Annotated in this window: 49 protein-coding genes, 1 pseudogene and 2 riboswitches (2 of these 52 only partly in view); of the genes and pseudogenes, 40 read left to right on the top strand and 10 right to left on the bottom strand. The window is 50.3% G+C overall.

All coding sequences use genetic code 11. The features are described from left to right. The 14 genes from cobM to ACI77B_RS10540 form a co-directional block, all read left to right on the top strand. A protein-coding gene (gene cobM / locus ACI77B_RS10605) for a precorrin-4 C(11)-methyltransferase (protein WP_409336782.1) crosses the window boundary here: on the top strand, positions 1 to 89 show its 3' end. 685 nt of this gene lie to the left of the window's left edge; only the last 89 of its 774 coding nucleotides appear in the window; the start codon falls outside the window, past its left edge; the stop codon is at positions 87 to 89. A 15-nt stretch (positions 90 to 104) separates the two neighbouring features. Next, positions 105 to 1,280, top strand: coding sequence for a cobalt-precorrin 5A hydrolase (locus ACI77B_RS10600; protein ID WP_409336781.1), 1,176 nt, complete (start codon positions 105 to 107; stop codon positions 1,278 to 1,280). 77 nt (positions 1,281 to 1,357) lie between these two features. Continuing rightward, entirely contained in the window at positions 1,358 to 2,095 is a 738-nt protein-coding gene (cobJ, locus tag ACI77B_RS10595) for a precorrin-3B C(17)-methyltransferase (protein WP_409336780.1), read from the top strand. Positions 2,096 to 2,101: 6 nt separating this feature from the next. Beyond that, positions 2,102 to 2,926 (top strand): precorrin-6A reductase, encoded by an 825-nt coding sequence (gene cobK, locus ACI77B_RS10590; RefSeq protein WP_409336779.1) that lies wholly within the window; start codon positions 2,102 to 2,104, stop codon positions 2,924 to 2,926. Further along, a complete protein-coding gene (gene cbiE, locus ACI77B_RS10585) occupies positions 2,923 to 4,191 on the top strand; it encodes a precorrin-6y C5,15-methyltransferase (decarboxylating) subunit CbiE (RefSeq protein ID WP_409336778.1) in 1,269 nt (422 codons plus the stop codon). Before cobK ends, cbiE begins: the two co-directional genes overlap by 4 nt. A 3-nt stretch (positions 4,192 to 4,194) precedes the next feature. Further along, entirely contained in the window at positions 4,195 to 5,646 is a 1,452-nt protein-coding gene (locus ACI77B_RS10580; protein ID WP_409336777.1) for a cobyrinate a,c-diamide synthase, read from the top strand. A gap of 102 nt (positions 5,647 to 5,748) precedes the next feature. Beyond that, the gene (gene cbiB / locus ACI77B_RS10575; protein WP_409336776.1) at positions 5,749 to 6,747 is read left to right on the top strand and encodes an adenosylcobinamide-phosphate synthase CbiB; all 999 of its coding nucleotides are present in this window, start codon (positions 5,749 to 5,751) and stop codon (positions 6,745 to 6,747) included. Between the two features lie 146 nt (positions 6,748 to 6,893). Beyond that, positions 6,894 to 8,018, top strand: a complete 1,125-nt coding sequence (locus tag ACI77B_RS10570) for an aminotransferase class I/II-fold pyridoxal phosphate-dependent enzyme (RefSeq protein ID WP_409336775.1) — start codon at positions 6,894 to 6,896, stop codon at positions 8,016 to 8,018. An 87-nt stretch (positions 8,019 to 8,105) separates the two neighbouring features. Continuing rightward, positions 8,106 to 9,593: a cobyric acid synthase gene (locus ACI77B_RS10565; RefSeq protein WP_409337734.1), complete on the top strand. Its 1,488-nt coding sequence runs from the start codon at positions 8,106 to 8,108 to the stop codon at positions 9,591 to 9,593. A 19-nt stretch (positions 9,594 to 9,612) separates the two neighbouring features. Next, a complete protein-coding gene (locus ACI77B_RS10560; protein WP_409336774.1) occupies positions 9,613 to 10,326 on the top strand; it encodes a precorrin-8X methylmutase in 714 nt (237 codons plus the stop codon). Between the two features lie 50 nt (positions 10,327 to 10,376). After that, positions 10,377 to 10,582, top strand: a riboswitch (cobalamin riboswitch). A gap of 150 nt (positions 10,583 to 10,732) precedes the next feature. Further along, a complete protein-coding gene (locus ACI77B_RS10555) occupies positions 10,733 to 12,100 on the top strand; it encodes a sirohydrochlorin cobaltochelatase (protein ID WP_409336773.1) in 1,368 nt (455 codons plus the stop codon). 129 nt (positions 12,101 to 12,229) lie between these two features. Further along, on the top strand, positions 12,230 to 13,024 hold the full coding sequence (locus ACI77B_RS10550; RefSeq protein WP_409336772.1) for a fibronectin type III domain-containing protein: 795 nt from the start codon (positions 12,230 to 12,232) through the stop codon (positions 13,022 to 13,024). Between the two features lie 161 nt (positions 13,025 to 13,185). Continuing rightward, positions 13,186 to 15,714, top strand: coding sequence for a hypothetical protein (locus ACI77B_RS10545; RefSeq protein WP_409336771.1), 2,529 nt, complete (start codon positions 13,186 to 13,188; stop codon positions 15,712 to 15,714). A gap of 113 nt (positions 15,715 to 15,827) precedes the next feature. Then, entirely contained in the window at positions 15,828 to 17,000 is a 1,173-nt protein-coding gene (locus ACI77B_RS10540; protein WP_409336770.1) for an ABC transporter substrate-binding protein, read from the top strand. A gap of 312 nt (positions 17,001 to 17,312) precedes the next feature. Here the strand turns inward: ACI77B_RS10540 and ACI77B_RS10535 are convergent, their stop codons facing one another. Continuing rightward, positions 17,313 to 17,690, bottom strand: coding sequence for a hypothetical protein (locus ACI77B_RS10535; protein WP_409336769.1), 378 nt, complete (start codon positions 17,688 to 17,690; stop codon positions 17,313 to 17,315). Positions 17,691 to 17,993: 303 nt separating this feature from the next. Between ACI77B_RS10535 and ACI77B_RS10530 the strand changes: the two genes are divergently transcribed. Continuing rightward, entirely contained in the window at positions 17,994 to 18,998 is a 1,005-nt protein-coding gene (locus ACI77B_RS10530) for a P1 family peptidase (protein WP_409336768.1), read from the top strand. Positions 18,999 to 19,286: 288 nt separating this feature from the next. Further along, positions 19,287 to 20,336 carry a D-alanine--D-alanine ligase family protein gene (locus ACI77B_RS10525; protein ID WP_409336767.1) on the top strand — a complete coding sequence of 350 codons (1,050 nt, stop codon included), beginning with the start codon at positions 19,287 to 19,289 and terminating at the stop codon, positions 20,334 to 20,336. A 66-nt stretch (positions 20,337 to 20,402) separates the two neighbouring features. Here ACI77B_RS10525 and ACI77B_RS10520 read toward each other — a convergent pair whose 3' ends face one another. Then, the gene (locus tag ACI77B_RS10520) at positions 20,403 to 21,467 is read right to left on the bottom strand and encodes a Crp/Fnr family transcriptional regulator (RefSeq protein WP_409336766.1); all 1,065 of its coding nucleotides are present in this window, start codon (positions 21,465 to 21,467) and stop codon (positions 20,403 to 20,405) included. Positions 21,468 to 21,899: 432 nt separating this feature from the next. Here ACI77B_RS10520 and ACI77B_RS10515 point away from each other — a divergent pair, with 432 nt between their 5' ends. The 10 genes and pseudogenes from ACI77B_RS10515 to fabZ all read left to right on the top strand — a co-directional run bounded on the left by ACI77B_RS10515 (position 21,900) and on the right by fabZ (position 32,313). Further along, positions 21,900 to 23,099 (top strand): FprA family A-type flavoprotein, encoded by a 1,200-nt coding sequence (locus ACI77B_RS10515; RefSeq protein WP_409336765.1) that lies wholly within the window; start codon positions 21,900 to 21,902, stop codon positions 23,097 to 23,099. Between the two features lie 467 nt (positions 23,100 to 23,566). Continuing rightward, positions 23,567 to 24,190: pseudogene (locus tag ACI77B_RS10510) on the top strand (TVP38/TMEM64 family protein); the annotation flags it as partial. Positions 24,191 to 24,693: 503 nt separating this feature from the next. Next, the gene (locus ACI77B_RS10505; RefSeq protein ID WP_409336764.1) at positions 24,694 to 25,350 is read left to right on the top strand and encodes a YdjY domain-containing protein; all 657 of its coding nucleotides are present in this window, start codon (positions 24,694 to 24,696) and stop codon (positions 25,348 to 25,350) included. A 140-nt stretch (positions 25,351 to 25,490) separates the two neighbouring features. Then, on the top strand, positions 25,491 to 25,937 hold the full coding sequence (locus tag ACI77B_RS10500; RefSeq protein ID WP_409336763.1) for a C-GCAxxG-C-C family protein: 447 nt from the start codon (positions 25,491 to 25,493) through the stop codon (positions 25,935 to 25,937). Continuing rightward, the gene (locus tag ACI77B_RS10495) at positions 25,937 to 27,316 is read left to right on the top strand and encodes a TIGR04283 family arsenosugar biosynthesis glycosyltransferase (protein WP_409336762.1); all 1,380 of its coding nucleotides are present in this window, start codon (positions 25,937 to 25,939) and stop codon (positions 27,314 to 27,316) included. The genes ACI77B_RS10500 and ACI77B_RS10495 overlap by 1 nt, the downstream gene beginning before the upstream one ends. Before the next feature lie 106 nt (positions 27,317 to 27,422). After that, positions 27,423 to 28,658: a glycosyltransferase family 4 protein gene (locus ACI77B_RS10490; RefSeq protein WP_409336761.1), complete on the top strand. Its 1,236-nt coding sequence runs from the start codon at positions 27,423 to 27,425 to the stop codon at positions 28,656 to 28,658. A 12-nt stretch (positions 28,659 to 28,670) separates the two neighbouring features. Then, on the top strand, positions 28,671 to 29,384 hold the full coding sequence (locus tag ACI77B_RS10485; RefSeq protein WP_409336760.1) for a GDSL-type esterase/lipase family protein: 714 nt from the start codon (positions 28,671 to 28,673) through the stop codon (positions 29,382 to 29,384). A 742-nt stretch (positions 29,385 to 30,126) separates the two neighbouring features. Next, on the top strand, positions 30,127 to 31,059 hold the full coding sequence (gene fabD / locus ACI77B_RS10480) for an ACP S-malonyltransferase (RefSeq protein ID WP_409336759.1): 933 nt from the start codon (positions 30,127 to 30,129) through the stop codon (positions 31,057 to 31,059). Between the two features lie 64 nt (positions 31,060 to 31,123). Next, on the top strand, positions 31,124 to 31,864 hold the full coding sequence (fabG, locus tag ACI77B_RS10475) for a 3-oxoacyl-[acyl-carrier-protein] reductase (protein ID WP_409336758.1): 741 nt from the start codon (positions 31,124 to 31,126) through the stop codon (positions 31,862 to 31,864). An 11-nt stretch (positions 31,865 to 31,875) separates the two neighbouring features. After that, positions 31,876 to 32,313 (top strand): 3-hydroxyacyl-ACP dehydratase FabZ, encoded by a 438-nt coding sequence (gene fabZ / locus ACI77B_RS10470; protein WP_409336757.1) that lies wholly within the window; start codon positions 31,876 to 31,878, stop codon positions 32,311 to 32,313. Positions 32,314 to 32,489: 176 nt separating this feature from the next. Here the strand turns inward: fabZ and ACI77B_RS10465 are convergent, their stop codons facing one another. Further along, positions 32,490 to 33,068 (bottom strand): xanthine phosphoribosyltransferase, encoded by a 579-nt coding sequence (locus ACI77B_RS10465; RefSeq protein WP_409336756.1) that lies wholly within the window; start codon positions 33,066 to 33,068, stop codon positions 32,490 to 32,492. A gap of 346 nt (positions 33,069 to 33,414) precedes the next feature. Here ACI77B_RS10465 and ACI77B_RS10460 point away from each other — a divergent pair, with 346 nt between their 5' ends. From ACI77B_RS10460 to ACI77B_RS10435, 6 genes are all read left to right on the top strand, one after another. Then, entirely contained in the window at positions 33,415 to 34,089 is a 675-nt protein-coding gene (locus ACI77B_RS10460) for an HAD hydrolase-like protein (protein ID WP_409336755.1), read from the top strand. A 233-nt stretch (positions 34,090 to 34,322) separates the two neighbouring features. Further along, complete coding sequence (ilvA, locus tag ACI77B_RS10455; RefSeq protein WP_409336754.1) at positions 34,323 to 35,534, top strand: threonine ammonia-lyase; 1,212 nt, start codon at positions 34,323 to 34,325, stop codon at positions 35,532 to 35,534. Between the two features lie 226 nt (positions 35,535 to 35,760). Then, positions 35,761 to 37,065, top strand: coding sequence for a D-alanyl-D-alanine carboxypeptidase family protein (locus ACI77B_RS10450; RefSeq protein WP_409336753.1), 1,305 nt, complete (start codon positions 35,761 to 35,763; stop codon positions 37,063 to 37,065). Positions 37,066 to 37,223: 158 nt separating this feature from the next. Continuing rightward, positions 37,224 to 38,645 (top strand): ISLre2 family transposase, encoded by a 1,422-nt coding sequence (locus ACI77B_RS10445; RefSeq protein WP_409335832.1) that lies wholly within the window; start codon positions 37,224 to 37,226, stop codon positions 38,643 to 38,645. 396 nt (positions 38,646 to 39,041) lie between these two features. Next, positions 39,042 to 39,356 (top strand): hypothetical protein, encoded by a 315-nt coding sequence (locus ACI77B_RS10440; protein ID WP_409336752.1) that lies wholly within the window; start codon positions 39,042 to 39,044, stop codon positions 39,354 to 39,356. Between the two features lie 41 nt (positions 39,357 to 39,397). Further along, positions 39,398 to 39,766, top strand: a complete 369-nt coding sequence (locus ACI77B_RS10435) for a hypothetical protein (protein WP_409336751.1) — start codon at positions 39,398 to 39,400, stop codon at positions 39,764 to 39,766. 252 nt (positions 39,767 to 40,018) lie between these two features. Here ACI77B_RS10435 and sstT read toward each other — a convergent pair whose 3' ends face one another. Beyond that, on the bottom strand, positions 40,019 to 41,329 hold the full coding sequence (gene sstT, locus ACI77B_RS10430) for a serine/threonine transporter SstT (RefSeq protein WP_409336750.1): 1,311 nt from the start codon (positions 41,327 to 41,329) through the stop codon (positions 40,019 to 40,021). A gap of 494 nt (positions 41,330 to 41,823) precedes the next feature. Between sstT and ACI77B_RS10425 the strand changes: the two genes are divergently transcribed. The 4 genes from ACI77B_RS10425 (at position 41,824) to ACI77B_RS10410 (ending at position 46,256) form a co-directional block, all read left to right on the top strand. Further along, positions 41,824 to 42,798, top strand: coding sequence for a helix-turn-helix transcriptional regulator (locus ACI77B_RS10425; RefSeq protein ID WP_409336749.1), 975 nt, complete (start codon positions 41,824 to 41,826; stop codon positions 42,796 to 42,798). A gap of 6 nt (positions 42,799 to 42,804) precedes the next feature. Next, positions 42,805 to 43,491, top strand: coding sequence for a histidine phosphatase family protein (locus ACI77B_RS10420; RefSeq protein WP_409336748.1), 687 nt, complete (start codon positions 42,805 to 42,807; stop codon positions 43,489 to 43,491). A 215-nt stretch (positions 43,492 to 43,706) separates the two neighbouring features. Next, positions 43,707 to 43,908, top strand: a riboswitch (Lysine riboswitch). Between the two features lie 180 nt (positions 43,909 to 44,088). Next, positions 44,089 to 45,744, top strand: a complete 1,656-nt coding sequence (locus tag ACI77B_RS10415; protein WP_409336747.1) for a Na+/H+ antiporter NhaC family protein — start codon at positions 44,089 to 44,091, stop codon at positions 45,742 to 45,744. A gap of 293 nt (positions 45,745 to 46,037) precedes the next feature. Then, positions 46,038 to 46,256: a hypothetical protein gene (locus tag ACI77B_RS10410; RefSeq protein ID WP_409336746.1), complete on the top strand. Its 219-nt coding sequence runs from the start codon at positions 46,038 to 46,040 to the stop codon at positions 46,254 to 46,256. 99 nt (positions 46,257 to 46,355) lie between these two features. On the opposite strand, the gene ACI77B_RS10405 is transcribed toward ACI77B_RS10410, so the two are convergent. Then, the gene (locus ACI77B_RS10405) at positions 46,356 to 47,456 is read right to left on the bottom strand and encodes a DNA/RNA non-specific endonuclease (RefSeq protein WP_409336745.1); all 1,101 of its coding nucleotides are present in this window, start codon (positions 47,454 to 47,456) and stop codon (positions 46,356 to 46,358) included. 263 nt (positions 47,457 to 47,719) lie between these two features. On the opposite strand from ACI77B_RS10405, the gene ACI77B_RS10400 reads away from it, so the two are divergent. Beyond that, positions 47,720 to 49,447: an ABC transporter ATP-binding protein gene (locus ACI77B_RS10400; protein WP_409336744.1), complete on the top strand. Its 1,728-nt coding sequence runs from the start codon at positions 47,720 to 47,722 to the stop codon at positions 49,445 to 49,447. 144 nt (positions 49,448 to 49,591) lie between these two features. Here the strand turns inward: ACI77B_RS10400 and ACI77B_RS10395 are convergent, their stop codons facing one another. The 4 genes from ACI77B_RS10395 to ACI77B_RS10380 all read right to left on the bottom strand — a co-directional run bounded on the left by ACI77B_RS10395 (position 49,592) and on the right by ACI77B_RS10380 (position 52,772). Beyond that, a complete protein-coding gene (locus ACI77B_RS10395; RefSeq protein WP_409336743.1) occupies positions 49,592 to 50,416 on the bottom strand; it encodes a metal ABC transporter permease in 825 nt (274 codons plus the stop codon). Beyond that, the gene (locus ACI77B_RS10390) at positions 50,409 to 51,200 is read right to left on the bottom strand and encodes a metal ABC transporter ATP-binding protein (RefSeq protein ID WP_409336742.1); all 792 of its coding nucleotides are present in this window, start codon (positions 51,198 to 51,200) and stop codon (positions 50,409 to 50,411) included. The genes ACI77B_RS10395 and ACI77B_RS10390 overlap by 8 nt, the downstream gene beginning before the upstream one ends. Before the next feature lie 128 nt (positions 51,201 to 51,328). Then, positions 51,329 to 52,324: a metal ABC transporter substrate-binding protein gene (locus ACI77B_RS10385; protein WP_409336741.1), complete on the bottom strand. Its 996-nt coding sequence runs from the start codon at positions 52,322 to 52,324 to the stop codon at positions 51,329 to 51,331. Continuing rightward, on the bottom strand, positions 52,314 to 52,772 hold the full coding sequence (locus ACI77B_RS10380; protein ID WP_409336740.1) for a Fur family transcriptional regulator: 459 nt from the start codon (positions 52,770 to 52,772) through the stop codon (positions 52,314 to 52,316). Before ACI77B_RS10380 ends, ACI77B_RS10385 begins: the two co-directional genes overlap by 11 nt. A 207-nt stretch (positions 52,773 to 52,979) precedes the next feature. Between ACI77B_RS10380 and ACI77B_RS10375 the strand changes: the two genes are divergently transcribed. The 3 genes from ACI77B_RS10375 (at position 52,980) to ACI77B_RS10365 (ending at position 57,087) form a co-directional block, all read left to right on the top strand. Further along, positions 52,980 to 53,678 carry a Crp/Fnr family transcriptional regulator gene (locus ACI77B_RS10375; protein WP_409336739.1) on the top strand — a complete coding sequence of 233 codons (699 nt, stop codon included), beginning with the start codon at positions 52,980 to 52,982 and terminating at the stop codon, positions 53,676 to 53,678. Positions 53,679 to 53,858: 180 nt separating this feature from the next. Further along, the gene (hcp, locus tag ACI77B_RS10370) at positions 53,859 to 55,757 is read left to right on the top strand and encodes a hydroxylamine reductase (RefSeq protein WP_409336738.1); all 1,899 of its coding nucleotides are present in this window, start codon (positions 53,859 to 53,861) and stop codon (positions 55,755 to 55,757) included. A 142-nt stretch (positions 55,758 to 55,899) separates the two neighbouring features. Further along, on the top strand, positions 55,900 to 57,087 hold the full coding sequence (locus tag ACI77B_RS10365) for a hemerythrin domain-containing protein (RefSeq protein WP_409336737.1): 1,188 nt from the start codon (positions 55,900 to 55,902) through the stop codon (positions 57,085 to 57,087). Positions 57,088 to 57,388: 301 nt separating this feature from the next. On the opposite strand, the gene ACI77B_RS10360 is transcribed toward ACI77B_RS10365, so the two are convergent. Then, positions 57,389 to 57,671: the 3' portion of a ketopantoate reductase family protein gene (locus tag ACI77B_RS10360; RefSeq protein WP_409336736.1), read on the bottom strand. Its footprint extends 656 nt past the window's final position; 283 of the gene's 939 nt are visible here — the last part of the coding sequence; its start codon lies off the right edge, out of view — the gene reads right to left on this strand; the stop codon is at positions 57,389 to 57,391.

Raw genomic sequence — 57,671 nt, 5'->3', positions numbered from 1 at the left:
GTTCCCGCTATGAGAAGAGTAAGTTATATGACCCGTCCTTCAGCACGGAGTTCAGGCAGGCAAAAGAAAAGAAGTCAGGGAATAAATAGCAGAAGATGAGTGAGATGGACGGAAAAATTGAAAAGGCAGAAGCTGCCGGGAAAACGGACTTCGTCTATCGGATTCTGGCCTTTTCTGAAGACGGCTTCCGGCTGGCGGAAAGAATAGAAGAGGCGCTTGGAAAGCAGGGGTTTTCTGCCTTTTCGCAGCGGTCGGGAAGGCCGCTTAAGGCATCGGAATGGAGCCGGGAGTATTTTCATAAGGGAAACTGCCTTTTATATATCGGGGCCTGTGGGATTGCTGTCCGCAGCATTGCGCCGCTCTTAAAGAGCAAACTTGAAGATCCTCCGGTTCTGGTGCTGGATGAAAAGGGAAAATTCGTGATTCCGCTGCTTTCCGGCCATCTCGGGGGCGCAAACCGTGAGGCAGAGCGCCTTGCAGGGCTGCTGGGCGCGCAGGCTGTTCTCACTACGGGAACCGATGTCCATAAGAAGTTTGCCGTGGACAGCTGGGCGGATTCTCAGCGGCTTAAGATTCTGGAGCCGGAGAGGATTGTAAAGGTTTCCGGGAAGGTCTTGGATGAAAAGGCCGGGATCACCGTGCTTTCCCGATGGGAGATTCCTGGGACTATTCCGGATGGAATCGGAAGCTTTCAGGTTTTCCAGAAAGAAAGCGGGAAAAACGAGCGTGAAGACCATTCGGAGGACAACATCCGCGACGCAGTTGAAGGAAACTGCCGGGGAAACGCTGGAAGGAAGGCAGAACGCATGGATGCCCGGAAAAGGGCAGATGTAATCCTTGATGTCGGCAGCTTTCCTGAAGAAAGGGCGCTTCATCTGGTCCCAAAGGCCCTGGTACTTGGTATCGGATGCAGGAAGGGAAGCTCTGCGGCAGCAGTTGAAGCCTGCTGGCAGAAGTTTTCTTCTATGTACGGATTCTTTGATCTGGCGCTGGCAGCGGCCGCCAGCATCGATGTGAAGAAGAACGAAGCCGGCATTATCCAATTCTGTAAAGCAAAGCAGATTCCCTTCCGGACATATTCTGCAGAGGAACTGAATGAACGGAAAGGAAACTTTACAGGATCGGATTTTGTGAAAAAGACCGTGGGAACGGACAATGTCTGTGAGCGGAGCGCGGTGACGGCAGCCGGCGGAGACAGAGAGCGTCTGATCGCTGAAAAGTTCAGCTTTCAGGGGGTTACCATGGCAGCGGCGCTGGAAGAGCTTCGGCTGAACTGGTAAGAAAAACGCAGAAATGAAAACGCCAGAAAATCTGGAGAAAACTATAGAATCAGCAAGGGAAGAAGGGAGTACAATCCATGGCAGCAGTATATGCAGTGGGAATCGGCCCGGGAAAACCGGAATACATGACACAGGAAGCAGCGGATGTTATTGAAAAGTGTACGTATATCGGAGGATATACGGTGTATATCAATCTGGTGAAAGACCAGTATCCGGACAAAAAGTTTTTTTCAACTCCAATGAAGCAGGAAATCCAGAGATGCCGGATGGCTCTTCAGTATGCTCAGGAGGGAAAGGACACCGCCCTGGTCTGCAGCGGAGACGCGGGAATCTACGGAATGGCGGGCCTTCTCCTGCAGCTTCTTCCGGAATATCCGGGAGCAGACGTACAGGTAGTTTCCGGCGTGACGGCGGCGACTTCAGGAGCCGCGGTATTAGGCGCACCTCTGGGACACGACTTCTGCGTCATCTCCTTGTCGAACCTTCTGACGCCGGAAGAACTCATTGAAAAGCGGCTGCGGATGGCGGCAGAAGGTGATTTTGCCCTTTGTCTGTATAACCCGAGGTCGCATCACAGAAAGGACGCGCTGAAAAAGGCCTGCAGGGTCCTTCTGGAGACTCTGAGCGGAGATACAGTCTGCGGCTGGGTGAAGAACATCGGCCGTGACGGGATGGAAAAGAAGGTGCTGACTCTTCGGGAACTTCCGGATGAGGACATCGATATGTTTACCACCGTGTTTATCGGCTCTTCCCAGACGAAAAACATCGGAGGCCGCATGGTGACACCGAGAGGATATGAAAAGAAGGCAGAATAGGACGGAATGAGAGTATTAATTTTTGGCGGAACAACAGAGGGGAGAGCGCTGACGCAGGAGCTTGCGGAGCAGGGCTGCAGCGTCTTATACAGCGCGGCGACGGACTACGGCGCGGAAACGCTCGGGCAGATTCCCGGCGTGAAAGCGGTGTTCGGCATCCGGCCGGAAGAAGAGATCGAGGACATGCTGGACAGCGCAGATGTCTGCATCGACGCTACCCATCCCTTCGCAGAGCATATCAGCGGAAGCATCCGGACCGCCTGCAGCAATAAAAAAGTAAAAGAATTCCGCTTCGTCAGGGAAGAAGCGCCGATTCCAGAGACGGAGTTTCTGAAGAAGGTGTCGTCTGTCTCCGAAGTCTGCAGTTATCTTCAGCAGAAAGCGGGCAGCATCCTGCTGACGACCGGATCCAAGGATCTGAAGGCATATGCCGTTCTCGGACCGGAGCGGCTGTATCCGAGGGTTCTTCCGGCGGTGCGCTCGATTCAGCTCTGTGAAGAAGCGGGAATTCCGAGGAAAAACATCATCGCCATGCAGGGGCCCTTTTCCACAGCGATGAACTGCTGCATGTTAAGAGACTATGATATCTCCTATATAGTCACCAAGGAAAGCGGGCGCCAGGGCGGACTGTTTCAGAAGATCGAAGCGGCAGAAGAATGCGGCGTGCAGCTGTTGATGATTCAGCGGCCGGAAGAGGTGATTCCGCCTTCCAGTGAAGAGGAAATCCTTTCCTGGATCCAGGAAAGACAAAATAAAGAAACAAGAGGGAAGCATCCGGGAAAACCGGAAAAGAAAGAAAACGAACAGCACGGAAAGGAGCAGAATGGATGAAGGTATCCCTGATCGGACTTGGCGCCGGAATGAATACGGTAATTGCAGAAGCGCGTGAAGCGGTAGAAAATGCGGATATCCTCATCGGAGCACCGAGACTTCTGGAACTGGTCCGCAGCGCCTATCCGGAAAGCAGACAAGAATTCCGCCAGGAGATCTGGCCGGGAAGAATCGCGGATCTTCTGATGGAAAAGAAGGAAGAATGGGGAAATTGGAAGGTCGCCCTCCTGTTCAGCGGAGATACCGGATTTTACAGCGGAGCAGGCTCATTTTTAAGAGAATACCGGAAGCGGCTTCCGGAAAACATGGATCCGATGAGCCGGGAAGCAGAAGCCTTCAGCGGCTTTTCCCTTGAAGAATTTCCGGGAATTTCTTCGATTCAGATGCTTTCTTCCGCCATTGGAAAGCCCTGGCAGGACTGGACCCTGGTTTCGGCGCACGGCAGGGACTGTGATCCTGCCGCGGCGGTCAGAAAAGGAAAAGATGCGTTTTTCCTGACCGGAGGCAGCACAGGAGCGCAGAAACTCTGTCAGGAACTCTGCCATGCCGGGCTTGAAGAACAAAAGGTCTGGATCGGAGAAAACTTAGGCATGAGCAGGCAGAAGATTACCGCCTGCAGCTGCAGGGAGGCGGCAGAAATCGCCTTTTCCTCCCTTGCTGTTGCGCTGGTGGAAGGTGTTCAGGATCTGTATCCTGCATGTGGAATTCCGGATGAAGCCTTTATCCGGGGGAAAGTTCCCATGACCAAGAAGATGATCCGGATGGCCCTTTCATCGCTTCTTCAGATTTCTCCGGAAGAAACGGTCTGGGACATTGGCGCCGGAACGGGAAGTGTTTCTGTGGAGCTGGCACGTCAGGCAGCCGGCGGAATCGTTTACGCCGTGGAGTGTAAGGAAGAAGCCTGCAGTCTGATTCAGCAGAACCGCAGGAGATTTCATCTGGGAAATCTAGAGATCATTAAAGGAGAGGCACCGGAAGCCCTGCAGAATCTTCCAGAGCCGGACGTTGTGTTTATCGGCGGCTCCAATGGTCATATCGAAGAGGTTATCCGGGCGGCAGTGGAGAAGAATCCCCAGGTCCGGATCGCCTTTACCGGAATCGTGCTGGAGACGGTTCTTCAGGGAATGGATGCGCTGGAAAAGCTGGGAAAAGACCCGGATATCATGCAGATTTCTGTCAGCCGTTCGAAAACAGTCGGCAGCCGCGGCATTCACATGATGACGGCGGAAAACCCGATTTACATTGTCAGCGCAATAAAGGAGTAGCGGATGGAGAAAAAAATACAGGCCGTAGTCGCGGCGTCTTCTTCAAACTCGGGAAAGACGCTGATTACCTGCGGGCTTTTGGAAATTCTGAAGAGAAAGGGGCTGAATCCCTGCGCCTTCAAGACTGGGCCGGACTACATCGATCCGATGTTTCACCGCAGCATTCTGAATGTGAGCAGCCACAATCTGGATCTGGTCATGTCGGATGAGGATTACGTGAAAACGGCCTACAGAAGAGAGCTGGCAATGCACGGATCCGCGGTGATCGAGGGCGTGATGGGCATGTATGACGGGCTGTCCGGGAAGACGGATACCGGCAGCTGCTGGCATCTTGCTGATGTCGTGAACGTTCCGGTGCTGCTGGTTTTGTCCCCTGAAGGAAGCAGCCTGACCCTGGCGGCGGAAGTACAGGGCCTTCAGAATTTCCGGCAGGACAGCCATATCGCGGGGATTTTCCTGAACCGCTGCAAGCCCTCCTACGCGGCGCTGATGAAGACCATATTGGAGAAGGAAACGGGACTTCCGGTCATCGGCTGTCTTCCGGAGATTCCGGACGTGCGTGTAAAATCCAGGCATCTGGGGCTGTATCAGGCGGACGAGATCGAGGATCTGCAGAAGAACATCGGCATCGTCGCGGATGAAATGGAGAAGAATCTGGACTGGGATGCCTTCCAGAAGGCCTTCTCTGTACCGGTTCTGCAGGACAAAGCCTGCCCGGCCCAGGGAGACACAGAAAGCCTGGAAACTGCCGGCGGCCGTTCGTCTTTTCCGGCTTTTCCGCAGAGCCGGGCGCCGCGGCGTGCGGTCATTGCCATTGCCCGGGACGAGGCCTTTTCCTTCTGCTACCGGGAAACGGAAGAAGAAATGGACCGTCAGGGCGGCTGCATCGTGTACTTCAGCCCGATTCACGAGCCGCGCATTCCGGAAGAGGCAGATGCTCTGTATCTTCCGGGAGGCTATCCGGAGCTTTACGCGAAGGAGCTGGCGGAAAACCAGAGTATGAGAGACAGCATCAGAAAGGCGGTGGAATCCGGCATGCCGGTGATCGCTGAGTGCGGAGGATTCCTCTACCTTCTGGATTCGATCTGCGATGAAGAGGGTCAGGAATTCCCGATGGCCGGCGTATTTCCGGGCGGAAGCGGAAATTCCGGAAAGCTGGTCCGCTTCGGCTACGCAGAGATGACGGCAGAGGAAGACAGCCTTCTGATGAAAAAAGGCGAGTCCATGTTTGTTCATGAATTCCATTACTGGGCTGCCGAAAAGGATGGAGAAGCTTTTCATCTGAAAAAACCGATGAGCAGAAGAGAGTGGGACGAGGGATATGCGGGCCCGACGATGTATGCGGCATTTCCGCACCTTTATCTGGCCGCCTGTCCGGAGGCAGTCAGCCGCTATATTGCTGCCGCAGAACGCTGTCACAGGAAGAAGGAAGAGAAGAAAAAAGACAGCAGATAAGTCCGGGGCGGCAGAAGGAAAAGAGAACAGGATTTCCTGACGGCGGAAAACAGAGCCGCGCGGAGAAAACCGGAAAAAGTATAGTAAGTGAGGAGCGTGCAGATGAACCACTGGGTGATGTATTTTATAATAACGGAAGCGGCAGCATGCGCAGGAGCGCTGCTGGATCTGCTGCTGGCAGATCCATACCATTTTCCGCATCCGGTGGTGATCATCGGAAAGTGTATCTCACTGTTTGAGAAGTGTTTCCGGAAAATTTTTCCGAAGGGAAAGAAAGGAGAGCTGGCCGGAGGATTCTTTACTGCGATACTCACAATCCTTCTTACTTTTGCGGTTACCGCCTTTGTCTGCTGGGGAGCGCTCAGAATCCACCCGCTTCTGGGCTTTGCGGTGGAGACACTATGGTGCTGGCAGGCACTGGCGATGAGAGGCCTTCAGAAAGAAGCCGTCAATGTATACCATCATCTTCCGCCGGAGGGAAGTCTTGAAGATGCGCAGAAGGCGGTCGGAAGAATTGTCGGAAGAGACACCTTTGTCCTGGATGAGACCGGCGTGATCAAGGCAGACTGTGAAACGGTGGCGGAGAATTTCTCTGACGGCGTGATCGCCCCGCTGTTCTATATGGCCATCGGCGGCGCTCCGCTGGCACTGACCTATAAAGCGGTGAACACCCTAGACAGCATGATCGGATACAGAAATGATAAATATCTGTATTTCGGAAGAACCGGAGCCAGGATCGACGATGTGTTCAATTACATTCCATCCAGAATTTCGGCGCTCCTGTGGGCACTGGGCGCGGCAGTGACAGGAAATGACGGCAGGAACGCGCTGCGGATCTGGAGAAGGGACAGCCGGAAACACGCGAGTCCGAATTCCGCGCAGACAGAGTCGGCCTGCGCAGGTTCTCTTCATGTGCAGCTTGCGGGTCCTGCCCAGTATTTCGGGAAGATTTACGACAAGCCGGCAATCGGAGATTCTGACCGGCCGATCGAAAGAAACGATATTTTACGCTGCTGTCAGATGCTGGGCGCGTCTTCTGCGGCGGGGCTGTTCATATTCTTCAGCCTGCGGGCGCTGATTTTCTGGCTGATTCTGAGATAGTCACGGCCCGGGCAGATTAAGGCTGAACAGAAACAGGACAGTATGCGGGAAATCCGGAACAGGCTGTTGAAGAAAACCGCAGCAGAATCTCTGCGGAATCTGCTGAAAATATGCGGAAAATGAAGAAGTAATTTGGAGAGGGAACATTGAGTTTTATAACAAACAGTGAACATGGCGGAGATATTTACGGTTTTGAAAAGCAGTACGGCAGGAAGCCTCTGGATTTTTCCGTGAATGTCAATCCGGAAGGAACGCCGGAAGGGGTTCAGAAAGCCGCAGCAGCTACAGTGTCTGAAGCTTCCGAGTATCCGGACCCGGAGCAGAGAGATCTGGTAAATGCCCTGGCAGAGAAGAATCAGCTGGAAACATGGCAGATCCTTCCGGGAGCAGGCGCCTCGGACATCATTTACCGGATTGTCTTCAGCAGGAGGCCGTCCAGGGCGGTGGTCACGGCACCGACCTTCAGTGAATACGAGCGCGCACTGAAGGCGGCAGGATCACAGGTCAGCCATTTTCTCCTTCGGGAAGAAGACGAATTTCTTCTGAATAACCGGATCGACGAACTTCTGGAACTGGCGGAAAAAGACCCGGAATTTCCGGAAAGCGGGCGCGCGGAGATGATTTTTCTCTGTGAACCGAACAATCCGACAGGAAGGACAACGGATAAGGCTTCACTTCTCCGGCTTCTAGCGGCATGTCAGAAAAAAAAGATCACGCTTGTCGTTGATGAATCTTTCCTCTGGCTTCTCGATGATCCGGAGAAACACACGTTGCTTGCAGAAGGCGGGAAGTATGGCCAGCTCATCCTTCTGCGCTCATTTACCAAGATCTTTTCCATGCCGGGAATCCGCCTTGGCTACGGAATCTTTTTCCGGAAGGACTGGAGAGAGCGGGCAGAATTATGCGGCCCTTCCTGGGCAGTTTCCACAGGAGCGCAGGCAGCTGGCCTTGCCGCACTGAGGGAATCGGAATACATAGAAAGATACCGGCAGCAGAATACAGAAGAACGGGCGTATCTGAAAGAACAGCTGGAATCCCTTGAAGGAATACCTTTTGTCAGCAGCGGACAGGCCAACTACCTTCTGATCCGTGCGGATATCAGGCTTTCTGAACCGCTGGCGGAAAAAGGCATTCTGGTCCGCGACTGCAGCAACTATCATGGCCTGGATGAACACTGGATCCGCGTCTGCGTCAGAAGCCGTCAGGATAATCAGATGCTGATTCAGGCGGTCAGAGAATGCCTTCAGGAAGGCGGAATCCGTCAGCGCTGACCGGGGATCTTCCGGGAAAAGAGAGAAGCTTGTTACTATTCTCAGAAAGGAGTAAACGTGACAGACCATAGGATTACAGGAAATATTATGGTGCAGGGAACCATGTCAGGGGCCGGAAAGAGCCTCTTGTGCGGTGCCCTCTGCCGCATCTTCCGCCAGGACGGATACCGGGCCGTTCCTTTTAAAAGTCAGAATATGGCGCTGAACAGCTACATTACTTCTGACGGGCTGGAAATGGGCCGGGCCCAGGTCATGCAGGCCGAGGCCGCAGGGGTCGAGCCGGACGTGCGGATGAACCCGATTCTGCTGAAACCGTCGAGCGACGTCGGAAGTCAGGTGATCGTAAACGGAAGAGTGCTGGGTGATATGGAAGCCCGCGAGTATTTCAAGTATAAGGAGAGGCTGATTCCGGATATTATGGAGGCCTACCGGTCACTGGCAGAGGAGAACGATATCGTTGTGATCGAGGGCGCGGGAAGTCCGGCCGAGATCAATCTCAAGCAGCATGATATTGTGAATATGGGTCTTGCGGAGATGGTGGACGCGCCGGTTCTGCTGGCCGGGGACATCGACCGGGGCGGGGTGTTCGCCCAGCTTTACGGAACTGCGGCCCTGCTGGAGGAAAACGAACGCCGCCGCATTAAGGGCATGCTGATCAATAAATTCCGGGGCGATAAGGAAATTCTGATGCCGGGAGTCCGGATGATTGAGGAAAAGACCGGAATCCCTGTGCTCGGTATTATTCCTTACCTTCACGTCGATATCGATGAAGAGGATTCCCTGGCGCCGCGGCTTTCTCATTCTGAGATAAATGAAGATTCGCATGCGCTTCTGGATATTGCCGTTGTCCGCCTTCCGCGGATTTCCAACTTCACGGATTTTGCGCCGCTTGAGGCCGATCCGCTGATGTCCGTCCGCTATATTTCACGTCCTGAAGAGTTCGGCGATCCGGATCTTCTGATTCTTCCGGGGACAAAAAGCACCCTGGATGACCTGGTCTGGACAAGGGAGTCTGGCCTGGAAATGATGATCCGCAAGTTCGCGGCCGCAGGCGGAGCCGTCCTGGGCATCTGCGGAGGATACCAGATGCTGGGGGAACAACTGGACAACCCGGAACATACAGAAGGAAAGCGGGATTCCATGAAGGGCTTATCCCTGCTTCCTGTGCAGACCGTGTTTACCGGGGAAAAGACGAGAACCCGCGTGCACGGAGAAATCGTCTCAGGACCGCTTGCAGGAGCCTCGGTGGATGCCTATGAAATTCATATGGGGAAGACTGAAGTTTCCGGTGATTCCTTCAGCCGGCTGGAAAATGAGACTGCCGGAGGAGAGAAAAAAGAAGACGGATGCAGCTGCGGAAATGTATTTGGAACTTATCTGCATGGTCTGTTTGATTCCGGTGAAGCCACAGAAAAGCTCGGCCGCTGGCTGTGCAGCCGTAAGGGAATTTCCTATACCGGCGGAAAACGCCTGAGCTGGAAAGAGTATGAAAACCAGCAGTATGATAAACTCGCAGAAAAGGTCCGGGAATCCCTGGATATGGATGCGGTTTACGCGATGTCGCTGAAAAAATAAAGGAAAGAAGGAGAAATTTATGGGACTTCAGCATGTGAAACCGGGAGATATTGAAAAGACCAGCATGAGGACAATCCGGAAGGAGCTGGAAGAAAAAGGATTCACACTTCCGGAAAATGAGGCAGAACGTGCCGTCCTGCTGCGGGCGATTCACACCAGTGCGGATTTTGATTACGCGGAAAACTTAAGGTTCGTGGAAAATGGACCTGAGGCGGGCGTCCGTTATTTCCTCCGGGGTCTTCAGGCAGGAGAAGAGGCAGCGGCGCCGGCAGAGGAAGAAAAGATTGTCATTACGGACACCAACATGGCACTTTCCGGAATCAGTAAAAGAGCGCTGGAAAAACTTTCCGGCCGTGCCGTCTGCTATATGGCAGATCCTGAAATTGCAAAGAGGGCAAAAGAAGAAGGCAGCACCAGGGCGAGAGCCTCCATGGAATATGCCGGAAAAGTTCATCCGCATGGGGTGTTTGCATCCGGAAACGCGCCGACTGCTCTGATTTCACTCACGGAGCAGATTGAAGAGGGACTCCGGCCTTCCCTTGTTGTCGGCGTTCCGGTGGGCTTTGTCAATGTGGTGGAAAGCAAGGAGATGCTGCTGGAAGCCTGTGAAAAACATCATGTTCCGGCGATCATTGCCATGGGCAGAAAGGGCGGAAGCAATGTTGCCGCCGCAATCATCAATGCGCTGCTGTACACGGCGGCGGGCTGGCTGACCCCGGAAAACAGGAAGTAAGTCATATATTTTCTGTGACAGGAAATTGAAAGACCTGTGAACGCATGTTATAATATATTTTACGTTCAGGTGATTGCTGTCTATAGATGAGCAGGCAGCGGTTGAAAAGGGAAACAGGTGGAAGTCCTGTACGAACTTCGTCACTGTAAACAGATTGCGGAAGCTGTAATGCCACTGCGCAGGCTCTCACTGCGCGGGAAGGCGGCGGATGCGGAAATCTGCAAGTCAGGAGACCTGCCTGGATAAGATCGCAGTGGAAAGAAACGGCTTTCCGCGCCACGAGTAACTGGCATATGCGATAGAATATGTTTCTATCTGTATGCCTTCTGCCGCGTTTTCAGCGCAGAAGGTTTTTTAGTGAGAGCGGTTTCTGCGGCGGCGGAAACCGGGAAAGAGAGAAAAATTCATGAAGAAGAAATCCTTGAAGAAATTTATGACAGTGGCTCTGTCTGCAGCCGTAGCATCCAGCATGCTGCTTGCCGTTCCGGCATTTGCAGACTCGACGCAGAGCACCTCCGCATCAAATGGAACCACAACGGCAGCTGCAAGCACAACGCCGATGCAGCAGACCGAAAAAGTCACGGTTACTAAGGATAATGTCAAGGAAATCACCGGAAAAATCACACAGATGACTCTGGAGCAGGGAAAAGCCTTTGTTGATGAGAACGACAGCCCGCTTCTGGCTGCCGGACTGATCGGTGAGATTTACATTCACCCGAAGTCAACACCGGCAGAACAGGAGGCCCAGACAGAGATGGTAGCAAAGGTCGCAAAGGTTGCGAAGTATGCGTATAACAAGCTCTCTGCCGCAGATAAGAAGGCCGTTCCGGAGATCCCGGACGGATATGAGTATCCGGGTGCAGGCGGGGCAGACTATTTCTCCACAGCAGCACCGATCGGAAGCGCGGCAAAAGACAAGGCATGGACAAAGAAAGTCTGCGCAGCACCGACAAAGAAGTCCGAAATTCTGGTCGTAAGCTTTGGTACAAGCTATAACACAAGCCGTTACCAGACCATCGGCGGAATCGAGAAAGCAATCAATAATAAGTATGGCAAGAAATATTCTGTAAGAAGAGCATTTACTTCCCAGGTCATCATCAACCACATCTTGGCAAGAGATGAGTACCGAATTGACACGGTAAGAGAAGCCATGGAAAAAGCCAGCAAGGCCGGTGTCAAGACCCTGATCGTTCAGCCGACCACCCTGATGAGTGGTGAAGAGTATGACCTGCTGAAGGAGAATGTCAAGGCGAACAAGGGCAGCATCAAGACGATCAAGATCGCAAGCCCGCTTCTGAAGTCCGATAAGGACAGAAAGACCGTGGCAAAGGCTCTGGCTGCTTCCGCAGCAAAGAAGGCCGGCGTTAAGACAGAAACTCTGAAGAAATCCGGCTCCAAGACCGCATTCGTATTCATCGGACATGGAACCTCCCATGCAAACCGCATTACTTATACAAGAATGCAGAACGATTACACAAAGCTGGGCTATAAGAATGTATTCGTTGGAACCGTTGAAGGAAAGCCAGCAGCAACATCCTGCACATCCCTGATCAAGAAGCTGAAGAAGAAGGGCTATAAGAAGGTTGTCATCCGCGGAATGATGGTTGTTGCAGGCGACCACGCCAATAACGACATCGCCGGAAACGATGCAGATTCCTGGAAGACACAGCTGAAGAAGGCCGGCTTCAAGGTCAGCGCACAGATCGAGGGACTTGGTTCTCTGAAGACCGTTCAGAACATTTACGTTCAGCACACTGCTGCTATGATGAAATAACTGACCGCTTTCAGTACCGCTTCAGGCGGCAGACTGATTGGACAAAATATAATGGGCAAGGCAGAGATCCGCTGCAATGATGCGGCGGATCTCTGTATATGTGAAAATATGAAAAGAAGAGGTATTACAATGAAAAAATGGATGAAAATCGGCGCCTTTGCATGCGCCGGCGTAATGGCAATGAGCATGTCCGCATTTGCAGATACAACAGCGGATTCATCCAATACGGCAGACGCTGCGAAGATTCCGGATGGTGTTTACGCCCTTCCGGTTACTTCGGACTATTTTATGCTCAGCATCAGCGAGCTGGATAACAGCCAGGCATTTCTGACGGTAAAGAACGGTGTAGAGACTCTGACCTTCCGTCTGAGCGGACAGGGCTATGATTACCTGTATTTTGGTAATTCAACAGCTGCAGAAGATCCTGCACATCAGATCAAGACACAGGTAAAGCGCGGAGACTCTCATTACTTCACGCTGCCGCTTACGGAGGACGGATATGCAGTGAAAGTTGGAAGCAACACATTATCCCTTGCCGGACACAGCGCAAGCAAGAAACGCTGGTACGGAGCACATACCTGGACCATGACTTATACCGGAAACGAACAAAACCTGGAAACCGCCAAAGTTACTGCCCCGGCAAAAACAGCAATTACGAAGGTTAAAGCAAAGAAAAAAGCTGCAGCGGTCAGCTGGAAACAGATCACAAAGAATGGAAGCGGCTACCAGCTTCAGTATTCCACCAATAAGTCGATGAAAAAGGCTTCTAAAACGAATCTCTATTACAACGATGAGACTTCCAAGACCGTCAAGAAGCTGAAGAGCGGCAAGACCTATTACTTCCGTGTCCGCACAGAGCATTTCAACGGCTATAAGTCCGCATACTCCGGATGGAGCAAAGTAAAGAGCGTCAAGGTAAAGTAATTCATGGATAAACAGGAAATCCTTAATGGGTCTTCTGATTATGTATGATGTGTTATTCTGTGCATGCAGCACAGATTCTGCTGAAATCTCTCCGTTTTCTCTGAATACAAGGATGGGGAGATTTTCGCATATCTCAAAGGCATAGAAATGAGGGAAAAAGAATGCGCAATTTGCAGCCGAAATTGAAAAGACTGCTGACAGCAGCTCTCATCCTTGCGGTTGCCGTCTGCTTTACTTTTTGTCCTGAGCTCTGGAGCAGCGCGGAAAGAACGGCGCATGCCGAAACAGAGACGGAGTCAGAAAGCAAAATCGCAGACGGAACTTACGTACCGTCCAGCTTCAGTTTTACCGGAGGAACCGGTAAGGTAAAGATTACCTGCAGCTGGGTGAAGATTACCGACAGAAAGGCGGAAGCAGAAATTGTCTTTCACAGCTCCTATTACAACAGCATGACAATCGGAGATAAAACCTACACGTCGAAAGTCAGTGAGAGCGCGGGAACAGCTTCATTTACGGTGCCGGTGAACCTGAATGCCGCGACGGTTGTGCATGCCGTTACCACCAGAATGTCGGAAGCGCACAGCATTGAATACACCCTGCATGTGGGCCTGAAGGGGAAGCTGAAAACCTACAATAGCAAGAGCTCGAACTCCGGCAAAAAGAATTCATCGTCCGATTCCGGAAAAAAGAACTCCGGAAACTTCGATTATGACAAGGCGATCAAGAAGACTTCCTCTGCAAAAGACAAGAAGCGGGAAAAATCCTATTTCAAAAATGGAAAACTGAAGGACGGCACTTACCGGGTGCAGGCCTGGACCGACCACTATATGTTCAACATCCAGCCCTATAAAGGCGGAACCTACGCGATTCTGAAGGTGAAAAACGGGAAAATGAAGGTGCAGCTGACGCTGACCGGCCAGGGATACGACTATGTCTACCCGGGTACCAAAGCCCAGGCAGAGAAGGCGCCGAAGTCGAAGTGGTGTCACTACAAGGAGCACAACAACTACTATTCCTACATTTTCCCTGTGAAAAAGCTGAATAAGAAATTTGCTCTGGCGGGGCATTCCAAGAGAGAAAACCGCTGGTATGCCCATACCGCAAAAATTTACACGGCTGGAATCCGGAAGGTTGCTTCCTCCGCGACGAACATTCCGAAAGACCGGAACACGACCAAGAGAAGAAGCAGCACAACGGGAACAACCACACAGAAAGTCTTCCGCAACAATCATAAGAAGGACCGCGTGTCCAAGTCCACGAAGGATACTTCTGGCAGCACTTCCAAAGTCAACAGCCATGCCGGGCTCAGGGACGGCGTCTACACACCGAGTACCTTCAGCTGGTCCGGCGGAAGCGGAAGACTGAAGGGAATTTCCTGTAACAAGATCGCTGTGACCAATGGAAAGGCCTACGCGACAATCGTCTTCCAGAGTCCGCACTACGACTACCTCCGGGCAGACGGCAGGACCTTTACCGGAAAGCAGGGCGCCGACACGTCGACTTTTGTCATTCCAGTAAAACTGAACGCGAATAACACCGTCGTCGGCCGGACGACCGTCATGTCCCAGCCCCACTGGATTACCTATACACTCTATATCGGTCTGACCGGACAGGGCGGGTCTTCCTCGTCTTCATCTTCACAGCAGCTGAAGGGAGGACAAAAGAAACTGTCCAAGAAGGCACCGGTCATTGCCGGCCTGAAAAGCAGATCGGAAATCAAGGCGGAAAATGCGAAACTCTTCCGGATTTTCCAGTATAACCACGGGGTCGTTCTGGTGCAGGTGGATATGGAAAAAGATACCAGTACCAGAAAGGCAGTCGGCTATAAAGAGAAAAAGACAAAGGTCACCGAAGACCGGGATGAGATCGAGCAGAAAGAAGGAAAAACCCAGAGCGAGCGAACGCAGGAACTGTATAAGGGAAATGTCATCAATTACCTGATCGTTCCGAAGGGCGCTTCGATTCCGGCGGGACTGGACAAGGCCTGTGTGATCATCCGCACGCCGAAGAAGGGCTATACGGCTTCTCAGAGTGCGCTGAGATTTGCAGGAATCCTGAATCAGTCCGGGAAATTTACTTCGCTGGGATTCAGCAGACAGAAAGCATACAGCAGTCTGTCTGCAAGCCAGGAGCAGGGGATGCGTGTACGTGTGAAAAACGGAAAAATCCAGTTTCCGGGGAAATGGCAGAATGTGAATTACCGTGACCTGGTGGAGAGCCAGGCGGACCTGTGCATCCTTCCTTCCGGAGCACTTCCTCATGAGATTAAAAACCTGAATGCCGCTGCATCGGGCAGCGGGAGCAGCTCATCCGCATCGGCATCTTCCATCGCAAAAGAACATCCGGTCAAACATTTCTTTGCGTCGATTATCGGAATTCTTCCGGAAAAAATGCTCGTGAAGAGCCTGCGTTCATTTGTAGAGACCTACGCGCCGTCTTCTCATGCGGCATCCGGAAAAGGCAGCAGGCAGATGACAGAAAAAGAAAAGGCGCAGAAACAGTACCGGCAGCTGGATAAGACCATTCAGCTCTTTACCGCGATGCAGACGCCGGTTTTGATTGACCGCTCTGCAAGAGAGAAAACAAAACTTGCAAAGGCGGAGTGGATCAAAGTCTACGGAGCGATTTTTGGATGTGAGGACGATGCGCAGAGCTGGTACAGCAGTTATGAAAAAGCCCAGCAGGAGTAAGCGGGGCTGTCCCGGTTGTATGAAGAGGCGGAATGGAAACTTCTTCCTTTCCGCCAGCTAAGGAAAAAAGCAGAAAGAAAAGTGATAACAGAATGATGAAGAGCAGTAAATTTATGAGATTCAAGAAAGCAGGCGTGCTTCTTCTGGCCGTGATCATGGCGGCAGTCATGCTGACAGGATGCGGCGGTTCTTCTGGATCAGGCAGCAGCTCCGGTTCTTCTGGTTCGGCGTCCTCTTCTTCCGGACATCCGGAAATTTCCGGTCTGACCTATCAGTCAAAAATCAAACTGGACTACGCGAAACAGTTCAGCATCTACCGCTATAAAGGTGGTTACAGTGTGATTGACATCAAGCAGGAAGGGAAATGCCTGGTCATCCCGCAGGGAAAGAAGAAGCCGGAGAATCTTCCAAAGAAGATTACCGTCATCCGTCAGCCGCTGAAAAACGTCTATCTGGCGGCAACCGCCGTCATGTCCCTGTGCTGTGACATCCACGGAGACAGTGTCATCACCATGAGTTCCATAAGGGCCTCAGAATGGTCCTTCCAGGAACCGAAAAAGCGCATGGAAAATAAAGAGATGGTGTTTGCCGGGAAGTACAGCGAGCCGGATTATGAGCTTCTGGTCAAGAAAAAATGCGACCTGGCTCTGGAATCGACGATGATTTATCATACGCCGGAAGTCAAGGAAATGATTGAAAAACTCCATATTCCAGTCCTGGTCGACCGCTCCAGCTATGAAGATACGCCGATGGGTCGCATGGAATGGATCAAGATGTACGGTGTGCTTTTTAACAGAGAGTCCGAAGCCCAGAAGTTTTTCAAGGCACAGGAGGCCAAGACGAAGAATCTGAAGAAAGGTTCTCATAAGACGGTGGCCTTCTTCTATATCTCAACCGATGGAAAAGCGGTTGTAAGACGTTCGGATGACTATGTTCCGGCGATGATCAAGATGGCCGGCGGCACGTATGCCTATGAATCTGTCGGAAAGAACAGTTCCAGTATTTCCGTTCCGATGAACATGGAGAAATTCTACGAACTGACGAAAAATGCCGATATCATCGTCTATAACGGCAGCATCGACAGCAGCGTGACGAGCATGTCCGCTCTGAAATCCAAGGATCCGGTCATCAAGAAACTGAAGGCAGTAAAGAATGGAAACTGCTGGCTGGCGAAGTCTGCGATGTATCAGCGTCCGGATCAGGCGGGAGATATCGTCGTAGATTTCAATACCCTGATTCAGGAGAAGAATCCGACAGGAATGCGATTCCTGACGAAACTGAAGTAAGCCGTAACCCAGATGCTGCTCGAGAGCTGTGGAGCGGTAAGGGATTTGCCAGGCTGATTGAAGATGAGTCTGTAACGCAGCCTGATGCCTGAATTTCTGAGCGCTTCGCTGCCAGACGACCGCCGGCCTGAATCCGGGCTTTATGCCTCCGGATTCAGGCCGGCGGAGTCGTAAGCGTGAGCATGCGCGAAGGGGGGCCGGGAGGAGTTCCAGGCACAGGCTGCGATGCAGCTCACAGAAAAAGCCTGGAGATCTGTCAACAAAAACTCCCACGAACTCTTACCACCATCGGTGATGCTCTTTCAGCAGGATTTAATCCATTTTTATTTCGTCCAGAGGACCATTGAACATCTCAAAACAGTGTTCAAAATCGGTGACCTGTCCGCCGAAAAGCGCTGCTTCCATCGGATTCAGAGAATCCAGAAAGTCCTCAAGCTGTTTTTTCGTTCCTTCAGGATCAGCCGGCGGGGTCAGTGCCATATCCGCGTAAGCACGGAGCTTGGCAAAATACTGCGCCGTATCCAGATTGTTCTTTTCCCTTCCGAAGATGTGGAACATTTCATAGCTGTCCGTAACATCCTGATCCGTGATTTCCTCAAACTGGCATCTTCCGATGTAATAGTAGTGATCGTTCATCTTATACACAAAGCCCGGGTAATGGGTCAGTTTGTATACGAGTTCATAAGACATAGTTCTTCTTTCCTTTCTGACCGGATTTCAAGCTGCCGGCCGTCATCCATTTTCCGGATTTTCACATCCGCTTTCTCAGATTACGGAATAAAACTGAGAGAATTCATAATTCTCTATTAATATATTTATGAAATACATTAACGCTCTGTATTCCCATAATTTTATTTTAACGTGGTAAAATATTTTGTAAAGTGCGGCGGGTGGCTTTCTTGAGCAAGAGGGCAAAAAAACATAGTGGTACATCCGAATACCGGAATGACAGCAGCTGCGCACGGACAGTAAAGGAAGGATGGAAATTGAACGATGATGTGGGATAAGGAAATTGATCTTCATGATATTGATGGATTATGTGCGGGAAATGTGCAGGATAGAGAGGCGGAGACGGGAGTAACCGCACTCGTCTTTCCAGAAGGAGCATCGGCAGGCTGCAAGATCAGCGGGGGCGGCCCGGCATCCCGGGAAACCGGTCTGACTTACTCAGAGACAGCAGAAAACCGGATTCACAGCATTGTGCTTTCCGGAGGCTCCGCCTTTGGCCTAGCGGCCTCTCAGGGTGTCATGGAGTGCCTGGAGAAGCATGGAATAGGATACCAGACCCCGTTCGCGAAAGTCCCTCTGGTCTGTCAGTCCTGTATTTATGACCTGAACTACGGCCGGTCTGATGTCCGCCCGGACCCGGCGATGGGCTTTCAGGCCTGTGAAAATGCGCTTAAGCATCAGCCCCTTGCCATGGGAAATTATGGAGCCGGGACAGGAGCGACCGTCGGAAAGCTGAAAACCATGCGGAACGCCAGCAAGTCCGGCCTCGGCTGCTTTGCGGCTCAGCTTGGTGATTTGAAGATGGCGGCCATCGTCTCCGTCAATGCAATGGGCGACGTTTACGATCCGTCGACTGGTGAGAAACTCGCAGGCATGCGCAGCGACGACCGGAAGTCCTGGCTGGACGCCGAGGACTGTATGGCGCAGCTTTACCGTGCTTCCCGGACAAAAAGCAATGCGCAAGAGGCCGGATCCGGCACGGCCCTGCAGAATACCACCATCGGCGCAGTGGTGACGAACGCAGCCTTTACGAAGCCGCAGATGAATAAAATCGCCGCCATGACGCTGAACGCCTACGCCCGCTGCATCCGCCCGGTGGCGACCATGTCCGACGGCGACACTGTCTACGCCGCCAGCATCGGAAAGATGCAGGCAGACATCAACCTGGCCGGAAGCCTTGCCGCCCAGGTCATGCAGCAGGCCATCGTCCGGGCCGTGACAGAGGCACGGATTTCAGAGGAGGAATTTTTTTCTCATATAAAGCTGTAGTATAGGGCTGCAGCCTTATACGCTTTATGTATAGAAACAAATTTGGAGTAAGATAAAAAAAGGAAAGCAGCATCAGGGGAGCAGGGAAGGAAGCAATGTCCGGGCAGAAGCAGACGGCCGCGAAGGCAGGTATTTCCTTGGCTTCTGTCCCGGGTCAGTCTTTTGATTCATTGAAGGCTTCTTCAACATTTTCGTATGGAATTATGGCCCTGAAAGTGGTAAATTTTTAAACAAAAGGAATGCAGTTTATCATGAATACGAGGATCTGAACGATTGAAAGGGGTCATAATGGATAAAATTGGAATTATTTTTGGTGGAAAATCTACGGAACATGAGGTATCACGGGTATCGGCCAGGTCCGTTGCAGAAGCTATAAATAAAGATAAACATGAGCCGGTCCTGATCGGCATTACAAAGCAGGGGGAGTGGAAGAAGTTCAGTGGTCCGCTGTCTGAAATGGCAGATGGAAGCTGGGAAAAAGATGCGGAACCGTTTTCTCCAGGACAGCTGAAGGATCTGGATCTGATTTTCCCGGTGCTGCATGGAAAATACGGTGAGGACGGAACCATCCAGGGCCTGTTTGAAATGCTGCACGTTCCTTATGCCGGATGCGGCGTTCTGGCATCCTCTCTGGCCATGGACAAGGCGGCTTCCAAGCTGATTTTCCAGAGCTGCGGCCTTCCGACTCCGGATTTCCAGCTGATCCTCAGAGAGGAACTTTCCGATCATCTGGAAGAGGCGGCGGACCGCTGTGAAAAAACTCTCGTCTATCCGATGTTCGTCAAGCCGGCCAATACCGGATCCAGCGTGGGCATTTCCAAGGTCAGAGATCGTGACGAGCTGAGACAGGGAATCCTTGAAGCAGCGCGTTTTGACAGAAGAATCGTTGTAGAGAACGGTGTGGATGCCCTGGAAGTGGAAACCGGCGTCATCGGAAATGACCGGCCGGAATGTGCGGCTGTCGGAAGCATTCAGGCTGCACGTGATTTCTACGATTACACAGCAAAATATACGGAAGACTCAGGAACCGTCATTCAGGTACCGGCACAGCTGGATGAGGAGCTGAGCAGCCAGGTCAGAGAAACCGCTGTAAAGGCTTACCAGGCGCTGGACTGCGCGGGATGTGCGCGTGTAGATTTTCTGCTTGATAAGAAAACCGGTGAACTGTTCATCAATGAGCTGAATACACTTCCGGGATTTACAAGTCTGAGCATGTTCCCGATGATCTGGAAAGAGCAGGGCGTCGGCTTTACGGAGCTGATTGACCGCATCATTGATTACGGTTATGAGCGTTTCCAGGATTCCGGGATTAAGCCGGAAGGCTTCTTAAATAAGTAAACGACAAAAGAGCGCCGGACCAGAATCCGACGCTCCCATAATGATCTCCGGGACTGCTGCACAAGGTTATGAAACGAACCTGTGCGGCGGTCTCTTTTTTTCTGCATTATTCTGCTGTCTGCCGCAGCTCCTGTATGACTGCAGAATATCCGTTAATGCTTCTCTTTTTGTTTTCCTGAGAATCTGTTTCAGAGGAAGATCATCTGATTTTCCGTGATCTTCAGACGGAATTGCCGGATGGTCGGCAAGCTCAAAGCGCTGGGGACTATTTTCCAGCAATTTGAATTTCCTGGCCTTACTTTCAATCAGGCCGTCCCGTTTCATCAGCTGAAGTGTACGCATCATGGATGCGCGGTCAACATGCAGATATTCTGCCAGATTGCTCAGCGAAATCGGAATATAGAATTCCTCTTCAGAAGGATTGAGAGAATGGATAAATTTCAGATAACTGAGCAGTTTATCACGCGTTGTCGGCTGAAACAGGATAGACAAATGCATGGCCATCTGCTGTGATTTCTGTGCAATCATCTGCAGCAGATTGTTTTGAAGCTGGATATGTGCAGAACACAGGCTCTCACACGGCGTAAGAAGATTGTGATAGTTGAAATGAACAATCTCACAGTCTTTCAGTGCAATGATGGAATAATGGAGATCCGGAATCGGCAGAGTAAACAGATCCCCCATAATATCCTCCTTCTCGTAAAAATCCATGACATATTCATCTCCGCAGCGGTCTGTCATTTCCAGCGCTGCCCTTCCCGAATATACAAAAGCCAGACGAGAAGGTTCGGATGCCGTATATTCCATAATGACATCATCTTGCGAATATTTTTTTATTTCAGGCGATAAGCAGGAAATCAATTCCTGTAAGGACTGTTCGTCAATCGAATCGAATAACATACATTTTTCCATGATAAATCCTTCCCGATATACAGTGATAACTGATTTCCCTGATAAAATCCATATGTTAACTAGTTTATAATAATGTGAAAGATGAATTAGATAGCAATAAAGATATCTACATACTTCATTTACATTTATTATATCATAATTGCGTTCAGCTTGCGTGAAAAACATGAAAAAAATTGAAATAACAGAAATGAACAGGATTATCAGGTTGGCGATGAACACCTGCCTTGAACCTTGCATAAATGATGAATAATAGGAAATGCCGCGGAGACAACGATAACCAGCGAAAAGTGGTAGTATATTGTATACCCATATTTCGCTTATTTTCTTCTCAGGACAGCAGGCCAATGCGGACCAATATAAAAAACTCCCTTTACGATCACCAGCGGCTTTTCCCCACTTTCTTTCTTAAAGAGAGCATATCAAAGTGCACAACTGCAGCTCGGTCAGCTTGTGGAAAGGTGTATCTGCTCTGATCTGCGGCCATTTCGGAAATGGTTCTGGAGTCTGATTACTAATCATAAATTTAATGTATTCGTGTATACATATGTGAAACTTTGTGAATAAGGATTTACAAGTCGTGCCGATTATGACAAAATAGGAATGTTGAAGGGCATTGAATAATAATTGCATACGAATTGAGGAGGCATCACCATGCGTTGTGTAAGAAAAGTAACGGAAGATCTGTACTGGATCGGTGGAAATGACAAGCGTCTCAGTTTATTTGAGAACATTCATCCGATTCCGGACGGAGTTTCCTATAACTCATATGTATTGCTGGATGAGAAGGCTGTTTTGTTTGATACGGCAGACTGGTCTGTCGGTGAGCAGTTTATGGAGAACCTGCATGCAGTTCTGAACGGCCGCAAGCTGGACTACATTGTAGTCAATCATTTTGAGCCGGATCATGCAGCTACACTGGGCCTTGTTCTGCAGGAGTATCCGGAGGCCAAGGTTGTCTGCACCAAGAAGGGACAGCAGTTCGGACAGCAGTTCGGATTCGATTTTGCTGACCGTTTCATTGAGGCTAATGAGGGTGATGAGCTGAGCTTCGGAAAGCACGTCGTTACTTTTGTAAAGGCTCCGATGGTACACTGGCCGGAGGTTATGGTTACTTATGATAAGACGAATGGTGTTCTGTTCAGTGCGGATGCATTCGGTTCATTTAAATCCCTTGACGGTGCACTTTTTGCCGATGAGGTAAACTTCGAGAGAGACTGGCTTCCGGAAGCAAGAAGATATTACACAAACATCGTAGGAAAGTATGGTCCGCAGACAACGAACCTGCTGAAGAAGGCAGCCGGCCTGGACATCAAGTACATCTGCCCGCTGCACGGTCCGGTCTGGAGAAAGGATCTCGGCTGGTTCATCGATAAGTATCAGAAGTGGGGATCTTACACACCGGAGGAAAAGGGTGTTCTGATCGTTTACGGATCCATGTACGGTCACACGGAGAACGCTGCGCAGATTCTTGCCGCCAAGCTGCATGAGAAGGGCGTACACAACATTCAGATGTACGATGTCAGCAAGACTCATGTTTCTTATCTGATCAGCGAGGCATTCCGTTTCAGCAACATCGCGCTCCTGTCCGTAACCTATAACATGAACCTGTATCCGCCAATGCAGAATTTTGTTGAGGATATGGGCCGCCTGAACCTGCAGAACAGAACGATTTCTGTGGTTTATAACGGAACCTGGGCTCCGGCAGCCGGAAAGTGCCTGAACAACCTGCTCTCCGGTCTGAAGAATATGAACGTCATGGAAGACCAGCCGCTGGTAAAGTCTTCTGTCAATGAAGATTCTGAGAAGAAGCTGGAAACTCTTGCTGGCGAAATTGCAGAGTCTATGAGGTAATAAAATACAGATAATATAAAATTGAGACGGCAGCTTCATGCCCAGACGGGACATAGAACGGCCGTCTTTTTCTTTGTCTTGGGTTCCAGCAAGCGGGTATTTACACAGAATTCCAGCATCATGTAAAATGTTTGTGCAGGTATTGACAATGATAGTAAATAATGAAAATGAAAATAGTGAGACTGTATTGTTGTACAGCAGTACAGACCAGGTCTAATATCGAGAATTTCAATTGTTAATCTACCGACTATAATGGTAGACTAATGTCAGATAGTTGAAGCAGGGGAAAAGATTATTTAATGTTTATGTGACGATTACATGTTATTTTAAGGAGGATTATGGAAAACAAAACGAATCAGACAACAAGTGTTCCGGCTGAAACGGCTAAAGTTCAGCAGGGATTCTGGAAACGCTGGGGAGGAAAAATTATTCTGCTCGCGATTCTGGTCGTATGCATTTTGGTTTACATGTATGTTCCATCCGTTCATCACTTCATGAACAGCATTGTGGCGATGTTCAAGAGCGGTGACTTTGGACGGATGAGAGCCTTTATCGCGAAGTATGGTAAATGGGCAATGCTGGTATCCGCACTGCTGATGATTTTCCAGTCTATCGCGGCGCCTCTTCCGGCATTCTTCATTACACTGACCAATGCGAATCTGTTCGGATGGTGGCAGGGCTGTATTCTGTCCTTCGTTTCTTCGATGGCAGGAGCGGCTCTCTGCTTCTACATCGCAAGAATTCTGGGACGTGATGTCGTAGAGAAAATCTGCACAAAGGGCGCACTGAATCAGATTGAAGTGTTCTTTGAGAAACAGGGAAAGAAATGTATTCTGATTGCCAGACTGCTGCCGTTTATCTCTTTTGATATCGTCAGCTATGCAGCTGGACTTACTGCAATGGATTTCGGCGGATTCTTCCTGGCAACCGGACTTGGACAGCTGCCTGCCTGCATCGTGTACTCCTATGTCGGAGGACTCCTGACCGGCGGCGCACAGAAACTGTTCATTGGTCTGGTCTGCCTGTTCTCATTCGCGATTCTGATTGCACTTCTTCGTCAGGTTTACACCATGAATGAGAAGAGGAAAAAGGCTGCGGCAGAAGCGGCGGGAAAAGAGTATGTTTCCGAGGGAATGTCTCCTGCAGTTATAATTGGAAAGCTTTATAATGCTGCATTCTGGGGAATGGTTATCGGTGTCTTCTGCACCAAGTCCACATGGCTCGCTATGCGTGTGAATGTTGGCTGGCTGTTCTATGCAGGCTGGGTGCTCACCTTCCTGCTCGCTCTGATGTTCACCAGCTTTAAGTGCGGGCCGAAGTTCTCGATCGTTAATATTGCTGTGTGCATTGTGCTCATGCTGATTGGAAGTGGCAATGCCCTGACGGTGACTCCTGCAGCTGTTGCAAGAATGGGAGTCGGACTCGTGTCTGTTCCATTTGGAACGGTAAATATGGTTATGCTGGCATTCATCATTGTAGGATTTGCCCTGGTTCTGCTTCTGAATTTAAGTAAGGCAAAGAAGCAGCGTGCGTAATCTGAAGATGGTGTTGATCAGGTATTCGTTATCTGCATAATTGGGAAAGGAAAGTTATTATGAAATCAAGTTTAATGAAAAAGCTTGTTGTCGGAGCTCTCGGCGTAATTATGGCGGTTTCTCTGGCTGCATGTGGTGGATCCAGTTCTTCTTCTTCTTCTGGAAGCAAGACAGACTACAGCAAGATCAAAACCGACACTTCCAAGAGAACGGTTACTATCTATGCAAAGGTCAATGGAACATACTTCACACAGTCCACACGTCATTATGTCGTATTTAAGGGCGGTTCAAACGGAGATAAGACCGTACTGACTGCTTATCCTTCTGAAAAGGATTTCTACGGTGCTATGATCAAGATCGGCGGAGAGCCGTGGGATAAGATGGTTCCGCAGAAGAAGGGTCAGAAGACCGGCGGACAGAAGGTTGACGTTACCGTATCCTGGAAAGGACATAAGGCTGTTCCGGCTGTCAAGACTCTGAAGACAGATAAGGGAACACCGAAGGTTGACTTCCGTTTCTCCGGAAACATTGAAAGAGCATATAAGAATAACACTGGATGCATTGCCTGCCTGGACAGCTGCGCTACAGGAATCATTTCCAACGCTGCTTACGGATTTGGTGACATCGAGGGCGGAAAAGTCAAGGTTATGGGTAACTCCAAGGTTCTGCCGAAGGACGGCACAGTTGTAAAGGTTACCTTTGCTCTGAAGGACTAGTAAATACTGCGGACTGTTGAAAGAACGTCAGTATTTCGTATGAAAAAGGACGAGAATTCCAGCATTGGGATTCCGTCCTTTTTCTGACTGTAGAAATGCGTTATACTGTCAGTGAAAATTCAGCGGAAAAAGGAGTCGATATGAAGTCAAGTAAAAATTACAGTGTAGAAGAAATTACAGATTTATTCATGCATGGGATCGATTGTTCTCAGGTTGTTGCCGCTGCATTCAGCAGCGAACTCGGCGTGGATGAAAAGGAGCTGCTCCGCCTTACTTCCGCGTTTGGCGGGGGAATGCTTGCAGGAAAAACCTGTGGAGCGGTGATCGCAGCATTTATGCTTCTCGGATTGAAATATGGACATGATCACAGGGATGATGCGGATGGGAAGACAGAGATCTATAAAAAGATGGCCCAGTTCCGTATGGAATTTCAGAAGAAGTACGATTCAGAAGAATGCAGCGGACTGCTGGGCTATAATCTGACGGATTCGGATGAGGCAGCGAAACATCAGGAGGAAAATCTGCTCCTCACCCGCTGTCCGGTTATTGTAAAAGACACGATTGATATTCTGGAGGGAATGCTGTAATGACGGAAAGAAGAGCGGTAATTCTGTTCACAAGAATTCCTGTTCCCGGTCATACCAAGACTCGTCTGATGCCTTATTACACACCTCAGCAATGCGCAGAGCTTCACTTCTGCTTTCTCAGAGACATCAGGAGAAACCTCAGCGGAATCGATGCGGACCTGTTTATCTACTACACCGGGCCGGGGGATCCGGCGGCGCTGACAGAAATATTCAGAAGAAAACTGCCTGAACCGCCCTCTGGCTGGCAGCATGGCAGCGGAAAGATTACCTACCGTCAGCAGGTCAGTCTGGATCTTGGCGAGCGGATGTACCAGGCCATGGAAGAAGTGCTGAACGAGGGCTATGACAGCTGCGTGCTGACAGGGACTGATCTTCCGGATCTGACAAAAGAAATCTTCGAAGACGCATTCACAAGGATGAAGACGCATGATGTGGTCCTGGGTCCTACAAGAGACGGAGGATATTATCTGATCGGCAGCAAGACGCCGCAGCATGTCTGTTTTGAGGATCAGGTGTACGGTGGAAGCAATGTGTTTGAAAACACTGCAGCGGCTGTTCTCGATCACGGTCTGACCCTGAGCCTGGCGGAAGTGCTGTATGACGTAGATACCAGAAAAGATCTGATCCACCGTCTGGACAGGAAGAGACGCCATCCGGAGAAAAGGTTTCTGGAGACAGACCAGTATATTCTGCAGCATCTGAAAATATCCGTAATTGTTCCATTCTGCAATGAAAGGAAACTTATCCGGCATATCCAGGGGGAAATCAAGAGAGGATTATCTTCTTGCGAGGTGATTTTTGTCGATGGGGAAAGTACGGATGGAACGGCAGAAAAAATTGATCCGCAGTACATTGTTCTACACAGCGAAAGGGGACGGGCAAAACAGATGAATCTGGGCGCCCAGGAAGCATCCGGTGATATTCTGTTCTTTCTGCACTGTGACACGAGACTTCCAAAAAATCCGCAGCGTGAGATCCGCAGGGTTTACGCCTCTCATCTGGCTGGATGTTTCCGCATCGGATTTCCGACAAAGCGCTTTCTCATGCTGACGAACAGTATATTATCAAACAGGCGTGTCAGAAATGACGGCATTATGTTCGGTGATCAGGGAATATTTATCGACCGCAGGCTGTTCTCGAAGATGGGTGGTTTTCCGGAAATTCCGCTGATGGAGGATTATGAACTGTCCAGAGAACTGAAGCGGTACGGGATTTCCATCGGGCTGACAAGGGCGAAACTGATCAGTTCGGACCGGCGCTACCCCAAGGATACCAAGGGAACGCTGCGCCTGATGAAGAAAATGTACGATATGCGGCAGATGTATCTGCATGGGATAAGTCCTGAAAAGCTTGCAAGGATGTATAAAGACGTCCGTTAGGCAGAGAAGAATCTCTGCGGAACAGGCTTCAGACAGCAGAATTTCCGGAAAGAAGAGACGAAAAACGGCTGAATCCGTTAATCAATGCATATAAGTAGGAGATATTATGAGAATACTGAGTATTACCGCGCAGAAGCCAAGCAGCACGGGAAGCGGCGTCTATCTGACGGAGGTGGTGAAGGCACTGGCGTCAGAAGGCCATCAGCAGGCTGTTGTCGCCGGAATCACGCATGAAGACATGCCGGTTTTCCCCGAGGGTGTGGAATTCTATCCCGTTTATTATGATACGGAATCGCTGCCTTTCCCGGTTGCGGGAATGTCGGATGAAATGCCGTACAAGAGCACGAGATACTGTGACTTTACAGATGAAATGACCCGGCAGTTTAAGAAAGCCTTTCTGCGAGTGATCCGAAAGGCGGTGGAAGAGCTGGATCCGGAACTGATCCTCTGCCATCATCTTTATCTTCTGACGGCACTGGTAAGAGAAGAATTTCCAGATCGCTGCGTATGTGGATTCTGTCATAACACGGATCTGCGGCAGATGGAGAAAAATCCAGTCAACCGGGAGTGGATCAGGCCCAGAATTCCCTTGCTGGATAAGATTTTTGTCCCGCAGAAACCGCAGGGTGATAAGACCATAGAAATCTACGGTGTCGACCCTGAGAAGATCGTCACGGTAGGGATGGGATTCAATGATCAGATTTTCCGGATTGATCCTGTGGCGCGGGCGGCAAAGGAATGCCGTGACAAGGAGCCTCACAGACAGAAATGCCTGGTATTTGCTGGAAAAATTGCGGAAAAGAAGGGTGTCATGAGCCTGATCCGGGCTCTGGACCAGATGGACATCCCGGCGGAGGAACTTCAGGTTGTTCTGGCCGGGGGCGCGGGCAATGAAGAAGAATACCGCACGATTAGGGAGATGGCAGAGAAATGTCCGTATGAAGTGAAATTTCCGGGCAGGATGGCGCAGGAGGACCTGGCAGAACTTTATAACCATGCGGACGTATTCGTCCTGCCATCGTTTTTCGACGGGATTCCGCTGGTCGTCATCGAGGCACTTGCCTGCGGCGACCGGGTTGTCGTATCCTCACTTCCGGGAATTGACCGCTGGCTGAAGCAGAATGCACCGGGAGCAGATGTCCGGATCGTGCAGCTTCCGGCGATGAAAAATACAGATGAACCGGATCCTGCCGGGCTGCCGCGCTTTGAAAACGATCTTGCACGGGCGCTGGAAGAGAGCCTTCTGAGCCCGCTGAGCAGGCCTGCGGATGTCAGCAGGATTTCCTGGCGCAGTCTGGTGAATACAGTGATTGGAAGTATTTCCGATTGGGTGGCAAAATAAAAGGAGAAGGAAATGACGGAGCGCAGACGTGTCTTATTTTACGGCGATTCAAATACATACGGATATGATCCGCGGGGGTTCCTGGGCGGACGCTATCCTTCCGAGCTGATCTGGGTCAGCCGTGTCCGGGAAGCGCTGAAAGACAGCTGGACGGTGATGACCGATGGAATGAACGGACGTGAGATTCCATCGTCTCCTCTGACCATGCAGGCGCTGGACCGGACACTGAAACGCTGCGCTCCGCTGGATCTTTTTGCCGTTATGCTGGGCTCAAACGATCTCCTGTTTTCCGACCCGGACCCACAGAAGGCGGCGGATAAGATGGAAAGGATGCTGGAACATGTAACCGTCGTTCTGGAACGCGAAAACCAGAAGGCGCAGGGAAAGTGCGAAAACCGGAGGGCGCAAGTGGAGCGCGAAAATCAGATGCCGCAAGGGAAAGAGAAGCGGGAAAACCTGAAAGCGCAGGGGAAACGCGAAAACCAGAAGGTGCAGGCAGAAATCCTTCTGATTGCTCCGCCCCTTGATTATTCAGACGGGGAGCGGCTGAAAAAAGCCAGCGTCCGGCTCGGCGTTCTATATCGCGAACTGGCGGAAAGAAAACATTACCATTTTCTGGATGTCGGAAGCCAGAACTTTTCACTGGCCTTTGACGGGCTGCATTTCTCCGAAGAGGGACACCGGCAGATGGGCGAATTCGCTGCCGGGGCGCTGGCGAAGCTGTAAGGGCTCAGATGAAGGCGAGAAAAAAATGGCAGAAGCATTAACAGAGTATACAATCATATAGGTAAATTATTAAATATATACTGTCTATTTATATACGAAAAACAATTTGTCTCATTCTCTACTGCAGTTTTAGAAGAATATAAACGCTCAGAGAAAAGAGGCCGCAGAAAATCAAAAGAACTCGGAAAAAGAATTCAGATAATTTTCTGCGGCTTCTTTTGCCGTTTCAGAATCGTGGTTAATAAATTATTTCAAAACAAATTTCGAGAACGTGCTATCTATCGATGAATTGCCGGGGCAATGTGAAAGAAAAATAGGAGCAGGCTGGTGAAGATAATGGAACAATGAAGGGAAATTTAGTATGTCGGCAGCATGAAGTGCAAGTATGCAGTATACACACTATCCTTTCCTCCGTCGACGGGCGCATGGTAATTAAAATTATTTAAATAAAAATATTGACTTAAATTCAAAAAACGTCTATGATAGGCCGTGTGGTTAAAATTTTTGAAGTAAAAACCAGCAGATTTTCGTCCATACGTCCATACAATAGTGGCTTGCAGATAAGTTCTGAAATCCGAGAGAATCTGAGAGGGACTGATCTGCATTATCTGTGAGTCACTGAGCTGCATGTGGAGGCAGAGTTTGCTGGATGCACAGAGAACTCAGAGACGAAGATCATTCGATTTCATACATAGAGCCGATCACAGGGGATACAGAGATATTCCATTAAGGAGGATCACAGATGGGTAAGACAGCACTTCTTTTTGCGGGACAGGGCAGTCAGTTCCCGGGCATGGGAAAAGATTTTTATGAACAGTATCCGGAGTTCAAGAAGGTGTTTGATCTGCTTCCGGCGGAGCAGCGGGAAATCGCTTTTTCCGGGAGCCGCGATCAGCTGAAGGAGACGGTAAATACACAGCCGATTCTTCTGGCGTTTGGGCTTGGAATATATGAAGTGCTGAAAAGCAGAGGCTTCCGGCCGGATATGACGGCGGGCCTGAGCCTCGGTGAGTATTCTGCTCTGACTGCGGCGGGTGTCTTCACGCCGGAGCAGGCAGTTTCTCTGATTCACTGCCGCGCGGAGGCGATGGAAGAGGCTTCAGCAGGTGTTCAGACAGAAATGTCCGCAATCCTGGGCCTTGACCGGGACAAGCTGATGGACTGCCTGAAGCGCGCATCTTCTGCGGGCCGTGTTGAAGCAGCCAATTTCAACTGTCCGGGGCAGATCGTAATTTCCGGAGAACAGGCGGCCGTGGAAGAGGCAGAGCGTCTGGCAAAAGAAGCCGGTGCAAGGAAATGCATGCGCCTGCCGGTCAGCGGCCCTTTCCATACATCTTATATGAAGCCCGCGGCAGAAGTTCTGGAGCAGCGTTTCCAGAAGGAATCCTTTGGCAGAATGGAATTCCCGGTTTATTTCAACTGCACGGGGAGGCCGGAGACTGCAGCAGACGGTCAGGACGAAGGCACAGTCATTTCCGATCTTCTGGTCCGCCAGGTCCAGTCGAGTGTGTACATGGAGGACACCATCCGGAACATGATTGAAGCCGATGCAGGCCGTTTCGTGGAAATCGGCCCGGGAAAGACGTTATCCGGTTTTGTGAGACGGACAGACAGAAGTGTACAGACAGTGAGCATCACAACGGCAGCAGATCTGCAGGCCTTTCTCGGCGAATAACCGTTAAAGAGTCAGTTTGCCGGTATCCGGAAAATGGGCCGGCCAGAAAGATAAGGAGATAAAAATGGGTGAACGGAGAGCAGCAATCGTAACGGGCGGTGGAAAAGGAATTGGCCGCGCCATCTGTCTGCAGCTTGCAGCGGACGGAAATGATATCGTTGTAAATTATGCAGGAAGTCAGCAGGCTGCGGAGGAGACTGCGAAGGAGTGCAGAAAGCTCGGCGTCGATGCGCAGGCTTTTCAGGCGGACGTGGCAAAAGAAGAGGATTGCTCCCTGCTGGCTGATTTTTGTCTGAAGCAGTTCGGAAGAATTGATATTCTGGTGAATAATGCGGGTGTGACGAGAGACAATCTGATCATGCGTATGGGGAAAGAGGATTTTCAGAAGGTAATTGATACCAATCTGACGGGGGCCTTTCTGATGATGAAGGCGGTCAGTCGTCCGATGATGAAGGCGCACTACGGCAGAATCATAAGTATTTCTTCAGTTTCTGCGCTGACGGGAAATCCGGGACAGGTGAACTACGCGGCGAGCAAGGCCGGAATTATTGGAATGACAAGGTCTCTGGCGAGGGAGCTGGCATCGAGAAAAATTACGGTCAATGCGGTGGCGCCGGGTGCGGTGGATACGGATATGACAAGGGCTCTGCCGGAAAAGACCAGGGAGGCCATGATTGCGGCGATTCCGATGAAGCGCATGGCAGAACCTGCGGATATCGCGAACGCGGCAGCATTTCTGGCAAAGGAAGAGTCGTCGTACATTACGGGTCAGGTGCTGAATGTCAGCGGCGGCATGGTGATTTAAGGAGGCATGGAATGAAGCTGAATAATGATGAAATCCGGAAAATTCTTCCGCACAGATATCCTTTTCTGCTGGTGGATAAGATCACGGATATGGAGCCGGGAGAGTACGCAAGGGGAATCAAGTGTGTATCTGCCAATGAAATGCAGTTTCTGGGACATTTTCCGCAGAAAGCGATGATGCCGGGAGTTCTGATTCTGGAAGCACTTGCCCAGACAGGAGCCTGCGCGATTTTGTCGCTGCCGGAAAATAAAGGGAAGATTGCTGTATTTGGCGGCGTGAAGAAGTGCCGGTTCAGAAAGGTCGTCGTTCCAGGGGATGTTCTGGAAATGTCCTGCGAGATTACCGCAAAGAAAGGGCCGGTCGGTTTTGGAAAGGCCTGCGCGAAAGTCGATGGAGAAATTGCTGTCGATGCGGAAATTTCTTTTGCCATCAGTGACGGTGAGGAATAGGCCTGGGTGTATGGAAAAAAGAGGCTGCTGCAGGCATGGCTTTGTCTTCTTCATGAGGATCCGTGTTTTCTCATGAAGTGGCATGGCGGTGCAGTGCAGCAGCCTTATTTAATTCTTGTTTTGTTTTCAAGCCTTTCCGCATGGAATCCTTAGGTCTGCCTGAAGATTTCTGGATATTAGTCCTGCTTTCTGAAGACCAGTTTGCAGTCGTCCATGCTGTCGACGATGGCCAGACTGGTTACATCGTAGCCCTGCTCGCGGAGTTCATCTCCGCCGTGCTGGAATCCCTTTTCGATGGCGATGCCGATGCCGGCAACTTCTGCGCCGGCCTGGCCGCAGATGTCCAGAAGTCCGTGCATGGCTTTTCCGGTTGCCATGAAGTCGTCGATAATCAGGACCTTGTCGTCCGGACCCAGATACTTCTTTGACAGGGTGATGTCGTAATCTTTATCGTAGGTATAGGAATGAACACGGGAGGTGAAGACATCTCCGTCGATGTTCTTGCTTTTTGCTTTTTTGGCAAAAACGAACGGAATCTTGAAATACTGCGCGGTAAGTGCCGCGATGGCAATTCCGGATGATTCGATGGTCAGAATGCGAGTGATGCCGCTGTTGCCATATTTTTTATAAAAGGCTTCACCGATCTGATCCAGAACGGAAACGTCAATCTGGTGATTGAGAAACGAGTCAACCTTCAGGATATTTCCCGGACGGACGTGACCGTCTTTCAAAATTCGTTCTTCAAGAAAATTCATCTGCTCCTCCTGTGTACTGTAATATCTGTTAAATGGTTGACATCTATTATACTTGATTCTGCCGGGCCAGGCAATTCTAAAGGGAAATTTTCTGCAGCAGATCGGAAAGTATGCAGAAGAAAGAGCTTATTATGTACATAATATACTTATGAATAGAAGATTACTTGGGTATTCATGCAAAACCACTGACTGGACCTGACCGCCAGGCTAGTAAAAATGCGGAAGGATTTTACAAAATGGTAAAGAAATCCTGTATACAGATATGATAGAATATGAACATCACCCTTCTGCGCCGCCGGATACGGAAGCGGAAGGAATGAAATACAGACAGAGGAAGTTGAATGTAATGAAGGACTATAAATATATATTCTGGGATCTGGACGGGACGATTATCAACAGTTACAACGGCGTGACCAGGAGCGTGCAGTATGCGCTTTCGAAGTTCGGCATTGATGAACAGGATCCGGATACGCTCCGCCGCTACATCGGTCCGCCTCTTCGGGATTCTTTTCAGAAGATTTCCGGACTGACGAGGGAGCAGGCGGATCAGGGCCTGGATTATTACCGGGAGCGCTATAATAAGATCGGGCTGTACGAGTGCGATCTCTTTCCTCAAGTAAAGGAGACGCTTCAGTATTATCAGACAAAGGGTAAAGTGCAGTTTCTGTCATCATCGAAACCGGAAGTCATGTGCCGGAAAATCCTGCACAATCTCAAGGTGGATCACTGTTTTGACGAGATCGTCGGCGCCAGCCTGGACGGGAAAATCGATACCAAGCAGGAAGTTCTGCATGAAGCCTTCTGCCGTGCAGAATCCTACAGCGGAAAGAAACGTCCTCCTTTTCAGAAAGACGATGTTGTCCTGATCGGAGACACAAAATTTGATGCTGCCGGAGCCAGACAGTGCGGAATTGACTGCATCGGTGTGGAATATGGTTTTGGAACGGATGAAGAGCTCCGGGAGAACGGGGTGCTGGGGATTGCGGATGATCTTCAGGATCTCCGGAAAATGCTTCCATAAGGTGAATCGATCAGCTATCAGAAGGGGGCTGCCTGCGGGGACAGCCGGCGGAATCCCGTGTTTGGATGCAGGTACATAATCTTGCGCGGTATGTTTTGTCGGATGAACAAGAAATGAAAATAATCTGCCTGTTATCCCAAAAAATACCGCGCCCTTCCATTCAGAAGTGGGGATGTGTGTTATAATTTCAGATGGGTTAAGGATTTGGATTGATTTTAAATGGAGGAGAGAATATGTATACGAAAGAAAATTTTCTGGAAGCTGCAAAGATCGTCAAAGAGGTCACTCTGCCGACGAATCTGATCCACAGTGAGTTTTACAGCAAGATGACGGGCGCAGATGTCTATCTGAAGCCGGAAAACCTGCAGCGCACAGGCGCCTATAAGGTACGTGGTTCTTATTATAAGATCAGCAAGATGAGTGAAGAGGACCGTGCAAAGGGTCTGGTTACGGCATCTGCAGGAAATCACGCGCAGGGCGTTGCTTATGCGGCACAGAAGTTCGGCTGCCGTGCAGTCATCGTTATGCCGGTGGGAACTCCGCTGATCAAGGTTAAGAGAACCAGGGCTTACGGTGCTGAGGTTGTCCTCTACGGAGATGTCTACGATGACGCTTACGCATATGCACAGAAACTCGCTGACGAGCAGGGTCTGACCATGGTTCACCCGTTCGATGATTTCGATGTATCTACTGGTCAGGGTTCCATTGCTGTTGAGATTCTGGATGAGCTTCCGGATGCAGATATGATTCTGGCACCGATCGGTGGCGGCGGACTGTCCACAGGAGTTGCGGTCTGCGCCAAGATGCTGAAGCCGGAGATTGAAGTCATCGGTGTGGAGCCGAGAAAGGCAGCAAGCATGACAGCGGCTCTGGAAGCCGGACATCCGGTTGAGCTGGCCAGCGCGACAACCATTGCTGACGGAACTGCCGTAAAGAAGGTTGGCGAGAATGTGTTCCCGTATGCAAGAGATAATATCGACAGAGTTCTCTGTGTAGATGATGAGGATCTGGTTGGTTCCTTCATCGATATGGTTGAAAACCACAAGCTGATCGTTGAGAATTCCGGGCTGCTGAGCGTATCCGCTCTCAAGCAGATGGACCTGAAGGGAAAGAAAGTCGTCTGCATCCTGAGTGGCGGAAACATGGATGTTACCACCATGGGCTCCATGATCGAGAATGGTCTGATTCAGAGAGGCCGTGTATTCACTGTAACGGTCCGCGTTCCGGACAAGCCGGGTCAGCTCGCTGAGATGACGAGAATTGCGGCAGAGCATAAGGCCAACATTCTCCGCATCGACCACAACCGCTGGGTAAGCACTAACCGTGCACAGGCCGTTGAAGTCAGCGTAACCTTCGAGTCCTTCGATGCAGAGCATAAGAAAGAAATCATGGATGCTCTGACCGGCGCGGGATTCTCTCTGAACGAGGTTGGCGTAAGAATGTAATTCTCTGCGGGAAATGCCATTTTTCCAGAGAAGCGGGAGAATCTTAAATATTATTAAGAATCGATTTGCTTTTTCTTAAGAACTATATTAGAATAAGGGAAAAGTCTGCGGGCGGAATAAGTATTTATTCTGCCCGTTCTTTGTTATCAGGACCAAAATATACCTACAAGAGGCCGGCAATGCTGAATGCCGGTCTGCGCATGACTTGCAGAGAGGAGAGAACGTAATGATCAGCTTCACCGGATCCCCGGAAAACAAAAATTCCGGACATGAAGGAAGTGAAAAAGGTAATCGGCCTTTTCAGCATACAGCCAGAGAGGCCGCAGCTGTAGTGCTGACGATGGCAATGGCAGCAGCACTTGCAGTTCCTTCCTTCAGCTACGCGGACACAGCAGCGTCCGATTCAACGGATACTTCCGTGACGCCTGTCACGACGACTGTAACTGGATTTGCGTCTTCGCATAACCGGAAAGATTACACAAAAACCATGACGGATACCATCAGGGTCGCTCCGGCATACGGCCGCACCGTCAGGCTTTATCACTATAATCCGGATACAAAAAAGTGGGTAAAGGACAGCAGCTATACCACGGGTGATACCTACCAGGCAAAGGTAAAACTGGTGTTCAGTGATTACTGGAAAAGCAGAAGCACGACCAAATATAGGATTGTCATGGATGCCGTCAAAGGCGATGGTTCTTCCTATTCCGGTGACAGCACTTCTAAGGAAGCCATGGAGTCTGCGGGTGCGTCGAAGCTCTCTTCCAAGACGACCACGACCTTCAATCCGGTATCCGCGAAAACCGCGGTGGTCATGAATGCCGACACGCATGAGCTTGTCTACCAGAAAAATGCGGATACTGAGAGAAAACCTTCCAGCATGACCAAGATGATGACCGCAATTCTCCTTCGTGAGAACTTTACGCTCGGTCATAAGGTAAAGATCACCTCCGAAGCGGCCAATACCCCTTGGGGAATCGGGCTGAAGGCAGGAGATACGATGACCGTGAGAAACCTGCTCTATGCGATGCTGCTTCCTTCTGCCAACGACGCGGCCTGCGCCGCAGGAATAGCAGTCGGCGGAAGCACCAGCAATTTTGCTTCGATGATGAACGACAAGGCAGAGGAGCTGGGCTGCAGCAGAACCGTGTATAAGAACGCACACGGCCTGGACACGACCGGAAATTACTCTACAGCCAGAGACCAGGCTCTGATCGGAAGCTACATCATGACCGCATCAGATATGAATGCTCTGCGCAGTATTGCAAAGAAGAAGAGCAAGGTCATTTATTCCGGAAAAGGCAGAAAGTATACCCTGTACAGCACAGATGCGCTTCTCGGAACGGGAACCTTCCAGGGACTGAAGACGGGAACGACAACCCTGGGCGGATATTCCTTCTGCGGCGCCTACACGGTAGACGGTCAGATGTATGTCAGCGTCGTCATGGGATCCTCCTCTTCTTCCGCCCGCTTCAGCGACACGAAAACGCTGGCCGGCCTGACAGAATACCTGGAAGACGCACAGAATTAGCATACTGAAGCGCACTTTTCGGGAGAATGTGTGAAGGAAGTCTGAAAAGTAAACGAGGGTGTAAAGTATTAGTGGGAGGTTAGAAACTGGAAAAGGGATCTCCAAGTGCTAAGATAAAAGTGAAGAAATTACATCTATGCACTCGAAAGGAGATCCCTATGCCATCTATTATACATGAAATTGCAGCTGAATTCCTGGAAAATATTCTGGAAACACTAAAACCTCACGAAGGAATGAATTGGGAGGAAACCAGCGCAAAACTCATGAAGTACTGCAGGGAAACAACCGCCAGGTTCATTCGTGCGGCAGCAGAGGGATTTGATCAGGAATTGAGGAATGACAAAGCTGGCCGGAAACAACTCGGACTCACGATCAAAGCCAGAGGCAGGAAACGGACAATTTATACAGAATTTGGGACGATCGGGATCGAACGGAGCTATTACTATGACAAGAACAGCGGGAAGCACCGGTTTCTTCTGGATGAGATTCTTGGACTGCCAAAGTATGAACGTGTTGACCGGGTCGTAGGAAAGAAGCTGGCTGAAAATGCAGCCTGTGTATCCTATGCGAAGAGTTCTGAGATCGTGACGGGAGGTGAACTGAGCAGACAAACGGTAAGGAACTGTATCATGAAGGTGAATGTTCCAGAGACCGCAGTACCAGAGGTGAAGCGAAAGGTCAGTGTGCTCCATGTTTTTGCTGACGAGGATCACGTGCACATGCAGAAAGCAGGAAAGAAGCCCGGAAAACGGAGCAGAATCGTGCCACTGGTGACAGTGACAGAAGGAATCCGGATGATCGGCACCCATCGGAATGCGACGGTAGAGCCGGTAAGCTTCGTCGATGAAGAGTTCAATACCAGACGTCTGTGGAAGACGGTAGAGGGATTTATCGAGAAGAAATATGACATGGATGTGCTGGAGAAAATCGTGCTGCATGGAGACGGCGGGAACTGGATCCGGAATGGTCTGGACGATTTTTGTCATGTAGTTCACGTTATGGATGGTTTTCATTTCCAGAAGGCCCTTCGGTCACTGGCAGTCAGGTTTCCAAAGAGAAGAGTGAAGAAAGTGATCATGGATGCTGTGAAGGGAAATGATCAAAGCAGAGCTGACCGGTGCATACAGGAACTGCTGGATGACGCGAAGGAAGACAAGGAGCTGACAGAAAAAGTCAACGGATTCGGTGTCTATCTGAATGGGAACTGGAAGCCAATCGTGAATCGTTTCAAGAAGGATATGCCGGGAAGCTGTACAGAAGGACTGGTTAGTCATATTCTGTCGAAACGGTTCAGTCGTGAGCCGCAGGGATGGAGCGATGAAGGGCTCGGAAGACTGAGTGACATCAGAGTGTATCTGATCAATGGCGGTGAACTGAAGGCGAGTGATCTGCAGAAAAAAGAGCCTGAGAATATTCTCCGGGAGAAGTACGCTGAATATGCGGACCGTGTCATCCAGCATGCGGAAAAAGAACTGCATGACTGGAGTATTTTTGACGGAGAGCCTATTGTCATGGACGGAGCTTCCGGAACTCAGATGCTGATCAAGAGCTGTGGAGCAGTAAGAGAACTGCTAAGCTGATTGAACGTGAGACTGTAATGCAGCCTGATGCCTGGACTTCTGAGCGCCTCGCTGCCAGACGATCGACGGCCTGAATCCGGGGAAGGAAACAGCTGTGTGGAATGGAACCGTTCCGGGCATGAAATGCACGGAAACGGTGACAGGACACACAGGGCGTACCGAGGACGGGTCCGAAGGTACGCAGCCCGGAGAAGGCCGGCGGAGTCGGAAGCGTGAGCATGCGCGAAGGGAGCCGGGAGGCGTTCCAGGCACAGGCTGCGTACAGCTCACAAAACAACTTGGAGATCTGTCAACAAAAACTCCCACTAGCTCTTGACACCATCAAAGTAAACGGTCAGATGGACGGCAGCGGAATATCTGTGTTACAATAAAAAAATAGAAAGAAGGTGCTGAACGATGAAGAAGTTTGTCAAGCTTGTAATCAGCCGGGACTTTAATCAGGAGCTGACCGTTGATGTCATGGATTTTCCGGGTGGAAAAAAAGAAGGCAGTCCGCGTAAGCGGTTCACGCTTACCCTTGACTACGGGAAATATGATGTTTCACCGCTTCTGAAAGAACATAAGACACTGGATCAGGCCGTTGAACATTACCGTGACCAGCTGTACAGAAGCGTGGCAGGCCTGCTGATGACCGACTGGGAGTGCGCGGAGGAAGATCTGAATACCATTCTGACCACAATCAGAGAAAAGATCGCTCCGTATTTTCAGTAATAGATTTATTCGTTATTTATTTTTATTGGAATGGGGGACCCATGGAAACAGAAAACCTGAACAATCAGAACACAACAGAAGAAAATATCGTGTCCGCAGAGGAAGCGAAGGCAGAGACAAAAAAGACAGGCAAGAATAAAAAGGCCGGCAGCAAGGGCTCAGGCAGATGGCTGCAGATCTGTCTTCTGGTCCTGTCGCTTATTTTCGCCGCTATGTTTGTCTACTCCCTGATTTACAATATTATGTACATCAAGAGCTATGCATCCAACTATGGCGTAAGCGTTTCCAGCATCATGGGACAGGCGGTCAGTCAGATCCTTTCTTCCTGTCTTCCGTATGCAGCCTATACGGCACTGACCTTTACGGCATACAAGATTCTGGCCATTCTCACAGGAAAGCAGGAGAAATAGCAGAGGCAGAGAATTTAACGGATACAGACGGAACTGTGTTAAGTATTCCATTCCATGAAAAAGAGACCAGAAAAGGTCCGGGCAGAATGAAGCTGTCCGGACCTTTTTGTGTCCTGCAGGAAAAGGAATTCGTTCCCGAGACGGTCACACAGCCTCTTTCTCCTGGCGGTTTTCTTTTGTCTGATTCAGAAAGAAAAACCCGTGAAGCCGGATGACTCCACGGGTTCAATCAGGATTCAGCAGACTGAATCTTTATTTCTCTGTATTTTCTGTTGTGTAATGATGCTTATGCGTATTGCTCTCTTCTACAACAGTCGTTCCGCCAAGGAAGGTCGGCAGGCTCTTTCCCTTTCTCTTCCAGGAAAGATACTCTGCAGTTGCCGTCCAGAGAACGTCTCCGGAAGAGTTCAGCGCAGTTTCCAGAGCGTCCTGAACAACGCCGACAATGAAGCCGACAGCAACAACCTGCATGGCGATTTCGTTGGAAATGCCGAACAGTGAGCAGGCCATCGGGATCAGCAGCAGAGAACCTCCGGCAACTCCGGATGCACCGCATGCAGCGAATGCGGACAGAATACAAAGGACGATCGCAGATGGAAGGTCAACGTTGATGCCCAGTGTATGTGCGCAGGCCATGGTCATGACGGAAATGGTTACGGATGCTCCGTTCATGTTGATGGTGGATCCCAGCGGGATGGATACGGAGTACATGTCCTCATCCAGACCGAGGCGCTTGCAGAGTCCCATGTTTACCGGGATGTTCGCCGCGGAACTTCTGGTGAAGAATGCGGTAATCGCAGAACCCTTGATGCATCTCCAGAGCAGAGGATACGGGTTTCTTCTCAGTACGATGAACTCGATCAGCGGGTTGACCAGCAGTGCTGCAGTCAGCATGCATCCGACCAGGAGCAGAAGCAGCTTTCCGTAGGTTGTGAAAATGGAAAGTCCGTTTGTGGATACGTTGGTGTAAACGATACCCATGATTCCGAACGGTGCGAAGTTGATGACCCAGCGTACACCCTGCTGAACCGCGTCGGAAAGGTCTTTCATGAAACGCTGTGAATTCGGTGCGGCAAAACGCTTCAGAGCAAGGCCGAAAATCACGGCCCATGCCAGAATGCCCAGGTAATTGGCATTGATCAGCGCATTGACCGGGTTATCGACGATATTCATCAGCAGATTGTGGACAATCTGTCCAAACCCCTGAACGACGCTGTCTGCGTGATAAGCCTTGGCGAATTTAATCGTCTGCGGAAACATAAAACTTCCGATAACTGCGACAACGCCGCCCATCGATGTACCAATCAGGTACAGAACGATGACTGTGCCGAAACGGCGGTCCAGCTTGCTGGACCCCTGACATAGTGCTGCAATAACGATGACGAATACCAGAACCGGCGCGATGGCTTTCAGTGCTCCGACGAACAGATCTCCGAGAATGGAGATGGCTGCCAGATGCTTGAAGGCGACACCAAGCACAGCTCCGATAACCAGCCCGATAATGATGCGGATGATCAGACTCGTATCATTATATTTGTGGGCAATCGCTTTTAGAACTGTCATAATGGTCCTCCTAACCAAATGTAAAAGTGATTGGATAAATTACATATTTATTTTACAACATATTTTTGTACTTGAAAACAGAAAAGACACGATAATTTTTTACTTTTTGCCATATTTTATGTACAGAATACAGTATACAATGCTGAAAACAGTGCACTGTCACTATTTGCGCAATGCAGCCGCAGCAGTTTTGACGGCAGATGTACCATTCTTGCGGCCGGTGAAAATTTGCGTGTTTTCGTGACAAAACAATAACTTAACAAGAGATTGACGGCAGTTTTGTTATCCGCTTCTGCCTTATAACCGCAAAACTCTGCAGTCTGCAGTATCTTCACGAGTGTAATTAAATAATTGAGATTTATTTCTGTAAATTTTCACAATTAAGGATGCATTAGTCACGCCTGGATGGTATAATAGGAAATGTATCAAAGAGAATTCATTTATAGTTGAAATATATAATGTACAATTAATAACTAAAGGAAAGGAATGTCACGATGCTTGAAAAGACAAATATCAAGAAGGCGAGACTCCTGTATATTCTGAGGCTGCTTTATGAGAAGACGGATAAGGATCATCCAGTAACGACGAATGAAATTCTGGAGTATATCAATTCTCTGGGAATGACAGCGGAGAGAAAAACCATCAAAACCGATATGAATCTGCTGATGGATATTGGCTATAAGATTGTGTTTATGAAAAGCTCGCCAAATCGTTACTACCTTGAAGAGCACGCTTTGTCCTACGATGAAATGAAGCTGCTGAAAGATGTAATCCTGTCATCTCCGCTTCTGACGGATAAGGAAGCCGAAAAACTGACGGAGAAAATCGCGAAGATGGGAAGCTGTTATCAGCATGATGCGCTGATGGGTCATGCTTCGGTTCTGCGTCACGCGCACCGCGATGAATCGCTGGAACTGGATGAGTATGCGGCAGTCAGCGATGCCATCGACAGGGGAAAGAAGATTCTGTTCCGCTATCTGGAATATACGCCGGACAAGCAGAGGGTTCTGCGCCATGACGGTGAAGTCTATAAGGCAACGCCGTACGCCTTCTGGTGTGATGAGTCGGGATGTCATCTGATCGCCTGGCTGGAGAAGCTGCAGGGAATTGCAGAATTCAGAGCGGAAAGACTGGAGAACGTTGAGGTTCTGGATGAAGACGGAGCTCCGCTGCCGGAGGGCATGGATCTGATGGATTACAGAAACAGGATTTTCGATCCGTTTAATGAGGACACAGTTTCTGTACAGCTGCTCTGTGAGAATTCCGTTATGAACGATATTATCGCAAAGTTCGGTGAAAATGTTAACACGCATACCATCAGCCGTAATCGTTTCCAGGTGACAGCAGCCGCGCAGCTCGGCCCTTCCTTCTATGCCTGGGTATTTAAATTCGGCGGAAAGGTGCAGATTAAGAGCCCGAAGCGTGCAGCTTCAGAATTCCAGCGCATGATTTATGCGCAGATGCGTTAGAGGCTGATGATGGGCACTTGTATCAATGTATATTTTATGCGGCACGGAGAGACGCCCTACAACCGTCAGCATCTGCTTCAGGGACAGAGAGACATCGCGCTGAATGAAGCGGGAAGAAAACAGGCGGAAGAGGCGTCAGAATGGTGCAGAAAGAGGGGCATCCGATTCTGCAGAGTCTATGCCAGTCCGCTGGACCGCGCCAGGGAGACCGCGGCTCTGGTCAGCGGATTTCCGGAAAAACAGATCATCACGGAAAAGCAGATCATCGAGATCGATTTTGGTCCGGTAGAAGGTAGAAAGTGGGAGGACCTGTCGGATGAGGAAATGGATTATATCAATGATCCGTGGAAGGGGAAGCCGATTGACGGCGTAGAAAGTGCGGATCACCTGATTGCCCGGGTCAGTGTCTTCCTTGATGCTTTGCGCAGGTCTGCAGGGAAAATTTCTGCGGACGGTGTGAAAACTGAGGGAATCGAATCTCCGTTTTCTTCAGGAGAGCACCCGGAAGAGAAATCTGTACTGGTGGTCACGCACGGCATGGCACTTCACGGGATTCTCACGGCACTGACGAAAGACCGCGGCCTCTGGAAGGTTCCGCTGGGAAACTGCTGTATTTTCCATTCCCGTCTGGATGAGGAGAATGGATATTCCATGCCGGAGCGGCTGACCCCGCCAGTGCCGACATTCCGGTAAAAACCGGTAATTAACCGATGCTTTCGATCGCATGCAGCAGGGCGGTCAGGGCATTCTATTCGTTATAGGAAAACAGGCAGGCGAATCATTTCCCCGCTCGCGGACATACAGCCGCGGACGGGGATTTTGTTATTTTGCACAAAAAACTGTGCAGAAATTGTCAGATGCGGTTGACAGATTGATAAATCTATGAGACACTAATTACCATAATAAACAGAAGAGATAGAGGCGCACCCGCTAATGAGTAGGTTTTCCTTATGGATGTACATATCCGGGAAACGGAAAGGTAGGGGTGCCGAGGTTGAATCTTTCATGTACGGGAGATTTCAGCTGGGCGTACAGAATAACATCTGTGCGACTGTCGCAGAGCGCGGATTTATTAAAGGCGCGTGAAGAATGCGGAGCGCTATCCTGGATTATTACCCTGGCGTGTTGTTTTTTGTCGTATGTGCAGCCCTTCCCGGAAGGGGGAGACTGAGTATGACGGAGCACGTTCCGTGCAGGAATTGTTCAGGCAGCTGATTTCGCATCAGCTGTTTATTTTTATGTCATTATCATTTTATCAAAGTTTCTAACTGAAGAGAGAGGAGATTGCTCATGAGTAATCAACAAGAAAAGAAGAGCAGACGAGGCATGGCCAGTCTGATCGCCTTCGGCGTGGTAATCGTGTTCCTGATTATTGCGGCGATGGTAACGACCAAGGCCAGTGCCAGAAACTCGGCATGGTCTCTGGTTCCGCCGATTATCGCCATCGGCCTTGCTCTTGTAACAAAGGAAGTATACAGTTCCCTGTTTGTCGGAATTATCGCCGGAGGTCTTCTGTATTCCGGATTTAGTTTTGCGGGAACCATGAACCACGTCTATAAGGACGGACTGATCGCATCCCTGTCTGACCACTACGACGTTGGAATCCTGATTTTCCTGGTCATTCTGGGTGTGCTGGTTGCACTGATGAACAAGGCAGGAGGGTCTGCAGCGTTCGGAAAGTGGGCGTCGAAGCATATCAAATCGAGAAGGGGAGCATCCATTGCGACGATTGTCCTCGGCATTCTGATTTTCATCGACGATTATTTTAACTGCTTGACAGTAGGATCTGTTATGCGTCCAATCACAGACCACCACCATATTTCCAGAGCCAAGCTCGCCTATCTGATCGATGCAACGGCTGCGCCGGTCTGTGTGATCGCCCCGATTTCTTCCTGGGCTGCAGCGGTTTCCGGTATGGTAAAAGGGCATAATGGCTTTACTGTATTTATTCAGTGTATTCCATATAACTTCTATGCGCTGCTGACCATCGTGTTCATGTTTTCTATTGTAATGACACAGACAGAGTTTGGCCCGATGGTTGCGCATGAAAGAAATGCGATCCACAATAACGACCTGTATACAACACAGGAGCGCCCTTATCCGGAAGAATCTGAAATTCCAAACAGCAGAGGAACGGTTGCGGATATGGTGATTCCGATCATCGTGCTGATTATCTGCTGCGTACTCGGTATGATCTATACCGGAGGATTCTTCTCGGGAACATCACTGGCTAAGGCATTTGCAGGAAGTGACGCATCTGTCGGACTGGCATACGGCTCCTTCTTCGCACTGGTCTTCACTCTGATCTTCTACATGGCACGCAGAATCATGAGCTTTGAAGAATTCATGGACTGCGTTCCGGAAGGATTCAAAGCCATGGTAGCCCCGATCCTGATTCTGACCTTTGCATGGTCCCTGAAGGCCATGACGGACAGCCTCGGATCTACCGTATTCGTAAAGCACTTCGTACAGACATATGCATCCAGCTACATGTCCCTGCTGCCGGCAGTTGTATTCATTATCGGCTGCATCCTGGCGTTTGCTACTGGTACATCCTGGGGAACATTCGGAATCCTGATTCCAATCGTCACCGGAATCTTCGGGTCTTCCGATTATAAACTGATGATCATTGCGATTTCCGCCTGCATGGCCGGCGCGGTTTGCGGAGATCACTGCTCACCGATTTCTGATACAACGATCATGTCCTCCGCGGGAGCACAGTGCTACCACATGAACCACGTATCCACACAGCTTCCATACGCGATGACCGTAGCAGCAATATCCTGTATTACCTACGTCATTGCCGGATTCACCAGAAGCGCCTGGATTTCCCTCCCATGCGGCATCCTCATGGTCATCCTGGCCCTGCTCTTCATCCGCAAGATCAACCCGAACGACGACATGAGAACCGCAGCCATCGGAGCCGTAGACGCAGATACGCTATAGGGAGAACTAGCCTTGCGACTGGCGAGCCGCACGTCGTAATGGCGCTTGTTCTCATGAGCGGGAGCGCAAGCGAACCGCGAATGATGAGAAGGCCTTATGCTTTCGCCGCCTGAGAGAGCGAGCCAAAGGCGAAGCTCGATCAGCAAGCGGAACGTCGTATATATCCAAGATACCGATGACCAAGAGACGAGTGCATAGCCACCCGTCTCTTTTACGTGTTTGGAGTCGGGAAACCCGCCCAAAAGGAGCCATTTCCCGACTCTGTTTTTTTTCAGTCGGGAAATCCGGCCTTCATGGTGATTTTCTCGACCCATTCCTACTACACCAACCTGTACATGCAGTACAGCTTTATCCGAGATAAAGGTGAGATGCATTTCACCCCGCCGGTACAGACTATCTACGCTGCCCGTCAGGCCATTAAAGAATACTGGCAGGAAGACATCGACGGATTCAATCAGGCAATGGAAGACAGCCTGAAGGAAATGGGCGTCAGACTTCCTCTTGAAAAGTAAATTCACTTTCTCATCAATCAGTGACAAAAGTAAAAGGGCGGAATCCTGTGGAAATATTCCTTCAGGATTCCGCCCTTTTCATCAAGGGAAAACGCCTTTTTATGGATTGCAGTTTTTGCACGGACGGTAGCCGTGTTCAATCAGAAATGAGCGTTTCACCCTCATGGTGCGCTTGTTCTTTTCCAGGGTCCGTTTTGCCGAGCTGCAGGACGGCAGGTGGAAGACCCTGGTGTTGACGTTGACGACATATGTATGACGCGCATTGTCGTGGTGTGAAGAAGACTGACTCGAGCTTCCATTGCTGTAGGTCGGCGTGCTTCCGCCGTGAGTGCCGCTTTCACCGTTCGTGGCGGTGCTGCCGCCGGTTGCGTAGTTGATTTTTACACCCGGCTGGACGTTATAGCAGTAAATGTTGAATTTTACGCCGCGGCCGTGGTCTTCAACGGATTCTGCTTCCATGTGGACGCCGCGGGCCACGAGTTCGTGACCTTTGAAGATCGGCGTTACCCGGTACAGGACGTGATTTCCGGAGCGCTTGATGTAGTCTGCGACTTCCGACTCGAATGGCTCCATTCCCTGTACGTTCATGTATCTTGTTCCGGTGATCAGGTTGCGCTCGTTGGCGTTTTCTCCGGTCAGCTGGTAGCCGATAAGGTGGCAGCGGTTGTAGAGATATTTTCCGTCAACAAAGGAATAACGGATGGTGTGCCATCCGGTCGGTTTGATCATGCCGATGCTGCCGCGTTCGGTGGTTGGCATCAGGTCGCGTCCGATGCTGGAAACAGCGGTCGTGCAGCGTCCCAGTGAATCCAGAGAACCATACCTCTCATAAGAGCGTCTGGTCAGCTGGGAAGAGGAGAAGGCCGGAGTATTTCCGTTCAGTGTCGTGTAAGGACTGTTTTTATAGGCCGGAACTTTGGATAAGTTGACGGCGCCGGATGAGCTTCCTGCTTTTACTCCTGATGCATTGGCCGCGCTTGCCGAGACGGCGTGATGCAGTTTTTTCGACCCGTCCTGACGGGAAGTTGTTTTTTCCTGTGATGACGCAGTATTGCTGTGATGCGTGCTGCTTCCGGATGAAGAGGTCGTGCCGCATCCGGCCATCGTAAAGGTCATGGCCAGAGCCAGCAGCAGGGTCAGCAGCAGCCGGCGGCTGCGTTTTGCGGACTTTGACCGCCCTTCCATTTTCTTTTCGTTCATAGTAATTCCCCATTTCATGAATTCTGTGCATAACTTTACCTTAGAAATAATACGGTAAGGTTCTGATTCAGTATACCATGAAAACAAGTGTTCATACTATAGCAATGAAGAATTTTATCTTTTTCCTGAATGCCGGGTGTGACGAATCTGACTGTTTCCCTTCTGATGGATATAGGGTATAATAATTAATACTGTGTTTAAATGGAATGAGAACGTTTGTTTTTTGCAGATGTTCTCTGTGAAATAAGGAATGGGTGTTATTCATGAAGACAATCGGGAAGTTTATCAAGTACTACAGGCCCTACCGCGCGGTTTTCTATTTTGACTTATTCTGCGCGGCCGTGATCAGCATCGTGGATCTGGCCTTTCCGCAGGCGCTCAGAGTGCTGACGAAGACGCTGTTCCTGAAGGATGGTCAGGCGATTCTGCACCGGCTGCCGCTGATTGCGGCGGGCTTCTTCGCTGCCTACATCATTCAGGCCCTTTGTAAATACTACGTCAGCTGTCAGGGCCACATCATGGGCGCCCGGATGGAGCGGGACATGCGGCAGGAACTGTTCGAGCATTATGAGAAGCTGTCCTTCTCCTATTACGACAAAAATAATACGGGTCAGATGATGAGTAAGCTGGTCTCCGACCTGTTTGATATCTCGGAAATGGCCCATCACGGACCAGAAAACCTGTTTATTTCCATCGTCAAGCTGATCGGATCCTTTGTCTTTCTGTTCCTGATTCAGTGGAAACTGGCGTTCATCCTTGCCGGGGTGGTTTTTGTCATGATTCTGGTGAGCCTGAGGCAGAACAACCGGATGCAGATGACTTTCACGGACAACCGCAGAAAGATCGGTGACATCAACGCATCCCTGCAGGATTCGCTGTCGGGAATCCGCATGGTGCAGGCGTTTGCAAATGAAGACATCGAAAAGCAGAAGTTCGATGCCGGAAACGAGGCTTTCCTTGTTTCCAAGAAGGACAATTACCGGGCGATGGGAACCTTCCAGAGCGGAAATACCTTCTTTATCGGCATGATGTATCTGGTGACGCTGGTATTTGGCGGTTATTTCATCGCAAAAGGGGAGATGACAGCGTCGGATCTGGCCATGTACGCCATCTATATAGGAATTTTCATCAGCCCGATTCAGATTCTGGTGGAGCTGACGGAGATGCTGCAGAAGGGCTTCTCGGGATTCAAGCGTTTCCGTGAGGTCATCGAGGCGGAGCCGGAGATCGTCGATGCGCCGGATGCGGAAGATCTGAAGGACCCGGAGGGGGACATCAGCTTCCATCATGTAGCCTTTAAATATGATGAAAATGAAGATGTCTTAAACGATATCGACTTTACCGTTCCGCACGGAGAGTCCATCGCGCTGGTGGGACCTTCCGGCGGAGGAAAGACGACCATCTGCTCCCTCCTTCCGAGATTTTATGATGTGACGAAGGGAAGTATTGAAATCGCCGGGCAGGACGTCCGGAAAATCCGCCTGGAGTCTCTGCGAAAGACCATTGGAATCGTCCAGCAGGATGTCTATATTTTCTCCGGGTCGATAAAAGAAAATATTGCTTATGGAAAGCCGGGCGCTTCTGACGCGGAGATTATCCGTGCTGCAAAAGAAGCGGATCTCCATGAGTTCATTATGTCACTTCCGGACGGATACGAGACTTTTGTAGGCGAGCGGGGAACCAGGCTGTCCGGCGGCCAGAAACAGAGAGTTTCCATCGCGAGGATCTTCCTGAAGAACCCATCGATTCTGATTCTGGATGAGGCGACCAGCGCGCTGGATAATGAAAGTGAGCAGTACATCCAGAAGAGTCTGGAGAAACTGTCGGAGAACCGCACAAGCATCACGATTGCCCACCGTCTGTCGACGATCAGGAATGCGGATGAAATCCTGGTGATTGAAAACGGCGTGATCAGTGAAAGAGGAACGCACAGCCAGCTGCTTCAGCAGGGCGGAACCTACGCGAAGTACTGCCGTCTGGCGGAGAACTAGGACAGATTCTTCCCGGACAGCAGAGAAATGACCGGACCGGTCATCACAGGATAGAAAAGTTCAAAAAAACAGCGATGCCTCCCGGGGAAATAGTAATCCTCAGGAGGCATTTTTTAATGATGCGGGTTACAGTCCGTGATTCCCTTACGCATTCTTTTTTGTCACAAGGCCGATGCTGCCGTAGGCGCAGAAGGCGATAATGTTGCAGATGACGATGCTGGCGCCGCTCGGGGTTCCGAACAGGTAGGAGAGGATCAGGCCGATCCAGACGCAGAGCACGGAAATGACAGAGGAGTTCAGGATGACGGTCCGGAAGGTCTTGCAGAGGCGCATGGAGGTCAGCGGCGGGAAGACGATCAGGGCAGAAATCAGCAGCGCTCCCATCATCCGCATGCCCAGAACGATGACCAGGGCCGTGAGAAGGGCGATGATAATGTTCAGAAGGCCTGCATTGGTTCCGGTCGCTCTTGCAAAGTTCTCGTCGAAGGTGACGGCGAATATCCGGTTGTAAAACAGGATAAACAGAAGCAGGACGACGGCGGAAAGGCAGATGCTGAGGACGATGTCATCGTGGGACATGCTCAGGATACTGCCGAACAGATAGTTATAGACATCGACGTTCATGCCGTTGGTCATGGAGATGATCATGACGCCCACGGCCATGGAGCCGGTGGAAATCAGTGCGATGGCGGCGTCTCCGTTGACGCGGCTGTTCTGGGCGATCCAGAGCATCAGCACGGACGCGGTGACCACAATCGGAATGGCGATGGCCATCGGCGCGGCGTTCAGGGCTGTCGCGAGGGCGAGGGCGCCGAATCCGACATGGGACAGTCCGTCTCCGATCATGGAGTAGCGCTTCAGGACCAGGCTGACCCCCAGCAGCGCCGCGCAGAGAGCGATCAGCGTGCCGGCGATGAATGCGCGGACCATGAAGGGATATTCCAGCATTTCTTTCATCAGACTAAGCATATTCCTCCCCCTTTCTGTTTTCTGATTCCGGCTTTAGCGGCGGAATGGATTCTGCGATACTGGCTGCGTCTTCCAGATGATCCTGATGCTGGCTGAGAAGGCCTGCATCCTCAGATTCTCCGATAAATTTCCGTCCGATGTCACTTTCGATGTATTCTTCCGTCGTGCCGTAGAACAGCTGCTGCTGGTGAAGCTGCAGAATGTGTTTTGCATACTTCAGGGCGGCGTGCATATCGTGGGAAACCATGATAATGGTAATACCTAGCTGCTTGTTAATCCTGTCGATCAGATCATACATTTCCTGTGTAACGACCGGATCCAGGCCTGCCGCTGGCTCGTCCAGAAGGAGAATTTTTCTGGTGGCGCAAAGCGCACGCGCAAGTAGAACCCTCTGTTTCTGTCCTCCGGAAAGTTCTCGGAAACACTTGTTTTTCAGCGGCGTGATGCCCATCCGTTCCATGTTCTGCGCTGCAAGTTTTCTTTCTTTATGGGTGTAGAAGGGGCGCCTCTTCATCTGGTTCAGGCATCCGGACAGCACGACCTCGCTGACACTGGCCGGAAAATCCTTCTGGATCTGTGTGGTCTGCGGAAGGTAGCCGATGTCGCTTGCGCTCAGTCCGTCCCCGTATGTAATGTTCCCGGAAGACGGCTTCTTCAGCTGCAGGAGCCCCTTGATCAGGGTGCTTTTTCCTGCGCCGTTTTGTCCGAGAATATAGAGGTAGTCGCCGTTTTCTACATGAAAGTTCAGGTCTTTCAGTGCGTAGAAGCTGGATTCGTATCTCATGGTTAAGTTTTTGCAGCTAATTAAGTTCATCAGTCATCATCTTTCTTTTCTATATGAATATGTCTGTGTTCTGCAGTATGATTCCGCCGGCAGAAGCTCTGCCGCGCACGGTGCTGCTGCGCTGTGAATCAGTGATTCAGCGCGTAGTTTAAAACTTTTACATTATGCTCCATCATGGACAGGTAGGTCACACCGGCCTGTTTCTGCTTTGCCGTGACATTGTGGCAGGAGTAAAAGGTCATGCGGCGGGCCCCGGTGACTTCGCAGATGGAATTGGCCATCTGGTGGTTCGACAGTTCGATCGTGAACACGACCGGAATGTGGTCTTTCTTTACCTTATCAGTCAGGAAGGACACAGTCTTGGCGCTCGGCTCGGTGTTTGCCGAGCAGCCGGAGAATGCCGCGTAGTATTTCAGCCCCAGTTCATCCGCCAGATACCGGAGTGGGAAACGGTCGGCGAAGATGATTTCTTTCCTCTTCGAATGGGAAACGACCTTTTTAAACTGCCGGTCCAGACGGGAAAGTTTTCTTACGTAAGCCGCAGTATTCGCTCTGTAGTCATCGGCGTGCTTCGGGTCAAGTTTCTGCATTTCCATTGAGATTTTTTTCGTGATCTCAATGGCCTTTACCGGCGAGGTCCAGACGTGTTCGTCCAGATCCTTTGCGTGTTCATTCCGTTCAGCCGGGTTTTCCTGCATGCCTTCGGATTCTTCTTCGGTTACCGTGCTGGTCAGGTCGATCAGCTTGATGGACTTCGGCGCCTTATTTCCCATGGATTGTAAAATCTTCTTTACCCATGTGTCGTTGTCTCCTCCGACATAGATGAAGAGGTCGGCATTCTGGATTTCCCGGATGTCCTTAGGAGTCGGCTCGTAGGAATGGGCCTCTTCACCAGGCTTTAAGAGCATTTTTACCTCCGCATCTTTTCCTCCGATCTGTCTTGCAAAATCGTAGGGGGTAAAGATCGTGGCGACGATTTTCAGCTTGTGGGATGCCGGGGAGGATTTCTCCTTGCCGGCTGTTTTTTGCCTCACGCAGGCAGAAGTGAGTGCCGCCGTGAGGACCAGGAGAAGAGAAAGCAGAATGACGGAAAGTCTGCGCATCTGAATTCTGTTATTTCTCATGGTGATCCGCTTCCTTCTTTTTCTTTTCTTCTTCCTCCAGAAGCCGGCATTCTTCGCAGATGCCATAGAGGACTGTGCGCCCCGGGTCCAGGGTGAACCCGTGTCCCGTCTGGATGTGATCGGTGATTTTCTTCATCTCTTCACAGTGCAGGTGGATCAGGCGGCCGCAGCGTTCGCACATCATGTGGTACTCGCCCGGATGGCAGCGCGTTTCTTCATTTAAATATTCATAGCAGGCGCTCTGTCCGCTGCCATTCTCATATTTCCGGACCTGATTCTCCGCCACCAGCCGGTCCAGGGTCCTGTAAATCGTAGTGGTTCCGATATGTATTCCTTTATCTTCCAGCAGACGCTGAAGAGACCCGGCAGTCACGTGTTTTCCCGGATGCTGCTTCAGATAGTCCAGGATTGCGTCCTTCTGCCGCGTCTTGTATTCTGATTTTGACATTGTTTTCGCTTCCTTCTCGTAAAATGAAAACCGTTTTCAGTTTTATATCATATACAGAAAATGGAAGTTTGTCAACTGCCTGTATACACGCCCTGGTTATTTCTTTTTTTCGTGTGGTATACTTTAGGAGATGCCTTCCGGCGTGCACTGGTGCAGGTGAGACAAAATACTCCCGGGCGGCGGGCCGAAGGGAAAGGAGAAATGTGTATGACAGAAAAAGAGCTCCAGAAATATCAGGACGGCTTGTTATCCTGTGCTCTGTTTAAAGGAATGGATCTGTCCGAAATCGGACACTGTCTGTCCTGCAGCGGATCCCGGGTGAAGAGATACGGCCGGGGCGAACAGGTTTTTAATGAAGAAGATCACCCGGAGTATCTGATGATCCTGCTTTCCGGAAAGGTTCAGGTTGGTAAAGAATATCTGGACTGCAGGAGGGCGGTGATGGCGGATTTTACGGAGCCGGGGGAGATGTTCGGCGAGGTCCTGCTGTTTTTAGATAAGGAGAATTACGAATACTACGCAGAGGCGCAGAAGGCTTCCGATCTTCTTTTGATGCCGAAGAATTTTACCTTCCAGTCCTGCGGAAATGCCTGTGAATGGCACCAGAAGCTGATTCATAATATGATTGCCGTGTTTGCAAAGAAAGCGTATTTCTTAAACCGGAGGCTGCAGATTATGAGCTGCTCGACTCTGCGGCAGAAAATCGCGAAGACCCTGCTGGTCTACTTATCCGATCATCCGGGAAAAGCATTTGCCATGAGTCAGGCAGATCTTTCAGAATTTCTGAATGCGGCAAGACCTTCCGTGTCCAGAGAACTGAATCATATGAAGGAAGAAGGCCTGATCTGTATGGAAAAGCGGAAGATCACCGTGCCGGATCTGGAACGGCTGATGGATCTGCTCTAGCCATTCCGGATATTCGGGATGCTGATATTAAAAGTTTTGCAAGAAGGGAATAAAATCTTGCGAAATGTAACATTTGTTATCGAAACAGCTCTGGGGCCGTGCTATACTTCAGTTGTTGTTTGAAAGAAGCGCGTCGGAAAGGACGCAGGGAATAAAAGAAATCATCTAAAGGAGGATATTATGGAAGATAAGATGTTTTGTTTTCAGTGCCAGGAGACAGCAGGAAATAAAGGATGCACCAAGGGCGGCGTATGTGGAAAGAAGCCGGAGACTGCAGGACTGCAGGATCTGCTGATCTACGTGACAAAGGGACTGTCCGCAGTTACAACAAGAATGCGTGACGAGGGCAAGGAAGTTCCAAGAGATGTTGATCACATGGTAACAGAGAACCTGTTCACTACAATCACAAACGCAAACTTCGATGACACAGCAATTAAAGAGAGAATTACAGAGACTCTGTATGAGAAGGAAAAGCTGCTGCATCAGATAGACAGCCGCGACAACCTGCCGGAAGCTGCAGAGTGGAACGGACCGGAAGAGGCTTATGAAGAGAAGGCAGCATCCGATGAGGTCGGTGTTCTGGCTACTGTAGATGAAGATATCAGAAGCCTCCGCGAGCTGATCACTTACGGACTGAAGGGACTGGCTGCTTACACAAAGCATGCAAACGTTCTCGGCAAGGAAGATCCGGATGTTGACGCATTCGTTCAGAAGGCACTGGCTCAGACACTGGATGACACAATGACTGCTTCCGAGTACATAAACCTGACTCTGGAAACTGGAAAGAACGGTGTTCAGGGAATGGCTGACCTGGATGAGGCTAACACATCCGCTTACGGAAACCCGATCATTTCCGAGGTTAACATCGGAACAAGAAACAATCCGGGAATCCTGATTTCCGGACATGACCTGAAGGATCTGGAAATGCTGCTGGAGCAGACACAGGGAACAGGCGTTGACGTTTACACCCATTCCGAGATGCTGCCAGGAAACTACTATCCGGCATTCAGAAAGTATGACAACCTGGTTGGTAACTACGGAAATGCATGGTGGAAGCAGAGAGAAGAGTTCACTTCCTTCCATGGTCCGATCCTGATGACTACCAACTGCATCGTTCCGCCGACAGCCAACAGCACATATAAGGATAAGATGTTCACAACAGGCGCTGCAGGCTTCCCGGGCTGCAAGCACATCGAGGCAGACGAGAACGGTCACAAGGACTTCTCCGAGATCATCGAGCTCGCAAAGAAGTGCGAAGCACCAGAGCAGATTGAAGAGGGAACAATCGTCGGAGGATTTGCTCACGCGCAGACCCTGTCCCTTGCTGACAAGATCGTTGAAAACATCAAGAACGGTTCCATCAAGAAGTTCATCGTTATGGCTGGATGCGACGGCCGTATGAAGAGCAGAGAGTACTATACAGAGTTCGCAAAGGCTCTGCCGAAGGACACAATCATTCTGACAGCAGGCTGCGCAAAGTATAAGTACAATAAGCTGAACCTGGGCGACATCAATGGAATTCCGCGTGTTCTGGATGCAGGACAGTGCAACGACTCCTTCTCCCTGGTTATGATCGCTATGGCACTGAAGGATGTATTCGGACTGGATGACATTAATGACCTGCCGATCGAGTTCAACATTGCATGGTATGAGCAGAAGGCTGTCATCGTACTCCTCGCTCTCCTGTCCCTGGGCGTAAAGAACATTCACCTCGGACCGACTCTGCCGGCATTCCTGTCACCTACTGTTGCACAGGTTCTGGTCGACACTTTCGGAATCGCAGGAATCGGAACAGTAGAAGACGACATCAAGCTTTTCACTGCTGAGAAGGAGACAAAGGCTGACGCAGCAGAGGAAACAGCGGACGATGCTTCTGCTGAGGGTCCGGTTACATCCGACATGCTGGTTGGAGAAATCCTCGCTCAGTTCCCGGAGACTGCAGAAGCTCTGATGAACTGCGGCATGCACTGCCTGGGCTGCCCGTCCTCCCAGATGGAGTCCCTGAGAGATGCCTGCTATGTACACGGACTGGATGTCAATGCAGTACTGAAGGCTGTTAACGATGCAGTTGGAAAATAGGCTGTAAGAATAAGAAATATAGCAATAAAGCAATAAACATCCCGGGCGGCGTCAGACTGATGCCGCCCGGAAATTAAAAAAGAAGGTCCGTGCAGCATGGATGCCGCTTCGGAATCCCTTCCTGAATAAGAGGAGAATAGAAATGAGTAAGTTCCTTGGACCGATTCACTTCTGGCTGTATCACAAGATCCAGCTTCAGGAGGGAATGACGGACGCAATCGTGAAATACGGAAAAGAAAATAATTGGAATGTTCTTGCAGATTCTGCTTTGTCGGAAGATGTAAAGCCGGTGGAGATGCCGCAGCTGGACACCGTCATTGACGGAGGAAATATCCACGGATGGCTGCAGGCGAGAATCGGAGCCGCAGAGGACAGAAGTGCCAGACTTGTAACCGCCATTCTGGATGAGGATGCTTCCCGCCTGGATGATCTGAAAAAGGCGGCGAAGGCATTTGGTGAAGAGAACAAGGCAGAGGTTCACGATGCGCAGGAAGCCTATCAGCTGCTGAATGACAGCCTGCTGGACGGTATGCCTTGCGACAATGTCAATCAGCTGACCGAAAAATCGGAGGACCGTGTCTGCTGGAGCAGGGTGCAGGATATGCATGCGGGAAGCTACCAGGTTCTTGGTAAGGACGATGCGCCGTATTATGCCCTGCGTGAGGCCATGGTTTCCGGCATGCTGGAAGGCAGCGGTTATAAGTATTCTGATCATGATGGATCCTGCGTAATCAAGAAGGCAGATGTAAAGCTGGGGATGTACGCCGTCGATCTGATGATGGAAGAGCACCAGAACATCCACTACATGCTGCAGGTCGTTGACCGGATCTGCTGCGGAATTCTGGAGGGCGCAGACGTTGATGCAGACGAGATCAGAAGGATTATCGACTTCATCAGAAAATACGCGGACCGTCATCATCATGGAAAGGAAGAGGATTTCCTTTTCCCGAGAATGGTGAAGGACCTGGGAACCGTTGCGGAGAATCTGATCACGCACGGCATGCTGGTGGAGCATGACCTGGGAAGAGACCATGTCCGCGAGGCTGAGGAAGCGCTGAATCTCTATGAGAAAGAGCCGAAGACAGAGCACAAGCTGCAGCTGATCGCCCATCTGATGGGTTACGCCAACCTGCTTCAGCGCCACATCGAGAAGGAAAACAACGTCGTCTATACCTTTGCGAATAACCAGCTTTCTGAAGAGGCAAAGGAAGAAGTCAATCAGAAGTGCCGTGACTATGAGCGCAAGCCGCAGTCGATGATCACCAGAGAGCTTCACCTTTCCTTCCTGAAGAAGATGATGGAGAAGTACGGGGTAACAAAAGACGACTAGACTGTAAAGCATTGAAGCAGTAATCAACCATAACAGAGATCACTCCCATGAGGCAGATGTTCTGCCTCTGATAATTAGATGATATTGCAGAAAACGGCTGAAGTGTGAGTCAGCCGTTTTCTGCTTTTTGCTGGAAGGAGATCCCCGGCCATGAGGAGTTATGGAAGGGCGGTTATCCGGGAAACTTGCTGCCGCCAGACGGACAGACAATACAAGAAAAAAGGCCTTCCATGATTGGTTGAAATCACAGAAGGCCTCTTATATAGGTATAGGGTTTTTACAGATTTATTTTGTTGTTTCTCTATTTTCCAAGATAGAGGGACTGCTTTGCCAGTACCAGGTTCAGAATGGTATCATTTGCAGGTGTCGGGATGTTATATTTCTTTCCTAACTTTGATACTGCTCCGTTAATAATGCGGATTTCCGTTTCTCTGTGATGAATGACATCCTGCACCATCGAACTGATTGTCTCGTCAGTCTTGCGGGAGACATCATAGGCATGTTCCAGTTCTTCTTCGTAATTTAAAGTGCATCCGTCTGCGTTGGCTACGAGAATTGCCTCACCGATCAGCATTTCTGTCAGC

The sequence above is a fragment of the Eubacterium sp. F2 genome (assembly GCF_046244355.1).
In the GTDB taxonomy this organism is placed as follows: domain Bacteria; phylum Bacillota; class Clostridia; order Peptostreptococcales; family Anaerovoracaceae; genus Aminicella.
This window is presented reverse-complemented; position numbering and strand designations above follow the sequence as displayed.

Coding starts and splice junctions, on each gene's coding strand:
- ACI77B_RS10420 (WP_409336748.1), top strand. CDS start 42,805: ATGATGGGCACTTGTATCAATGTATATTTTATGCGGCACGGAGAGACG.
- ACI77B_RS10505 (WP_409336764.1), top strand. CDS start 24,694: ATGAAATCAAGTTTAATGAAAAAGCTTGTTGTCGGAGCTCTCGGCGTA.
- ACI77B_RS10365 (WP_409336737.1), top strand. CDS start 55,900: ATGAGTAAGTTCCTTGGACCGATTCACTTCTGGCTGTATCACAAGATC.
- fabZ (WP_409336757.1), top strand. CDS start 31,876: ATGAAGCTGAATAATGATGAAATCCGGAAAATTCTTCCGCACAGATAT.
- ACI77B_RS10565 (WP_409337734.1), top strand. CDS start 8,106: ATGGTGCAGGGAACCATGTCAGGGGCCGGAAAGAGCCTCTTGTGCGGT.
- ACI77B_RS10440 (WP_409336752.1), top strand. CDS start 39,042: ATGAAGAAGTTTGTCAAGCTTGTAATCAGCCGGGACTTTAATCAGGAG.
- ACI77B_RS10400 (WP_409336744.1), top strand. CDS start 47,720: ATGAAGACAATCGGGAAGTTTATCAAGTACTACAGGCCCTACCGCGCG.
- ACI77B_RS10380 (WP_409336740.1), bottom strand. CDS start 52,772: ATGTCAAAATCAGAATACAAGACGCGGCAGAAGGACGCAATCCTGGAC.
- ACI77B_RS10465 (WP_409336756.1), bottom strand. CDS start 33,068: ATGAATTTTCTTGAAGAACGAATTTTGAAAGACGGTCACGTCCGTCCG.
- ACI77B_RS10500 (WP_409336763.1), top strand. CDS start 25,491: ATGAAGTCAAGTAAAAATTACAGTGTAGAAGAAATTACAGATTTATTC.
- ACI77B_RS10375 (WP_409336739.1), top strand. CDS start 52,980: ATGACAGAAAAAGAGCTCCAGAAATATCAGGACGGCTTGTTATCCTGT.
- ACI77B_RS10550 (WP_409336772.1), top strand. CDS start 12,230: ATGAAAAAATGGATGAAAATCGGCGCCTTTGCATGCGCCGGCGTAATG.
- ACI77B_RS10530 (WP_409336768.1), top strand. CDS start 17,994: ATGATGTGGGATAAGGAAATTGATCTTCATGATATTGATGGATTATGT.
- ACI77B_RS10450 (WP_409336753.1), top strand. CDS start 35,761: ATGATCAGCTTCACCGGATCCCCGGAAAACAAAAATTCCGGACATGAA.
- ACI77B_RS10395 (WP_409336743.1), bottom strand. CDS start 50,416: ATGCTTAGTCTGATGAAAGAAATGCTGGAATATCCCTTCATGGTCCGC.
- cobJ (WP_409336780.1), top strand. CDS start 1,358: ATGGCAGCAGTATATGCAGTGGGAATCGGCCCGGGAAAACCGGAATAC.
- ACI77B_RS10540 (WP_409336770.1), top strand. CDS start 15,828: ATGAGATTCAAGAAAGCAGGCGTGCTTCTTCTGGCCGTGATCATGGCG.
- ilvA (WP_409336754.1), top strand. CDS start 34,323: ATGTATACGAAAGAAAATTTTCTGGAAGCTGCAAAGATCGTCAAAGAG.
- ACI77B_RS10555 (WP_409336773.1), top strand. CDS start 10,733: ATGAAGAAGAAATCCTTGAAGAAATTTATGACAGTGGCTCTGTCTGCA.
- ACI77B_RS10525 (WP_409336767.1), top strand. CDS start 19,287: ATGGATAAAATTGGAATTATTTTTGGTGGAAAATCTACGGAACATGAG.
- ACI77B_RS10390 (WP_409336742.1), bottom strand. CDS start 51,200: ATGAGATACGAATCCAGCTTCTACGCACTGAAAGACCTGAACTTTCAT.
- sstT (WP_409336750.1), bottom strand. CDS start 41,329: ATGACAGTTCTAAAAGCGATTGCCCACAAATATAATGATACGAGTCTG.
- ACI77B_RS10445 (WP_409335832.1), top strand. CDS start 37,224: ATGCCATCTATTATACATGAAATTGCAGCTGAATTCCTGGAAAATATT.
- ACI77B_RS10460 (WP_409336755.1), top strand. CDS start 33,415: ATGAAGGACTATAAATATATATTCTGGGATCTGGACGGGACGATTATC.
- ACI77B_RS10385 (WP_409336741.1), bottom strand. CDS start 52,324: ATGAGAAATAACAGAATTCAGATGCGCAGACTTTCCGTCATTCTGCTT.
- ACI77B_RS10495 (WP_409336762.1), top strand. CDS start 25,937: ATGACGGAAAGAAGAGCGGTAATTCTGTTCACAAGAATTCCTGTTCCC.
- ACI77B_RS10535 (WP_409336769.1), bottom strand. CDS start 17,690: ATGTCTTATGAACTCGTATACAAACTGACCCATTACCCGGGCTTTGTG.
- ACI77B_RS10410 (WP_409336746.1), top strand. CDS start 46,038: ATGGTGATTTTCTCGACCCATTCCTACTACACCAACCTGTACATGCAG.
- ACI77B_RS10545 (WP_409336771.1), top strand. CDS start 13,186: ATGCGCAATTTGCAGCCGAAATTGAAAAGACTGCTGACAGCAGCTCTC.
- ACI77B_RS10580 (WP_409336777.1), top strand. CDS start 4,195: ATGGAGAAAAAAATACAGGCCGTAGTCGCGGCGTCTTCTTCAAACTCG.
- ACI77B_RS10425 (WP_409336749.1), top strand. CDS start 41,824: ATGCTTGAAAAGACAAATATCAAGAAGGCGAGACTCCTGTATATTCTG.
- ACI77B_RS10600 (WP_409336781.1), top strand. CDS start 105: ATGGACGGAAAAATTGAAAAGGCAGAAGCTGCCGGGAAAACGGACTTC.
- ACI77B_RS10435 (WP_409336751.1), top strand. CDS start 39,398: ATGGAAACAGAAAACCTGAACAATCAGAACACAACAGAAGAAAATATC.
- hcp (WP_409336738.1), top strand. CDS start 53,859: ATGGAAGATAAGATGTTTTGTTTTCAGTGCCAGGAGACAGCAGGAAAT.
- fabD (WP_409336759.1), top strand. CDS start 30,127: ATGGGTAAGACAGCACTTCTTTTTGCGGGACAGGGCAGTCAGTTCCCG.
- ACI77B_RS10415 (WP_409336747.1), top strand. CDS start 44,089: ATGAGTAATCAACAAGAAAAGAAGAGCAGACGAGGCATGGCCAGTCTG.
- cbiE (WP_409336778.1), top strand. CDS start 2,923: ATGAAGGTATCCCTGATCGGACTTGGCGCCGGAATGAATACGGTAATT.
- ACI77B_RS10405 (WP_409336745.1), bottom strand. CDS start 47,456: ATGAACGAAAAGAAAATGGAAGGGCGGTCAAAGTCCGCAAAACGCAGC.
- cbiB (WP_409336776.1), top strand. CDS start 5,749: ATGAACCACTGGGTGATGTATTTTATAATAACGGAAGCGGCAGCATGC.
- ACI77B_RS10560 (WP_409336774.1), top strand. CDS start 9,613: ATGGGACTTCAGCATGTGAAACCGGGAGATATTGAAAAGACCAGCATG.
- ACI77B_RS10485 (WP_409336760.1), top strand. CDS start 28,671: ATGACGGAGCGCAGACGTGTCTTATTTTACGGCGATTCAAATACATAC.
- ACI77B_RS10490 (WP_409336761.1), top strand. CDS start 27,423: ATGAGAATACTGAGTATTACCGCGCAGAAGCCAAGCAGCACGGGAAGC.
- ACI77B_RS10515 (WP_409336765.1), top strand. CDS start 21,900: ATGCGTTGTGTAAGAAAAGTAACGGAAGATCTGTACTGGATCGGTGGA.
- fabG (WP_409336758.1), top strand. CDS start 31,124: ATGGGTGAACGGAGAGCAGCAATCGTAACGGGCGGTGGAAAAGGAATT.
- cobK (WP_409336779.1), top strand. CDS start 2,102: ATGAGAGTATTAATTTTTGGCGGAACAACAGAGGGGAGAGCGCTGACG.